The organism is Desulfurobacterium atlanticum, assembly GCF_900188395.1.
GTDB classification, from domain to species: domain Bacteria; phylum Aquificota; class Aquificia; order Desulfurobacteriales; family Desulfurobacteriaceae; genus Desulfurobacterium_A; species Desulfurobacterium_A atlanticum.
In genome coordinates this window covers 1-41,147 of record NZ_FZOB01000015.1, presented here as the reverse complement: position 1 = coordinate 41,147, position 41,147 = coordinate 1, and the positions used below count along the sequence as shown (strand labels likewise).

General features: G+C 35.3%; 44 protein-coding genes and 1 CRISPR repeat array. Of the genes, 27 read left to right on the top strand and 17 right to left on the bottom strand.

The features are described from left to right. Positions 1 to 62: 62 nt before the first annotated feature. Positions 63 to 2,027: direct repeats of the CRISPR family, unit length 30 nt; unit sequence GTTTTAAGCGTACCTCTAAGGAATTGAAAC. A gap of 15 nt (positions 2,028 to 2,042) precedes the next feature. Beyond that, positions 2,043 to 2,300 (top strand): hypothetical protein, encoded by a 258-nt coding sequence (locus tag CHB58_RS08395; protein ID WP_089323663.1) that lies wholly within the window; start codon positions 2,043 to 2,045, stop codon positions 2,298 to 2,300. A 79-nt stretch (positions 2,301 to 2,379) separates the two neighbouring features. On the opposite strand, the gene CHB58_RS08390 is transcribed toward CHB58_RS08395, so the two are convergent. From CHB58_RS08390 to CHB58_RS08375, 4 genes are all read right to left on the bottom strand, one after another. Further along, positions 2,380 to 2,601: a hypothetical protein gene (locus CHB58_RS08390; RefSeq protein ID WP_089323662.1), complete on the bottom strand. Its 222-nt coding sequence runs from the start codon at positions 2,599 to 2,601 to the stop codon at positions 2,380 to 2,382. A 95-nt stretch (positions 2,602 to 2,696) separates the two neighbouring features. Next, complete coding sequence (locus tag CHB58_RS08385) at positions 2,697 to 2,915, bottom strand: hypothetical protein (protein WP_089323661.1); 219 nt, start codon at positions 2,913 to 2,915, stop codon at positions 2,697 to 2,699. Between the two features lie 149 nt (positions 2,916 to 3,064). After that, positions 3,065 to 3,343, bottom strand: a complete 279-nt coding sequence (locus CHB58_RS08380) for a hypothetical protein (protein WP_089323660.1) — start codon at positions 3,341 to 3,343, stop codon at positions 3,065 to 3,067. Next, positions 3,279 to 3,872: a hypothetical protein gene (locus CHB58_RS08375; protein WP_089323659.1), complete on the bottom strand. Its 594-nt coding sequence runs from the start codon at positions 3,870 to 3,872 to the stop codon at positions 3,279 to 3,281. The genes CHB58_RS08380 and CHB58_RS08375 overlap by 65 nt, the downstream gene beginning before the upstream one ends. A 328-nt stretch (positions 3,873 to 4,200) precedes the next feature. Between CHB58_RS08375 and CHB58_RS08370 the strand changes: the two genes are divergently transcribed. Genes CHB58_RS08370 through CHB58_RS08350 form a run of 5 tightly spaced genes read left to right on the top strand, consistent with a single transcriptional unit; the run spans position 4,201 to position 8,700 of the window. Next, entirely contained in the window at positions 4,201 to 4,962 is a 762-nt protein-coding gene (locus CHB58_RS08370) for an HAD-IIB family hydrolase (protein WP_219350111.1), read from the top strand. After that, on the top strand, positions 4,937 to 5,782 hold the full coding sequence (locus tag CHB58_RS08365) for a glycerate kinase type-2 family protein (protein ID WP_089323657.1): 846 nt from the start codon (positions 4,937 to 4,939) through the stop codon (positions 5,780 to 5,782). Before CHB58_RS08370 ends, CHB58_RS08365 begins: the two co-directional genes overlap by 26 nt. Positions 5,783 to 5,811: 29 nt before the next feature. Next, positions 5,812 to 6,228, top strand: a complete 417-nt coding sequence (locus CHB58_RS08360; RefSeq protein WP_143341021.1) for an MOFRL family protein — start codon at positions 5,812 to 5,814, stop codon at positions 6,226 to 6,228. Beyond that, positions 6,225 to 7,487, top strand: coding sequence for a glycosyltransferase (locus CHB58_RS08355; protein ID WP_089323655.1), 1,263 nt, complete (start codon positions 6,225 to 6,227; stop codon positions 7,485 to 7,487). The genes CHB58_RS08360 and CHB58_RS08355 overlap by 4 nt, the downstream gene beginning before the upstream one ends. Continuing rightward, positions 7,480 to 8,700 carry a glycosyltransferase family protein gene (locus CHB58_RS08350; RefSeq protein WP_089323654.1) on the top strand — a complete coding sequence of 407 codons (1,221 nt, stop codon included), beginning with the start codon at positions 7,480 to 7,482 and terminating at the stop codon, positions 8,698 to 8,700. The genes CHB58_RS08355 and CHB58_RS08350 overlap by 8 nt, the downstream gene beginning before the upstream one ends. Here the strand turns inward: CHB58_RS08350 and CHB58_RS08345 are convergent. From CHB58_RS08345 to CHB58_RS08315, 7 genes are all read right to left on the bottom strand, one after another. Beyond that, a complete protein-coding gene (locus CHB58_RS08345; protein WP_089323653.1) occupies positions 8,663 to 9,649 on the bottom strand; it encodes a galactose-1-phosphate uridylyltransferase in 987 nt (328 codons plus the stop codon). The genes CHB58_RS08350 and CHB58_RS08345 overlap by 38 nt on opposite strands. A gap of 83 nt (positions 9,650 to 9,732) precedes the next feature. Next, positions 9,733 to 10,551, bottom strand: a complete 819-nt coding sequence (locus CHB58_RS08340) for a tyrosine-type recombinase/integrase (RefSeq protein ID WP_219350110.1) — start codon at positions 10,549 to 10,551, stop codon at positions 9,733 to 9,735. Positions 10,552 to 11,365: 814 nt separating this feature from the next. Then, positions 11,366 to 12,415 (bottom strand): M42 family metallopeptidase, encoded by a 1,050-nt coding sequence (locus CHB58_RS08335; protein WP_089323651.1) that lies wholly within the window; start codon positions 12,413 to 12,415, stop codon positions 11,366 to 11,368. A 409-nt stretch (positions 12,416 to 12,824) separates the two neighbouring features. Then, positions 12,825 to 13,070 carry a hypothetical protein gene (locus CHB58_RS08330; RefSeq protein WP_089323650.1) on the bottom strand — a complete coding sequence of 82 codons (246 nt, stop codon included), beginning with the start codon at positions 13,068 to 13,070 and terminating at the stop codon, positions 12,825 to 12,827. Positions 13,071 to 13,083: 13 nt separating this feature from the next. Continuing rightward, positions 13,084 to 13,878 (bottom strand): hypothetical protein, encoded by a 795-nt coding sequence (locus tag CHB58_RS08325; protein WP_143341020.1) that lies wholly within the window; start codon positions 13,876 to 13,878, stop codon positions 13,084 to 13,086. Between the two features lie 13 nt (positions 13,879 to 13,891). Next, positions 13,892 to 14,740 (bottom strand): hypothetical protein, encoded by an 849-nt coding sequence (locus CHB58_RS08320; RefSeq protein WP_089323648.1) that lies wholly within the window; start codon positions 14,738 to 14,740, stop codon positions 13,892 to 13,894. Between the two features lie 13 nt (positions 14,741 to 14,753). Then, positions 14,754 to 15,311 carry a hypothetical protein gene (locus CHB58_RS08315; RefSeq protein ID WP_089323647.1) on the bottom strand — a complete coding sequence of 186 codons (558 nt, stop codon included), beginning with the start codon at positions 15,309 to 15,311 and terminating at the stop codon, positions 14,754 to 14,756. Between the two features lie 595 nt (positions 15,312 to 15,906). Here CHB58_RS08315 and CHB58_RS08310 point away from each other — a divergent pair. Together CHB58_RS08310 and CHB58_RS08305 are read left to right on the top strand one after the other, a co-directional pair. Next, a complete protein-coding gene (locus CHB58_RS08310; RefSeq protein ID WP_089323646.1) occupies positions 15,907 to 16,353 on the top strand; it encodes an HVO_A0114 family putative DNA-binding protein in 447 nt (148 codons plus the stop codon). Next, positions 16,346 to 16,537, top strand: a complete 192-nt coding sequence (locus CHB58_RS08305) for a hypothetical protein (RefSeq protein ID WP_089323645.1) — start codon at positions 16,346 to 16,348, stop codon at positions 16,535 to 16,537. The genes CHB58_RS08310 and CHB58_RS08305 overlap by 8 nt, the downstream gene beginning before the upstream one ends. Before the next feature lie 27 nt (positions 16,538 to 16,564). Here the strand turns inward: CHB58_RS08305 and CHB58_RS08300 are convergent, their stop codons facing one another. The 4 genes from CHB58_RS08300 to CHB58_RS08285 form a co-directional block, all read right to left on the bottom strand. Further along, a complete protein-coding gene (locus tag CHB58_RS08300) occupies positions 16,565 to 16,840 on the bottom strand; it encodes a lipoprotein (RefSeq protein ID WP_089323644.1) in 276 nt (91 codons plus the stop codon). Beyond that, positions 16,837 to 18,294, bottom strand: coding sequence for a glutamate--tRNA ligase (gene gltX, locus CHB58_RS08295; protein ID WP_089323643.1), 1,458 nt, complete (start codon positions 18,292 to 18,294; stop codon positions 16,837 to 16,839). The genes CHB58_RS08300 and gltX overlap by 4 nt, the downstream gene beginning before the upstream one ends. Positions 18,295 to 18,322: 28 nt before the next feature. After that, on the bottom strand, positions 18,323 to 19,357 hold the full coding sequence (gene hrcA, locus CHB58_RS08290) for a heat-inducible transcriptional repressor HrcA (RefSeq protein ID WP_089323642.1): 1,035 nt from the start codon (positions 19,355 to 19,357) through the stop codon (positions 18,323 to 18,325). 62 nt (positions 19,358 to 19,419) lie between these two features. Further along, the gene (locus CHB58_RS08285; protein ID WP_089323641.1) at positions 19,420 to 20,163 is read right to left on the bottom strand and encodes a methyltransferase domain-containing protein; all 744 of its coding nucleotides are present in this window, start codon (positions 20,161 to 20,163) and stop codon (positions 19,420 to 19,422) included. 44 nt (positions 20,164 to 20,207) lie between these two features. Between CHB58_RS08285 and ispG the strand changes: the two genes are divergently transcribed. The 15 genes from ispG to truD all read left to right on the top strand — a co-directional run bounded on the left by ispG (position 20,208) and on the right by truD (position 32,892). Beyond that, positions 20,208 to 21,290: a flavodoxin-dependent (E)-4-hydroxy-3-methylbut-2-enyl-diphosphate synthase gene (ispG, locus tag CHB58_RS08280; RefSeq protein ID WP_245807373.1), complete on the top strand. Its 1,083-nt coding sequence runs from the start codon at positions 20,208 to 20,210 to the stop codon at positions 21,288 to 21,290. Then, positions 21,265 to 21,600, top strand: a complete 336-nt coding sequence (locus tag CHB58_RS08275) for a dihydroneopterin aldolase (RefSeq protein WP_089323640.1) — start codon at positions 21,265 to 21,267, stop codon at positions 21,598 to 21,600. The genes ispG and CHB58_RS08275 overlap by 26 nt, the downstream gene beginning before the upstream one ends. Further along, positions 21,593 to 22,672 (top strand): GGDEF domain-containing protein, encoded by a 1,080-nt coding sequence (locus CHB58_RS08270; protein ID WP_089323639.1) that lies wholly within the window; start codon positions 21,593 to 21,595, stop codon positions 22,670 to 22,672. The genes CHB58_RS08275 and CHB58_RS08270 overlap by 8 nt, the downstream gene beginning before the upstream one ends. Further along, on the top strand, positions 22,669 to 23,229 hold the full coding sequence (locus tag CHB58_RS08265; RefSeq protein WP_089323638.1) for an epoxyqueuosine reductase QueH: 561 nt from the start codon (positions 22,669 to 22,671) through the stop codon (positions 23,227 to 23,229). The genes CHB58_RS08270 and CHB58_RS08265 overlap by 4 nt, the downstream gene beginning before the upstream one ends. A gap of 60 nt (positions 23,230 to 23,289) precedes the next feature. Continuing rightward, complete coding sequence (locus tag CHB58_RS08260; protein WP_089323637.1) at positions 23,290 to 24,357, top strand: H(2)-dependent methylenetetrahydromethanopterin dehydrogenase-related protein; 1,068 nt, start codon at positions 23,290 to 23,292, stop codon at positions 24,355 to 24,357. Positions 24,358 to 24,390: 33 nt separating this feature from the next. Then, positions 24,391 to 24,771, top strand: a complete 381-nt coding sequence (locus tag CHB58_RS08255) for a roadblock/LC7 domain-containing protein (RefSeq protein WP_089323636.1) — start codon at positions 24,391 to 24,393, stop codon at positions 24,769 to 24,771. A 13-nt stretch (positions 24,772 to 24,784) separates the two neighbouring features. Continuing rightward, the gene (gene hmdB / locus CHB58_RS08250) at positions 24,785 to 25,651 is read left to right on the top strand and encodes a 5,10-methenyltetrahydromethanopterin hydrogenase cofactor biosynthesis protein HmdB (protein WP_089323635.1); all 867 of its coding nucleotides are present in this window, start codon (positions 24,785 to 24,787) and stop codon (positions 25,649 to 25,651) included. Continuing rightward, positions 25,626 to 26,804: a FeGP cofactor biosynthesis guanylyltransferase HcgB family protein gene (locus CHB58_RS08245; RefSeq protein ID WP_089323634.1), complete on the top strand. Its 1,179-nt coding sequence runs from the start codon at positions 25,626 to 25,628 to the stop codon at positions 26,802 to 26,804. Before hmdB ends, CHB58_RS08245 begins: the two co-directional genes overlap by 26 nt. Further along, positions 26,785 to 27,474 carry a Nif3-like dinuclear metal center hexameric protein gene (locus CHB58_RS08240; RefSeq protein ID WP_089323633.1) on the top strand — a complete coding sequence of 230 codons (690 nt, stop codon included), beginning with the start codon at positions 26,785 to 26,787 and terminating at the stop codon, positions 27,472 to 27,474. The genes CHB58_RS08245 and CHB58_RS08240 overlap by 20 nt, the downstream gene beginning before the upstream one ends. Continuing rightward, complete coding sequence (locus CHB58_RS08235) at positions 27,437 to 27,916, top strand: FeGP cofactor biosynthesis protein HcgF family protein (RefSeq protein WP_089323632.1); 480 nt, start codon at positions 27,437 to 27,439, stop codon at positions 27,914 to 27,916. The genes CHB58_RS08240 and CHB58_RS08235 overlap by 38 nt, the downstream gene beginning before the upstream one ends. Positions 27,917 to 27,920: 4 nt before the next feature. Continuing rightward, the gene (locus tag CHB58_RS08230; protein WP_089323631.1) at positions 27,921 to 28,580 is read left to right on the top strand and encodes a ThiF family adenylyltransferase; all 660 of its coding nucleotides are present in this window, start codon (positions 27,921 to 27,923) and stop codon (positions 28,578 to 28,580) included. Beyond that, positions 28,577 to 30,100: a 5,10-methenyltetrahydromethanopterin hydrogenase cofactor biosynthesis protein HmdC gene (hmdC, locus tag CHB58_RS08225; RefSeq protein WP_089323630.1), complete on the top strand. Its 1,524-nt coding sequence runs from the start codon at positions 28,577 to 28,579 to the stop codon at positions 30,098 to 30,100. Before CHB58_RS08230 ends, hmdC begins: the two co-directional genes overlap by 4 nt. Before the next feature lie 52 nt (positions 30,101 to 30,152). After that, positions 30,153 to 30,773, top strand: a complete 621-nt coding sequence (locus CHB58_RS08220) for a hypothetical protein (protein WP_089323629.1) — start codon at positions 30,153 to 30,155, stop codon at positions 30,771 to 30,773. A 212-nt stretch (positions 30,774 to 30,985) separates the two neighbouring features. Then, positions 30,986 to 32,023: a dual-specificity RNA methyltransferase RlmN gene (rlmN, locus tag CHB58_RS08215; RefSeq protein WP_089323628.1), complete on the top strand. Its 1,038-nt coding sequence runs from the start codon at positions 30,986 to 30,988 to the stop codon at positions 32,021 to 32,023. Then, positions 32,020 to 32,892 carry a tRNA pseudouridine(13) synthase TruD gene (gene truD / locus CHB58_RS08210; protein ID WP_089323627.1) on the top strand — a complete coding sequence of 291 codons (873 nt, stop codon included), beginning with the start codon at positions 32,020 to 32,022 and terminating at the stop codon, positions 32,890 to 32,892. The genes rlmN and truD overlap by 4 nt, the downstream gene beginning before the upstream one ends. Here truD and mtaB read toward each other — a convergent pair. Further along, the gene (gene mtaB, locus CHB58_RS08205) at positions 32,861 to 34,156 is read right to left on the bottom strand and encodes a tRNA (N(6)-L-threonylcarbamoyladenosine(37)-C(2))-methylthiotransferase MtaB (protein ID WP_089323626.1); all 1,296 of its coding nucleotides are present in this window, start codon (positions 34,154 to 34,156) and stop codon (positions 32,861 to 32,863) included. The genes truD and mtaB overlap by 32 nt on opposite strands. 91 nt (positions 34,157 to 34,247) lie before the next feature. Beyond that, positions 34,248 to 34,850, bottom strand: a complete 603-nt coding sequence (locus CHB58_RS08200) for an alpha/beta fold hydrolase (protein WP_089323625.1) — start codon at positions 34,848 to 34,850, stop codon at positions 34,248 to 34,250. Between the two features lie 97 nt (positions 34,851 to 34,947). On the opposite strand from CHB58_RS08200, the gene CHB58_RS08195 reads away from it, so the two are divergent. From CHB58_RS08195 to CHB58_RS08180, 4 genes are read left to right on the top strand one after another with little or no spacing between them, the layout of a single operon-like run. Further along, positions 34,948 to 36,558, top strand: a complete 1,611-nt coding sequence (locus CHB58_RS08195; protein ID WP_180706465.1) for an EAL domain-containing protein — start codon at positions 34,948 to 34,950, stop codon at positions 36,556 to 36,558. A gap of 41 nt (positions 36,559 to 36,599) precedes the next feature. Beyond that, positions 36,600 to 37,265: a DNA repair protein RecO gene (recO, locus tag CHB58_RS08190; protein ID WP_089323623.1), complete on the top strand. Its 666-nt coding sequence runs from the start codon at positions 36,600 to 36,602 to the stop codon at positions 37,263 to 37,265. Continuing rightward, positions 37,243 to 40,002, top strand: a complete 2,760-nt coding sequence (locus tag CHB58_RS08185) for a UvrD-helicase domain-containing protein (protein WP_089323622.1) — start codon at positions 37,243 to 37,245, stop codon at positions 40,000 to 40,002. The genes recO and CHB58_RS08185 overlap by 23 nt, the downstream gene beginning before the upstream one ends. After that, on the top strand, positions 39,995 to 40,972 hold the full coding sequence (locus tag CHB58_RS08180; RefSeq protein WP_089323621.1) for a YeiH family protein: 978 nt from the start codon (positions 39,995 to 39,997) through the stop codon (positions 40,970 to 40,972). Before CHB58_RS08185 ends, CHB58_RS08180 begins: the two co-directional genes overlap by 8 nt. Positions 40,973 to 41,147 lie beyond the last annotated feature (175 nt).

Below are 41,147 nucleotides of genomic sequence, written 5' to 3'. Positions count from 1 at the left end.
AAGCGTACCTCTAAGGAATTGAAACTATTTGGATTTTTTGTTGTTGGTAATATGTTTGTATAGTTTTAAGCGTACCTCTAAGGAATTGAAACTATCGTTGAGGCAGCAAAAAACTGCTTCAACGATAATAGTTTTAAGCGTACCTCTAAGGAATTGAAACATAATGAAAACCTCCCTTCCTGCATGAAGGGGAAGGGGTTTTAAGCGTACCTCTAAGGAATTGAAACTAACAATTTTTGCATATAATAATATTTTCATATTCATGTTTTAAGCGTACCTCTAAGGAATTGAAACTTGACCCTGAAGGTGAAAAAGTGCATAAAAATTTCTATGTTTTAAGCGTACCTCTAAGGAATTGAAACTTGCCCTTCAAATCTGTAAACAAATGGTGCCCAAAAGTTTTAAGCGTACCTCTAAGGAATTGAAACTCATCTCTGTGAAGGTAATCATCAAGATAATCAATAGTTTTAAGCGTACCTCTAAGGAATTGAAACTCCATATAGTCAAAAACTATTTTTCTATCCTTCCTTGTTTTAAGCGTACCTCTAAGGAATTGAAACTCATCTCTGTGAAGGTAATCATCAAGATAATCAATAGTTTTAAGCGTACCTCTAAGGAATTGAAACTCCATATAGTCAAAAACTATTTTTCTATCCTTCCTTGTTTTAAGCGTACCTCTAAGGAATTGAAACTCATCTCTGTGAAGGTAATCATCAAGATAATCAATAGTTTTAAGCGTACCTCTAAGGAATTGAAACTCCATATAGTCAAAAACTATTTTTCTATCCTTCCTTGTTTTAAGCGTACCTCTAAGGAATTGAAACTCATCTCTGTGAAGGTAATCATCAAGATAATCAATAGTTTTAAGCGTACCTCTAAGGAATTGAAACTATATATTCAAGTAAACAGTCAAGACATCCGTCAAGTTTTAAGCGTACCTCTAAGGAATTGAAACTTGTTTCAAGGACTTGGGACATAGTAATGCAAATAGTTTTAAGCGTACCTCTAAGGAATTGAAACTTTCATATTCAGCAAGACAGGATATATCAAAATGAGTTTTAAGCGTACCTCTAAGGAATTGAAACAATTATAACTATAATAACTTTTCCATATATTATTATATGTTTTAAGCGTACCTCTAAGGAATTGAAACGCTGGATATATATTGACAAAGTTTCATTTTCCGCAAGTTTTAAGCGTACCTCTAAGGAATTGAAACAGTGACGATGGTAATCAAAAGTAAAAACAACTTCTTGTTTTAAGCGTACCTCTAAGGAATTGAAACTCCTTTTGTTGAACAAACTACTTTTTCATTGCAAAAGTTTTAAGCGTACCTCTAAGGAATTGAAACTAGATGAGGCTCAGAGATGGCTTGGTGTGAAGAAAAGGTTTTAAGCGTACCTCTAAGGAATTGAAACAAACAAAGGAGGTAAAAGATGGAAAAGATGGAAAAGAGGTTTTAAGCGTACCTCTAAGGAATTGAAACGAATATTATTGGGGAGTGGTGAATGGTGTTATTCGGGGAGTTTTAAGCGTACCTCTAAGGAATTGAAACACTTTTGTCTTTGTGCTCTTATTTCATATTCAGCAAGGTTTTAAGCGTACCTCTAAGGAATTGAAACTCTTCCCACTTATCCTGCTGCAGTTTACCTTCTATTAAGTTTTAAGCGTACCTCTAAGGAATTGAAACATATAAGGAATTCCTCATATAAGTTTAGCTCTCTGAGGTTTTAAGCGTACCTCTAAGGAATTGAAACTATAACAATAGTGATGGTGTATTCTTTTTTGACGATGGTTTTAAGCGTACCTCTAAGGAATTGAAACATCCTCTGTTGCAGTTTTTATGACGGCAACAGCACCAGCGAGTTTTAAGCGTACCTCTAAGGAATTGAAACTGCTCACGTTGTCGTTTTCCTCGCTACCAATGAAAGGTTTTAAGCGTACCTCTAAGGAATTGAAACTCGATTTTGACAATTCCGTAAGATTATCAGTACCATGTTTTAAGCGTACCTCTAAGGAATTGAAACAATGATGGAGGAGCTATGGGACTTGAAACTGTTTTTGGATATTTTCTGGCTGGATGCGTGATAGCTGTAGTAATAGCTCTTTTTGTAGCCATTTTAAGCATTGCTCTTTCTCCTGTTATCGGCGTTATATACCTCATAGCTGATTGGTACGAGAATAAATCTTCTGCTGGTAATCTCTCAGCTTCTCAAGAAGAAACTGAAGCCTCTTTAAAGGAATGTTTAGAAATTCACCGTAAGAAATTTTCAACTCCCTCATCGCAACAATGCCCCTAAAAGGAGACTTAGCCCGTTTTCTGAAAAACTGTGTAAGGAATTGCGAAGTTTTAAGCGTACCTCTAAGGAATTAAAACATTTATTCAGAAAAGCTTTGATAGGTTTCTTCTTTTGAAACATCAACAGCTCCAACACAGGTTTTAAGTTTCTCCCAACCGTATTTCTCAACTATTCTCTTTTTAGCCTCTTCTGGATTCCAGCTTGTATCAGGAGGAGCTATCAGGTAACCTGTTTTAGCAAAGGATTTCCACTTTGAACTTTCCGAAAATTCAAAAGTTTTTAAATTTTTAATGTCGGACATCTCAAGAACTTTTAAGCCCTTAATTCTCGGCGGAACTGCGCCTAAGAACGCAAGGTGGTGAAGATACCACTCTCCCTTATCGTTTGGTCTTAATTCTATTGACCACTTTTTATAAAGCCCAGGTCGTATGCCTCTTTGAGAATATCAGAAAGTTCAACACTTTTAATCCAGCCAAAAGCAGGCATATGGTCGGCTTTAAGATGTCCTAAGACAATAGGAACTTCATCTTTAAAATTCTTGGCAACTTGTTTTAGATGTTCTTTTTTTAGAATCTGACCGTTCCAGTTTCCAGCTCTGGCAAGTTCTATCCTCAATGCAGCCTCCAAAGGCTTTTGGTTGAGAATAGAACGAAATGAAAACAAAAGTGGCAGGATTGGTTTAATCAGAGGAAATTTTGAGGCGAAAAACGGGGGTTAGTTTAAGATTCAAGGGAAAAAGGAGAGAAAAGCAGAGATTGGCAGGATTAAGCTGTAGTTTGGGTAGATTCAAAAGCAAAGTTCTTAACGAGAAGCTCCAAATAAAAGATACCCTCTTTGCTACTTCCCTCGTGTTTTCTCAGTAGCTCACGAGCAAAGTTATCGGCCTCTATAAGTTGTTGAAGTTCATCAGGAGTGAGTTCACTCTTCTTTTCTTCTAATCTCTTTCTTACTGCATAGAGGAAAGCTGCGTCATCCTCTTCATCTGGTCTGAAATACTTTAATCCTACGGAGTATTCCTTCAAAAGCTCTTTTAACTTCCTCATTTGCCTTCATCCTTTTAATTTCTTCCATTTTAAGTTTACGCACTTCCAGCCATTTTTGCAAGGGAATTACCAATGGAAAAGCAGTTCTGAAGAAACCCTTAGAATCAATAGCAACAAGCCAATCCTTTGCTATCACGTAATGGACTCTGTGGAGTTTCCCTTTCTTGAATCCAATCAGCCTTACTTCATGCTCAGAAAGTATTTGACAAATTTTAACAGCATAAGCTAATGCAGGCTCTTTAGAAGGAAGATGCCCTTTCTCTAATCTTTCTTCAACATGGTGTTCAAAGCTTCCTTTCTTCCACAGCTTGGAAAACGAAGAAAGAAAAGATTCCTTTGAAGTAAAAGACAAGTCTTCTAATCTTTCCAACAAAAGCTTTTCTGCTTTCTCTACCTCTTCCCACTTTTCAATCAACTCTTTTACTTCCTCCCACTCTGGACACTCATCAGCAAAGTTATTCTGGCAGGGGTTTTTAGCCTTTTCAAGAATCTCCTCGTGAATTCCGTAATTAACAGCCCTTTTTGCCATAGAGTCTGCTAACTTCCACCAGCTATTTAACGGACTTGTCGTAAATCCTTCAGGAACCGGCGGAATGTTTTTCGGTTTTCATTTTCTTGCCGATAACAGTTGAGCAGCAGTTGAAATGATTAGGGGAAGATGCAATTTTAAGCGTGCTTTTAAGGAATTGAAACGTTAATAGATAGCAACCATAAAAAAGCTATTACAATACTTATTACGTATCCTGTCAAAAATATCCAGAAATTACCGCAATCTCCATAACACACATATTAGAAATTTCCTGAATATGAATTATGATAGAATTAAGAAAAATGAAACAGAAAGCAAAGGGGAATTTATGATTGCTGTTTTCACAGATCTTGACGGGACTCTTCTTGATAATAAAACATACTCCTTTGATAAAGCGAAAACCTCCATAGAACTTTTAAAGTCAAAAAACGTTTCGCTTATAGTGGTAACAACCAAAACAGCCGATGAAATAGAGGATTTTAAAAGACAGGAAATAGGAGAATTCTTCATTGTTGAAACAGGCTGCGAAATAATTGCACCTGATGAATGTTTCAAACTCGGAAAAGGATACAGACATGCAAGGGAAGTTCTTATAAAAATAAAAGAAAAGTTTCCTGTAAAAGGATTCGGAGATATGAGTGAAAAGGAAATATCTGAAATAACAGGGCTTTCTCTTGAAAACAGCAAAAAGGCAAAAAAGAGAAAATACACAGAACCTTTTATACCGCTGGGAGAGTTTGATTTACAGGAAGCAGAGCAAATAGCAGAACGCTACGGCTACAGGATTTACAGGGGAGGAAGGTTTTACCACATAGTTGATAAAGAGTGTGATAAAGGGAAAGCTGTTAAGTTTCTCATTGATAAATTAAAGAGGAAATACGGTTCTATCTTAACCATAGGTCTTGGGGACAGTAAAGTTGACGAACCTTTTCTTAAAATCATGGATATTCCTGTATTAATTCCTAAAAAGATCGGAATCTATGAGAAACTTGATGTTGAAAATGTAAGACTTTCTCCGTATCCCGCACCTTTGGGATGGGATTACAGTATAAAGGAGATTCTTAATGAACTTGAAGCAGGTAGCAGTTGAACTTTTTAAAGAAGGTATAAAGGCAGTCTTACCGGAAACTTTAATACCTGAGACGGTATCGCAATTTCCCCTTTCTATCTGTGGTATTCCACTCAAAAATGAAGTTTATCTATTTGGATGTGGTAAAGCATCAAAAAAGATGGCTGAAGCTGTCTTTCCTTTTATATCATCCTGTGTGAAAGGCGGTTTTATTGTTTCATCTGAAGGGGGAAAACTTGATAATGTAGAAATATTTGAGAGCGCCCATCCTGTTCCAGATAGTAGAAGTATAGAAGCTGGAAAAAGAATGATAGAAATGTTTAAACAGCTGAAACCTTCCCAGCAGTTTATTTTTCTTCTTTCAGGTGGTGCTTCAGCTATGGTTGAAGTCCCAGTTTCACCGCTCAGCTTTGAAGATATAAAAATCACCACAAAACTTCTTCTTGCCTGTGGAGCGGAGATAAAAGAGATAAACACTGTAAGAAAGCATTTATCACTGATTAAAGGCGGAAGATTATCCCGTTATACAAAAGCAAAAGGAATCGTTCTTGTTATTTCAGATGTTATCGGTGATGACCTTGAAACCATAGGTTCAGGACTTCTGTATAAAGACAGTACAACCTTTAAAGATGCAAAAAATATTCTTTTAAAGTATGGGATTTACAACTCTGTTCCGGAAAAAGTAAAAAATGTAATAGAGAAAGGAGTTTCAGCTAAAATTGAGGAAACACCAAAAACTGAGAATCCCAACATCAAACACTTTATTATTGGAAACAACAGAAAAGCCCTGATGCATATAAAAAACCTTGCAAAAAAAAGGGATTTAACACCTGCATTTTAACCTCTTATTTACAGGGTGAAGCGAAAGAAGTGGGAAAAGTTATGGCTTCTATCGCTACGGAATCTGCAGATTATGGAACGCCCGCTCCCGCTCCAGCTGTTATTCTTGCAGGAGGAGAAACAACAGTCACTCTCAAAGGGAAGGGAAAGGGAGGAAGAAACCAGGAACTTGTTCTTTCCGCATTAAAGATTATAGGTGATAGAAAGGGAATAGCTATTTTGTCAGGCGGAACTGACGGAATAGACGGTAACTCTCCGTATGCCGGTGCAGTTTGTGATAGCCAAACATTTAAAAATGCTCATAAATTAAACCTTGATATTGATAAATTTATTGAGAATAACGACTCTTCAACTTTTTTTGAAAGGACAGGCGGGGTTATAGAAACAGGAAAAACGGGAACAAACGTTATGGATATACTTATTATGGTTGTAGGAGCAGTCCGATGATAAAAATTTTCAAAAGATTTTCAACAGCTTTAAGAGAGCCTGTAAGAAGAGAAATAGAAAAAATAGTTAAAGCTGATATAATGGTTGGCATTCCAAGTTATAACAATTCAGATTCCATTAAGCATGTGGTTGAAACGGTAGCGAAGGGACTTCATCTCTACTATCCCGATTTTCGCTCTATTATTTTTGTATCTGACGGTGGTTCAACAGACGATACAAGAGAGATTGCCTGGGAAGCTGAAATTCCCTCAAAAAATATAACGAAACTTGTATCAATATATAGAGGTGTCCCGGGTAAAGGTTCAGCTTTAAGGGCTATCTTTGAAGCCTCAAAGTTTTTAAAAGTTAAAGCAACCGCTCTATTTGATGCTGATTTAAGGTCAATCAAACCTGAATGGGTTAAATCTGTTCTTTCTCCTGTGTTTAAAGGTTACGATTTTGTAGCACCGGACTATAAAAGATTTAAGTTTGACGGAACAATAACAAATACAATAGCTTATAACCTTGTAAGAGCTTTATACGGATATAGAATTCGTCAGCCTATCGGTGGAGATTTCGGACTTTCCTATAATTTAATTCACTCATACCTTGACGATGAAGTGTGGGAAACACCTGTTGCAAAATTTGGAGTTGACTCATGGATGACAATATTTGCAATAGTTAACGGATTTAAAATCTGTCAGACAAGACTTGGAGCTAAGATTCACGATGAGAAAGATCCGGCAGCAGACTTAAGTGATATGTTCAGACAGGTTGTTGGAACAATTTTTATGCTTATGGAAGATTATCAAGAATACTGGAAAAAGGTTAAAGGTTCTGTTCCTGTACCAACCTTTGGAGAGGAAATTGACGAAGAACCTCCGCCATTTGAGATAGATGTTGAAGCTCTTATAGATTACTTCAGGTTGGGCTTTAAAAATTTTGCTGGCGTGTGGAAAAACATACTTGAACCGGAAGATTTTAAGGTAGTTGAGTCTCTTTTAACTGCACAATCTGATAGCTTTAATCTTCCAACTGATTCATGGGTAAGAATAGTTTACAGATTTGCCGCGGCATTTCACAAAACACCGAGACAGAAGTTTAAACTTCTAAACATGATGATACCCCTTTATAACGCAAGAGTTGCAACAATAGTGTGTAATTTGAAAGATAAAGATGATGCTGCTGCTGAAAACTATTTTGAGAAACAGGCAAAGCGGTTTGAAGATTTAAAACCGTATTTAATAAAAGTATGGGAGAAAGGAGGAAAGAGTGGCTGATTTCTTTCAAAACGGGATAATTACAACTATAACCAAACTCAAAGAGAGACCTGTTGAAGAAATTGAAGCTGAAATACAGAAACAGATGGAGATTGCAAGAAGAAAGCTTGCTTTAATCCTTCCTGCACTTTACAGTGAATTTGAAAGAGAAGCTGTTTACACAATCCTGGAGGAACTGAAAAAAGCCACTTACATAGATAAAATAGTTCTTTCCCTTGATAAAGCAGATTTTGAACAGTTTAAAAAGGTTAAATCCATAGTTTCAGAACTTCCGCAGGAATCGGTTGTTATCTGGCAAGACAGTCCTGAAATTAAGAAACTTTATAAAGAACTGGAAGAAGCCGGATTTCCGGTAGATATAAGAGGAAAAGGTAGAGCGGTATGGCTCAGTATAGGATATGTTCTTTCTGATAAAGATGTTTATGCTATGGCTTTACACGACTGTGATATTGTAAATTACACCAGAGAAATTCCTGCAAGACTTTTTTATCCTATCGTTCTTTCTTCTCTGAATTATGAGTTTTCAAAAGGGTTTTATGCCCGTGTTCATGATAAACTTTACGGCAGGGTAACGAGACTTTTCTTTACACCTTTGATAAAAGCTTTAAAGCTTATGGACGGGAAGTATAATGAGTTTCTTGAGTACCTTGACAGTTTTAGATATCCTCTTTCTGGAGAGTTTGCCATGCTCCGATCCCTTGCAAGGGGACTTAAAATATCCTCAACGTGGGGACTTGAGGTTTCAATTCTTTCAAAAGTTTACGGTGTCACATCTGTAGAGAGAATATGTCAGGTTGAAATTGTAGAAAACTATGAGCATAAACATCAGAAAATTAAAAGGAGTGTCAAAGAAGGCCTTGGTAAAATGGCGAACGACATTGCTAAAACACTTTTTTTATGCCTTTCTGAAAGTGGACTTGTTTTATCTGAAGCGTTTTTCAGAACATTATTAACAACATATCTTAAAGAAGCTGCAAGAGCTATAGAGCGTTATAACGCAGTAGCTCTTTTGAACGGCCTTCCTTACGATAGACATTCTGAAATAGAAGCTGTTGAAATATTCGTTGATGCTATAAAAAACGCTGAAGCTGAGTTTATTGATGATCCTATAGATATTCCTTTTCTGCCTGCGTGGACAAGGGTAAGAGCGGCTATTCCTGATTTTGTTGACAGACTTAAAGCAGCTGTTGAATATGAGAACGAAAAAGTTTAGCAATCTCTTCTGGATATCGGGAGGAGATCAGTGTGCCCGTTGATATTTCAAAACCTGCATGAAAGGAGATTCTTGGAAAAACTCTTATGTGCCAGTGAAATATTCCATCATAGTTAAAAGGTGGAATAAAAAGAGCAAGGTTGTAAGGCGGGTTGTTAAAAACCGATACAAGAGCGCTGATAGCGATTTTTACGCTTCTTGCAACCTCTACCAGAAAAGTATCTTCAGTCTCTTCAAATGAGTGTATATGCTTTAATGGTGCAACAATAAATTCTCCCTCAAACTGAGGTGCAAACGACAGATAAGCAACAACATTTTCAGTTTTGAAAAACATTCTCTCTTCTTCAGAAATTTCCTGTTCTATCTCATCACACAGATAACAACCGTTATAGTTTTCAAACTGTTTACACAACGTTTTCTGAACCGAAGGAATAAAAGAGGTTGCAACTATTTGAGAGTGGGAATGGGAAAGACTGCAACCTGCTTCTTTTTTATAATTTTTGAAAATCTGGACATGTTTAATTTTTTTATCTTTTTTTATGTAAACTATCCTGTTTTTCCACGCTTTAAGAATGTAAAAAATATTCTCAACACTCATATCCTGTAGCTGTAAACTGTGTTCTGGAGTTTCTATAACAACTTCATGATATCCGTAAGCAGGTAATCTTTTGAAAAATCCCTTTCCATTATCCAAAAGTAAACCGTTTTCAACAGCAGGAAACTTGTTTTCAACAACTCTTACAATCCATCTGTTTCCCTTCTTTAATACCAGTTTCTCTCTCGGCGTAAGGTGTTCATTTCCAGCGTCAAAAGGACAGATAAAAGATTCCGAAGATTTTTCGGCGTAAAGTTTCTTAAAATCTGTAGGTCTTTTACCTCTGTCGGCAGAGATTAATGTCCATCTATCAAAAAGATAGTTGTAGCGAATTTCTCTATTTAGTCTTTCCATTTGTTAACTCTAAAATTTTATAATTTAAAAAATACAATAGCAGTGTCGCAACATTTACGATTATTAACCATAAAAACATACAGTTAACCACCAAATACAGTTTCTGCTACTTTAAACATAACATCGTCTCTAACTTTAGCATATCTTGCAGTTGTATTTGGTGAAGCGTGTCCGAGAAAAGCCTGAATCACCCTTATATCAACTCCTTTATCAACAAGAATAGTGGCAAAAGTGTGTCTTAATTTATGAGGATGAAGCTTAATTCCCGTTTTTTCGGCGATTTTATTAAAAATATACTTTGCTCCCTGATAGGTTAAAGGAAAGAGTATCTCTTTCTCTATAGAGTTTGCGTAAGTTTCAAGCTCTTCTGCAAACTTTGACGGAAGAGGGATAAATCTCTCTTTTCCACCTTTTCCAATCACTCTTAAAACTTTATACCCTTTAACTTTCAAAATATCGCTTCTTTTAAGAGAAAGAAGTTCTGAAATCCTCAAACCGCAGTAGAGAATGGTTTTCACCATTAAATAGTCTCTATAACATCTTTCTCTGGCAGCAGAAAGGATTTTATCAACTTCTTCATCAGTAAGAGCTTCAGGAACTTTTTGGTTTACCTTTTTTATTCTCAAAGAATTCTTTACAGGATTTGTCTTTATCATCTCCATATCAACAAGGAAATTGAAAAAAGAGTTTAAAGCAGAAATTCTCCTGTTTATAAGGGATGGACTGCAGTCCATATTACTTCTGAAAATCATAATGTCAGCAGTTTTGACAAATTCTACATCTTTATCTCCTATAAGATTTATGAAAAGGGCAAGGTCTTTTTTATACTCCTTAATGGTTCTTTCAGACAGCTCTTTTGATTTAAAGTTTAAAAATAGCTCCACAGCCTTTGAAAGAAGCATCAACCCTCCAGAGTATTGTGTATCAATGGCTACTCCCTTTAACAGGATTTTACCACTCACTATAACAAATGTCAATTTTCTATAGTGAGAGTGTTTGAAAATTCTCATTTGTTTCTAAAAGGTATTGAGATTCTTCGGCTGCAAAGCAGCCTCAGAATGACGAAGAAAGTCATCCTGAGGGCAAAGCCCGAAGGATCTCTTAAAGTTCATAGCCATTTTTCAAACAGCCTCATTTTCTATAGTCGGCTAAATCTCACTTTTTTGATCAGAAAAAAATCAATCATTTATAAAGGAACAAACCGAACACCCTATCTTGAAATTTAGTATAACCTGAAAGTTAAACTGATAATTTTAGTATAATTAACCGCAATATTTTATGGTTAACTGTTGCGATAACAATATATTTCCTCTATTTCTATTCCAGGAATACAAATATACTATGAAAAGTTAAATTTTAAATAAAGGGCAAATAAAAAGCTGTTTTAGTATTTTAGTCAATAATTGTTTACCATTTAATTTTATAGTTAACTATTTTAGGAGATAGAAGAAACTCTATTAGAGCTATAATCCTATCTATAAGACTTGCAGAATATTAGCAATATCATTCCTTTCAAATAAACAAGTCAGGTGATCCCAAGATGCTTTTTTTTCAACATTGAAAGGGAAAGTTGCTTCTCCTTTGCTATTAATCATTAAAATCTATAGTTAACAACTATTGGAAACTTAAAACAACTTTCCTAAATAACGACTTCCTAAAGTAAAAATCCAAAAAGCAGGAGAGAAGCCCTCTCCTGTTAACCATTTGTTTTTATGGTTAATTTTTAGTGAACTTCTCTATTACTTTTAAAAACAGCTTTGCGGTATTTTCAAGGTCGGATATCTCTATCACTTCCACAGGAGTATGAATATATCTTGCAGGAACAGAAATAACACCTGTTGGAATACCTTCTTTTGTAAGCTGAATAGCTGTTGCATCTGTTGTTCCGCCGTCTCCTACTTCATACTGAACAGAGATACCGCTTTCTTCAGCAGCTTTTTTAACAAGTTTTACAACATCAGGATGGGAGATTAATCCTCTTCCTGCAGCATCAACAATGCCAAAAACAGGTCCTTTTCCCATTTCAACAGGAGCATCTTCCATTGAAATTCCGGGATGATCGCCGCAGATAGTTACATCAACAGCAAATGCCATATCCGGATATATTCCAAAAGCGGAAGTCCTCGCTCCTTTTAATCCAACCTCTTCCTGAACAGTCCCAACAAGATAAACTTCACAATCAGGCTTTCTCTCCGAAAGCTCTTTCGCAAGGTAAAGTAAAATAGCACATCCCACCCTATCGTCAAAAGCTTTGCATGTTATTCTGTTATTTGCCAGAACGTCAAAGTCTGTTTTAAAAGTTATCCACGAACCTATCTCAATTCCCATTTTTTCTGCGTCTTCTCTGCTTTTTGCTCCAACATCTATGAACATATTTTCCGCTTTTATCAGTTTATTCTTCTCTTCTCCTTTCATCTTATGAGGCGGTTTAGAACCAAGAACTCCTATGTAATCTCCTTTCTCCGTATGAACTATAACCTTTTGATTTAAAAGCATCTGGTCGTTTATCCCCCCTATCTTCACGAACTTTAAAAATCCCTTATCATCAATATACTTGACCATTAAACCTATCTCATCCATATGAGCCGCTATCATAAGCTTCTTATTTCCACTTCCGATTCTTCCTATGAGATTTCCAAACCTATCAATCTCAACAGACTCACAATATTTCTCAAACTCCTTTTTCATATATTCTCTGACAGAATTCTCTCTTCCTGAAATTCCAGTTAAAAGAGAAAGTTTTTTGAGATAATCAACAAGCTCCATTCTAAAAGTCCTCCTATTCTTATTCTTCCAAGAAAGTATCGGTATATACAGTCACTATATTTTAACCGGCAATGAGATAAACAGTATTGATACCTATAAATATTAAACCTTTTATTTCATTTTCTACTTCCAACTCCCACTTTAGATTTCCGTCTTTGTCAAGTATATAAATGTAATACCTATTTCGCAAATGAACAATATCATCAATTATTTAACATTCTATATACTATTGAAACTCCCACTTTAAATTTCCATTTTTGTCAAAAGTTTTCAATTCTTTACCACCACTTACGAGCAGTAAATCATGTTCTTTACTGTAAAGCAAGAGTTTTATTTCAAATCCCTTATCCGGAAAAAAATGATTTCCCCCTCCCTGTTTTTTGAATCAGCAAGCTTTTCTATTACCTTTCTACACCCTGTTCCATACATGTCCTCCACCTGAAGGGCACTGGGTTGCATTGGGCCTTTGCTTTGCATAAACAAGAGTTCCACACTTTTTACACATAAAAGGAATCAATCCAGGCTTTGCAACGGTACTTCCGTCGTTCGTTAAAAGATTCCAGATATGGTTACCTCCCTGCGGACACGAACTTCCTGACGGTCCGGAAGCTGTTTCAATTACTGTTCCACATTTTCTGCACATGTAAAGCTTCATCTTCTCCCCCTTTTTACAGAAAAGATTTGATGTATTCGTAAACCACAACGAGTATCTTTATCTTCTCATTCCTTAAAGCATTTACCACATCAAAACCTATCAATATTCCAAAAACGATAACACAGTAAGAGATTATTATAAAAGAGAAGTTTCTTGAAGCCATAAATTTTAAAATCAAAAAAATGTAACCAAAGAAAAGAAGTTTTATATAAAAATCCCGGAGCAGAAATCCTAACAGCAGAGAAATTAAAAAATAAACAACTGCTAAAATTATCAACAGTATTCCAAGTTCTATAAAAAACTGTTTATCTATTTGATGAGCAAGAAGATTACTGTAAAGGAAATAAAACTTCTGGAAAATTAGATTTTTAAATTCTATAAATTTTGTCCATAACAGCGATGGAATCTGGGTAAACACTACATCCTGAATCTTTAATTTGAAATCAGTCGGTATAAAAAGAACAATGTGAGCCAGAAGTATTGACGGAACTGTAAGAAGAAGAAACTGTCCAAACGCCTGCGAGATAATCTCTTTTTTCTCTTTTTTATATTGTTCAACAAAAAACTTTGTTATCAAAAGTGCCATTATAAAATTTTTATCAGATATCCGCGGAAAGTTATCCACAACGGTTTTAAAAAGGGAATGAATTTTTGTTATCTTCTTTTTCGTTTCCGGATCAACAGGATACCTTATAAGAGATTTAATGTGATTATAAACATATTCAAAATGCTCTTTATTCCCTATATCCTTAGATGTTTCTTTAAAAGCAACTTCCACATCGTTAAAAAACTCTTTTAAAGCTTCCATTTCTTCTCCCAATTCAAATCTTTATACCTCTTTTCCTGGCAAGTTTAACTATCTTTTTTCTGTAATTTCTCCAGGGATCAAAAGAGGCAGAAAAATCTTCGTTTAATGAAAAGAACAGAAGTCCGGAATTTAAAATCTTCCTTTTAATCGGTTCTTCACCACCTGACAGTTCAAACATCTTATAAGGGAATTCAGCAATCTCTGCAATAAACCTTTCAGAAGCTGTTTTCCTGTCCAGAAATTCACCGTTCCTTACATTCTCCACAAGCACCTTTACGTAGGATGTTAAAGCTCTCAATCTTAAAAGCTTATAGTAAGTTCCTGTTGATTTCATAAGGAAAGGTTTTACCCTTTCCTCAAAAAAGTAGAAATTTTCCGCAGTTATCTCATACTGATAGAAATAGGGATAACTATCGGTAAGTTTTTTCATCATTTCATCAGCATAATTTCTGGCAAAAGTTATCTGCTCATCTTTTAGGTTCATAAGCTGCTCACGACACTGTTTTATTGTGGAAAGCTTCTCATTCAGGTATTTTTCCCAATCTTCTTGCTCTTTTTGTGCTTTATAACTGTAGTAAAATGCAAATCCCAAAGGAAGAACATTGTTGATAATAGCTGTAAAAAAACCCTCTTTTTTAGAGGATTTAAACGCCTCTTTCGTAACTGTAAAGTCAAGTCCCATCTCTATCAGTTTATTTACCTTCTCCTGAAGCTTCTGAGTCGTAAAAACAACAGATTTAAACCGGTCAAATAGAGTAAAATAGACAGACGAGTAAACTTCAAGCTTCTCTTCTATCTCCTGGAGTAGAAAGTCAAGTTCCTCCATCTTTTCACGGATGTTTACATTTTCCGTCTTTGTCATCATCACTACCCCATCAAGATGTAATTAGCTTCTCTATTATTGAAGTTGATCTATCAATTATGGTGTTGGCTCTATCAACTATCTCCATTTTCCTTGAGAAATTTTCCTGCTCGTTTTCTGAAAAGCTGTAATTCATAGCCCAGTCAATAAGCTTTAAGGCTATTTCCTTGAGAACCGATACCTGAATTCTCACAGTTTCTGTAATTTCTTTCACATGGGTGATTCGGAATTCGGTGTCTTTTATAATCTTTTCCATTTCTCCTTCAATCTGAAGTTTTTTAAGTTCATGTTCTCCGGTAATCTGAACCAGCTCTTTTAAATCCCCTATAAGAAGTCTTGTGTTTTGAAAAATTTGAGCAAGAGTATCAATTGAATAGCTTGCCGTCTTAATTTTCTCCACCAATTTTTCCTTTTCCCCTTCTTCACTTTCCTCTATTAGTTTTTCAATAACTTTTACCCGTTCTTCCATACTACTGAGAATCAGCTCCGGTATTTCATCTTTTGGAACTTTTAGGACAGTTACATCTTCTACCATTTCACAGTTTTTCTTTTCCTCAACTTTGTCCACCATGGTTACCTCCTTTAGACAGTTTTTTTTAGAGTCTGTAGAGATTTTAACAAGCAAAAATTTCACTCTTTTTCGGAAAATTCAGCCACTATAAAGTCTGATGCAGGATAGAGATTGATTACACGGTGCTTGAAGCATCCTACCCCTATAATATATAGGATTCTTATTTCTATTTATGGACTAACCTTCATTTTATCGGTTTTTTAGCAGCCAAATATCAATTAGTGCCTTGTATATCCAGTAATAAAGCAGATGCTGGTATAGCTTTGAAACCATAATGTTTTGTTATGGTTTTAAAATGGAAATCAAACATTGAAACTCTTTAAGCTACATGCAGTTAAACTTAAGGCTGTAACTAAAATCGGATTTTTTGTAAAAATAACTTCATGATTTCATAAAACTTCATTTGAAAAATTTAAAAAATGCACTACCCCTAGAAAAGTTGTAGAGCAATGAATATCTCCTTTAATTTTTCAGATGATTGTTTGAAATTTAAAACCATTAAATAACTCTATTATGGTTGCAAAACCATTGAACAATACAATTTATCCGTATAAAATTAATGTAGAAACAATAAAATGTTTCAGGAGTTCATAAGTTGAGAAAGTTAAAACATTTTAAGTTTTTCTTTTTTTCAACATTGAGAAGGGCAGAACTGCTAAAAAAAAGATGGAAGAAAAGTGTTTCTTCAAAGGAGAGTCACTTTTTAGTATTTAACGATTACCGTGAATTTTATAGGGTGTTTTCGCCAGAAAGAATAGATATACTTTACTTTTTGAGATATAAAGAAGGCATTAGCATATCCGAGCTTGCAAAAGGATTAAACAGAAACTACAAAAATGTTTATAACGACGTTAAAATCCTTGAAAGTTTTGGTTTTATAAAACTTGAGAAAAAAGAACGAAAAATTCTTATCTATCCGTTAGTTTCAACCATTGAAATAAAATTTTTCTTTACACCCGACAGACAATTTGAACCACCTTTTTTCAGCCTTACAATAGAAGAACTTTTTGCAGATATTCTAAAGGAGGAAAAGGATGATTAAAAAGTTTCTTTTTGACGGTCTTTTTAAAATACCCACTGATGGTAGGTGTCCAAAATGCGGTTCTTCTCTTGAAGCAAGGATAACTTTAAGCGGATTTAAAATCGTGTGCAAAAATCCTTTATGTTCCTATGAAGAGAAAGGCAAAAATACTTATTTTCAAGGAAATAAAAAGAACAAAGGATAAAGGGGATATCCCTTTATCCTTAGCAAATTACTTATAAAGCTCGTCAGCAACCTGACCGTAAGGAAGGTTTGGAGGCATTCTTCCAGCACTTACAAATTCCTTTACAGCATTCAGGAACTGCTCTTTGTCCTTGTGTTTTGCAAGAATCGTATCTTTTGTTACTGCCATATTACCGTTATGGCAGTGGGCACAGTTTCTGTCCCACAAAGGTGTTGCTTTTGTTGTAGTTTCCTGTTTTTGACCGCAGCCGGCGATGACTCCGACAGCTAAAACCACCGCTCCTAAAAGTAGCTTCTTTCTCATGGTTCTCTCCTTTTAAGTTTTGATATTGCATGATGAAGCCTTTTTATAACCCTATCCTTACCAAGGAGGGAAACCAGTATATCAAGCTCAACACCTTTCATTTTACCTGTAAGTCCCACTCTAATCGGCATAAAAAGATTTTTCCCTTTAACTTTCAACTCTTTTCCAGTTTCCTTAACAATCTTCTTAAAAATATCTCCGTCTATCTCATCAAGAGATTCAACTTTCTCAAGGAACTTTTCAACAACATTTAACCTATCTTCATCCATAAACTCGGCAGCATCTTTCTCAATCTCAAACTCATCTTTAAGGAAGGTTTCCATATAAGTTGGAGCATCGGATAAAACGGTAAGATAATCCCTTGTTACTTCTACAACCTTTTCAAGCCATTTTCTATCAAATTTTTCAATGTCAAAACCGGCTTTTTCAAGATAGGGAATTATAAGCTCTGTTAACTTTGAAATATCGTAAGCTTTTATATATTCTCTGTTCATCCAGTTTAACTTTTCAAAATTGAAAATTGCAGGAGAACTGTTAACATCTTTTATATCAAATCTTTCTATAAGCTCATCTCTTGAGAGAATCTCTTTTCCATCTTTTGGATACCAGCCAAGAAGAGCAATGAAGTTTGTAAATGCTTCAGGCAGATAACCTTTTTCTTTAAACTCTGCAACAGAAGTTGAACCGTGCCTCTTGGAAAGTTTACTTCTATCTTCACCAAGTATCATTGGAAGATGGGCAAACTCTGGAACTTTAAAACCAAAAGCTTCATAAAGAAGTATCTGTTTTGGAGTATTTGAGATGTGGTCTTCACCTCTTATAACATGAGTAATTTCCATCAGGGCATCATCTATGACAACCACAAAGTTGTAAACCGGCATTCCGTTTGAACGAACAATTACAAAATCTCCACCAAGCTGGTCAGCACCTATGGAGATAGCTCCCTTAACGAGGTCTTTCCATATAACAGTTCTATCCTGAGGAACTTTAAACCTCAATACAGGTTTTCTTCCCTCTTTTTTAAGTTTTTCTCTCTCCTCATCTGTTAGATGGCGACATTTACCGGAATATTTTGGAGGAAGCCCTCTTTTAAGCTGCTCCTGTCTCATCTTATCAAGCTCTTCTTTTGTGCAGAAACACTCATAAACAAGCCCTTTTTCTTTCAAAATCTCTATATACTTTTGATATATATCCATCCTTTTAGATTGCCTGTAGGGACCAAAATCTCCACCTTTTAAGGGCCCTTCATCCCAGTCAAGTCCCATCCATTTTAAAGCGTCATATATAACATTTACAGCATCTTCACTGTGCCTTTCTACATCTGTATCTTCTATTCTTAAAATAAATGTTCCGTTGTGATGCCTTGCAAAAAGATAATTAAACAGAGCGGTTCTCGCATTACCAACATGCATATACCCTGTAGGACTTGGAGCAAATCTTACTCTAACTGACATTACGCCTCCGAAAATTTAAGATGAAAAATTATAACACCTGATTGCCGTTTGATTTGCTTAAAATGTGAGATAGAGCCTTTGAAACGTTTTCAACCACAGGGATTATCTTACAATAATCCATTCTCTTTGGCCCCATTATTCCAACAAGTCCTGCATCTTTTGAGCGGACAGAATATTTTGCAGCAACAATACTGAAAGGTTCAAGAGCTTCAATCTCTGTATCTGTTCCAAGAATAACTGTTATTTTGTTGGTAGTATCAATAAGTTTTTCAAAAGTTTCAAGCAAAGTCTTTTTTTCTTCTAAAATTTTTATCAATTCTTGAAGTCTCTTTAAATCATCATCTATAACATTAAAAACGTTTGAAGTTCCTGTAATTTTAACGTCATTTACACTATTTACCATTTTTAATATCTGTGATTTAAGAGTAAAGGAAAGTTCAATAAACTCATTCTGTATTTTATCCATCTCCTCAATGATTTCTTTTTTCACCGAAGATAGCGGTTTTCCTTTAAACTTTGCCGTAAGCTCTCTTGAGATTTTAGATAAAAGGGATGTTTCAACATTTATCGGAAATATTTGATGGATTACATAGTCGGGCTCACAGGCGATAATTATTAAAACCTTTGAAGACGCAACATTCACCATAGAAATCTCTTTTACAATTAAAGCATCTATGGCAAAATTGATTCCAAGACTCACATAACCTGTTGATTTTGTCAAAAACTTAAGAACTGCATTAAATATATCTTCAAAGGAGTGCTTTTTTGAAGATTTGAGATAATCTATCAATTGGGCTGTTATCCCGGTATCAGTTTCTCCTGTAGAAAAAAGAAGATAGTTAATGTAGTATTTAATCCCTTCATCTGTCGGAAGCCTGCCAGCAGAAGTGTGAGGTTGATAAAGAAAACCCTTATCTTCAAGGTCTGCCATTACGTTTCTTATAGTTGCCGGACTGATACTCATAGAATACTTCTTTTGCAGTGTTCTTGAACCAACAGGCTCTCCTGTTTCTATATAAAGTTCAATTATTTTAAGTAAAATATCTCTTTCTCTTGGAGTCATCCTTATACCTGCATTAATTTTATTTTCCCGATTTATTAATTTATACCTTTTTAGAAAGTATCTCAATTTGCAATGGAAATTACTGTCAAAACGTTGTAAGTTATCGGAAATTTTCTGCTTTGCTTCCCAAAAAACATTTTAAAAGTTTTGTAGAACTCCTTTCCTGGATAAAAGTAAGTTTTTCTGTAAGGATTTCTTGCACCTATACCTGTAATCAGCTTTAAAGCTTCAGAAGGAGAGTCTTTTAAAACTGTGTAAGTTTTGATTTCTCTTTTCAACACCCTGAAGTTATACTTTCGCAGACAATAGATAAAAAGATTGGCAGAAGGAAATTGGAAAAGTTTATCCTGCTTTCCTTTATAAATAATAAAACTTTTCTGCCAGGCGGTAAAAAGCTCTGATAAACTACCTTCTACAGGAACGGCAAACCCAAAAATCCCACCGCTTTTAATGATTCTTGCCACCTCTTTTATAACTTTTTCAACATCCATCCACTGTAGTGCAAAATTTGAAACAACATTGTCTATACTGCTGTCCTCAAAAGGTAAATTTTCAGCATTACAGCAGACAACTTTCTTAACCCCATTCTCTTTCGCAAGTTCACACATTTTAGGCGAAATATCAAGGGCTACATAATCTTCAAAAAAACGGGAAAGCTCTCCCCTTCCCGCTCCAATGTCAAGAACAGAACCGGATATTTTTCCAAGAGAAAAGGCGAGATTTTCTCCGGAAAGTTTCTGGATGGTTGCAAATTTTTTATAATCTCTCGCACCTGTGGAGAAATTTTTAGCTATAATCTTTTTCATACAGAAAAATTTAACCCCTTAAAAGCTTTTGTGAAGAGGAAAAAGTGTGGATAAAAAAAAGAACAAGTAAAGTAATATATGTAGGCAATGTGCCTATCGGCGGTGAGAATCCCATTGTTGTTCAATCAATGACAAATACTTTTACAGAAGATGTTAAGGCAACGGTTAATCAGATAAAGGAACTTGAAAAGGTTGGTTGTGAGATTGTCAGGGTGGCGGTTCCGACAAAAGAAGCTGCAGAAAATATAAAGAAAATAAAAGAAAAGATCTCTATACCTCTTATTGCAGATATCCATTTTGACCATAAACTTGCAATTCTTTCAATAGAAAAAGGTACAGATGGAATAAGAATAAATCCGGGAAACATAGGAAGTCAGGATAAGGTAAGAGAAATTATAAAAGTAGCTACCGAGAGAAACATTCCTATAAGAATAGGTGTAAATACAGGGTCTTTACCAAAAAACATACTTGCCAAATATGGACATCCTTCGCCTGAGGCAGTTGTTGAAACCGCTCTAAATTACATGAAGTTTTTTGAAGATGAAGGCTTCACAAACATGAAGTTCTCTCTTAAAGGTTCTGACATAAGAACAACTGTGATTGCAAATGAGCTTTTTGCAAAAAAGTGTAAATATCCCATACATATAGGCATTACAGAAGCGGGAACAGTTCTCTCTGGAGCGGTTAAATCCGCCACAGGCATAGGAATACTTCTTTATAAAGGAATAGGTGACACATTAAGGGTATCTCTTTCATCTCATCCAAAAGTGGAAGTCAAAGTAGCTTTTAAAATTCTATCTTCCCTCGGCTTAAGAAAAGTAGGGGTAGATGTTATTTCATGCCCTACTTGTGGAAGGTGTGTTGTTAATCTTCCAGAGCTGGCACTTAAAATTGAAGAAGCTCTTGAACATATAAAAGCTCCTGTGTCTGTTGCAGTAATGGGCTGTGCAGTGAACGGGCCTGGAGAAGCATCCTTTGCAGATGTAGGGATTGCAGCTGCGGGAAACACTTTTATTCTTTTCTCACAGGGTAAAATAATAGGAAAATATCCCGAAAAAGAAGTTGTAGAAAAATTGATAAAAGAGGTTGAGAGGGTAGCAGTTGAAAAAAGTAACTGTATTTATTAGAAAATGTAAATTACATATCAGATGTGGCGTATATGAGGAGGAGAGAAAACTTGGAGTTGAAGTTGAAGTTGATATAAAAGTTTTATCGGAAAAATTTGTTGATTATCAGGAGCTTTACAACCTTCTTGTAAGAACTTCTAACGAAGAGTTTATCTACCTTGAAGATTTTACAGAAACAGTTATTAATAATATTAATAGAAAATGGAATTGCGAAAAGATTGAAATAACAGTTTCAAAAAGAAGTTTACCCTTCCAGAACTCTATGGAAGCAGCCGGTATAAACGTTGTATGGGAGAAGAACAATGAGTAAAGAAAGAATATCCTGCAAACTTATGGAAAAAATAAACAACGGAGAACCTTTAACTTCAAAGGACTTTCAAAATATAACAGCAATAGCAAAAGAAGAGATAAAATTTTTATCAAGAAACAACATTCCCCTAACTCCGTTTAATTATTATATGTGGTTTGAAATCTTCTGCTATATTTATGAATCTGGAAAAGAATATTCAGACCCTGAAATCATAGGGCTCTTCAAAGAGAAATATCCTGATGAGGATATAATCAAAGAAACCATACTCAAAATAAATAAGGCAGATAGGGAAATCGTTTCTAAAATAGCTTCAGAAATAGAGAAAGAACTTTCAGAAGTTCTAAAAAGTCTTGAAAATCACAACAAGCTGCTTGAAAAAAAGAGCAGAGAATTTAAAAAAACAATAGAAACTGCAGATACTAAGGGTATAAAACTTCTCCTGGAATCTGTTCTAAAAAACATAGAAGAGATAAAAAAACAGAACTGCTCTTTAAAGGAAAAACTGCAAGAATCAAAAGCGCAGGTAGAGAAACTTTCTGAAAAATTAAAAGAGACCGAAAAAAATGCACTAATAGAATTCCTAACATCAATAGCCACAAAGAGTAGTTTTGAAAAAGTTTTAAAAGATATATTTAGAGATTACAGGGAAAGAAACTATCCTTTTGCTGTTTTAATGATAAAAATAGATAACTTTCCGAATCTTGTAAAAGAATACTCCAAAGAGATCACCGATACTATTCTTGATGAAATTGCAAGAAAGTTAAAAAAACTTCTCAGAGCCAATGATGTGATTTGCTACTACGACGACGGTATATTTGGAATTATCGTTCCAGGAACAACATTTGGACATGCCATAAGAATTGGAGAGCGTATAAGAAAATCTGTGGAGGAGTTGATTATTAAAGTCGGAGAAAGCGGGTTTAAAACAACTGTAAGCGTTGGAATTTCAGTTGCAAGGTCTGATATGCATGAGGATGAAATAATAGATAGAGCACTTAAAGCGGTAGAACTTTCAGAAAAAGCCGGCGGAAACACTGTAAAGACAGACCTTGATGTGGAGCTTGAGTCATGAAAAGGCTCCTTCTGCATATCTGCTGCGCGCCATGTGCATGTTATCCTATCAGGCTGTTAAAAGATGAAGGTTTTGAAATTACAGGGCTTTTTTTTAACCCAAATATTCATCCATATCAAGAATACTTAAAAAGAATGGAAACAGTAAGGCAATTGGAAGATAAAGAGAAGATTAAGGCGATATATCTGGATAGATACAATCTTGAAGAGTGGTTCAGGATGGTAGCTTTTAGAGAAATAAAACCTATCAGGTGCTATTTATGCTATCAAACAAGACTTGAAACTGCAGCAAGTGTTGCGAAAAAAGGAAAATTTGATTTTTTCACTTCCACATTACTTTTCAGTAAATTTCAGTACCATGACAAACTAAAAGAGATAGGAGAATTTGCAGGTAGAAAATTTAATATTCCTTTTTTATATAAGGACTTTAGAGAAGGATGGAAAAAAGGAATAGAGATTTCCAAAGAACTTAACTTATACAGACAACAGTACTGCGGATGTATATATTCAGAGAAAGAGCGGTTTTGTAAAAAATTGAAAGAATCTAAGCTTGTATAAAACATTCTTAATAATTGTGGTAGAATGAAGTAATATTAACCTTATTTTAAAGAGGTGCCTATGAAGGTTACAGTTTATGGATTTGGGAGTCTTAATTATTATTTAAACAAGCTAAGGGTGCCTGAAAGGCTTGGAGGCGAACCTCCTTACGGCGGTTCAGCAATGGCAATAGAATTTGCAAAAGCCGGGTATGACGTAACTCTCGCTGACCCACACCTTGAGAAACTCCCCCGTGAAATAGTTGATAAGGTTGAAAAAGCGGGAGTGAAACTTACAACAGATGATGTTGAAGCGGCTAAAGGTGCTGAAGTTGCAATCCTTTTTACCCCTTTCAGAAGTGGAATAACTTTTAAAGTTGCTGAAACAATAGTCCCACATCTTGCAGAGAACGCAGTAATCTGCACAACATGTACAATGTCAATTCTTGTTCTTAACTCTTATCTTCAAAATATAATATTTATGGAAGGAAGAGAAGATATAGGATTTTCAACAATGCATCCTGCTGCTATTCCAGGCACTCCACAGCACAAGCATTATCTTATAGCTACAAATGAACTTCTTAAAAAACCGATAGTAACACAGGAACAGATAGATAACCTGAAAAATCTTGCCATTGATGCTGGAAAGAAGGTATATCTTCTCCCTGCAGAACTTGTATCCGCTGTTGGAGATATGGGAATCATTACCACGGCGATAGCATTTACCGGTGCTGTTGAATACTACAGGATAGCAAGGGATGTTTTAAAGACAAAGCGTTCAATGACAGAGTTTCAAATAGCCCAATCACTTCAGGTTGTTTCAAGCATTGTTGCAAGATACGGGTTTGCAGGTCTTATAAAACTATTAAATGTTGATGCCATGAAAGATTCCCTTAAATCAATGATTCTTGAAAAAAATGAGCAACCACTTACAGTAACAGCTGTTGATATTCTTGAAAAAATAGGAGAACTTATCCCGGAAGTTCTTGAAGAAGCGGAAAAATTTGAACCTTCCGACTCTGTTTATATGTCCGCTCCATCACCAATGCTTGTTGAATATATGGAAGACCTTGTAGGAGACGATGTTTTAAAAGGAATTTTAAGAGAATCATGGAAAAAGTTCTATGAAGGTATATCTGAAAGAGATTAAAATTTTTACTGAAACAGTATTCCGGAGGTAATTATGGCAAGTAAAAGGGAAATGCTTGAAGAAATATTATCCGACCTTGCAGACGCTCTTGGCGCTGATATGCTCGGTGCTCTTGTTGCAACTCCTGATGGTCAGGTCGTTGTATCAACAATGCTTAAAGGAGGACTGAGTGCTGATAAACTTGCTGCCATGTCAGCTGCTGTGGTAGGTACATCTGAAAGACTTTCTAAAGTTGTTGAGGCCGGTGATTTTGAAGATGCCCTTATAAGGTGCTCAAAACAGAACATTCTTTCAAAGAAGGCTGGAAGAAGAGCTATTCTTGTATGTGTAATTAAAGCCGATGCCAATATAGGACTTTTAAACATTGAAGTTGAAGATGCGATAGAACGTATTAAATCTGTGTTGGGAGCTTAAAAGTAAAAGTTTTATGATAGAGATAACGTCAACTATTCATGTTAGCAATTACTGTTCTTTTATATGCAGATGTGCCTACTGTGGATTTGCAGTAGGTACATCCTTTGATGGATATTTTTTCCTTACAGAGAAAAAAAGAAAAGAGATAAAAGAAGCAGCGATTTTCATTGAAAAAAGCGGAATTAAAAGAGTAAGCGTATCTGCTGGTTACGGAAACTTTAAAAAGGTTCTCTCTGCCCTTGAAATAATAAAAGAATTCACAAAGCTAAAAGTTTTAATAAACATTGGCGGTGATTTAAATAAAGAAAGGATAAAACTTCTTAAAATTACGGGCGTTGATACAATATGTTGCAATCTTGAAACGATGAATAAAAATCTGTTTAAAAAACTAAAACCTGATGATTCTTTAGAGCAACGTATGAAGGTATGTTTTCTTGTAAAGGAATCTGGCATTGAACTTTCAAGCGGTATTCTTGTCGGTATAGGTGAAAGTGATGAAGATAGAAAAATCCATATTCAGTTTTTGAAAGAGATAGAGGTTGATGAAGTTCCTGTAATGGGTTTTCATCCTTACAAAAATACGCCAATGGAAGATTCCCCCTTTGCACCTTTAAAACTTCAATTAAAGGTTATAAAAGAGGTAAAAGAAATTATACCTAATCTTAAAAGACTTACCGTTCCATTTCCAACTATCGGAAAAGATGGAGTAATTCCGGCTGTAAAAAGCGGAGCAACAAACATAGCCACAGTAGTTCCAAAAGATTATCCCCTGCTGATTAAAGGAGTTGGTTCTCCTACCGTTGGCATCCTGGAAGAGATTTTACCAATCTTAGAAAAAGAGGGCTTTGAAACAGATGTCAGAAAACCTCTATCCGTTTAAGAAAGGGTTTCTTGAGTCAATCTCGGGAAACAGAAAAGGCGATAAAAAAGAGGAAACAGCAGCTATTAAAAAACTGATACTAAACAGTAAAATTGGAATAGTAACAGATAACGTAGAAAAGTTTAAAGCTTTTAAGCACGCACTTTCAATGTTTGGGATAAAAAAGGTTGAAAAAATATCCATACCTACAGAATACTTTGATTTAACACAAATTCCGGCTCTTTCAAAGGCACTTTCCGGGAAATATGTCTCAGACTGTGAACTTTTTATTGCAAGGGGAAGACTTGGCCTGCCTGGTTCGGGGGCTTTTACCGTTATTGTTGACAGGTACAGCAACATACTTTCTGCTGTTTCCTCTCCTCCCCACCACTTTCACCGGCTTTCAACAGAAACTGCAATTTTCCTTGACACTATCAATCTCTTAAAAAGGGTGGGAATAACCCCATCTCATCGTGGAATCACAAGGAAAACAAAAACCGTTTACTCAAATCTATCTTTTTTAGATATTGCCAGAGAAATTTCAAGAAAAAAAGCAGAAACTTTAAAAAACTTCAGAGGAAAAAATCTCCTAATCGTCGGAGGATACCTTGACGGTATCTTTATAGGAGAATTTCTCAAAAAGAACTTTGAAAACATCTTTCTTATAGATAAAGAGAAAGAAGTTGAGAAGATTTCACCTTTCAAAAAACCGTGTGGAAAAACTGTATTTGACCTGATTATTGACCTTACCGGTTTTGGTGGTGCAAAGGTTAACCGCAGAAAGGTTGAAGGATTTAAAGGAAAAATCGTGATCTGTGAAGAACCTTCAGCTGATATGCTGCTACCTGCAGAAAAAGAAGCAGATTTTAAGATAAAACTTAAAAGTGAAAATTATAAAACTTCTGGAACTATGACTCTTTCGGTGAAAATTGCAAGGAAAACAGCCGACAGGATTGAAGAGGAAAACGGAGTTCTTTACGCAGTACCAAACCTGCTTTTTTCTGAAAATATTCTTTTCAATTTTAAAAATGGCAATTCATTTCTTGAGATAACAACGATGTTTCCGGTAATTACCGTATCTTGTGTTTCCAACGCAGAAGTAGATGGGAATTATATAGATAAGGTAATAAACCAGACCATAGAGGAGCTTAAATTTGAACTGGTATCAGTTTGAAAATTTCATTAGAGAACTTGTTCCTGAAAATTATAAAATGAAAGGGGATTTTTACGGCTGGTACGGGAAGAAGAAGCCTGAACAAATAAACAAAGTAGCTGTTGTTGTTGACCTTTTACCGTTTTGCAATTTTTCCAGCTACGATGTTGTTATTTCTCACCATAAACCTTTTTTTACACCCGATTTTCCGGTTTTTGTTGTTCATACACCACTTGACTTTATAGAATGGGGATGTCATTTTCAGCTTGCGAAAAATTTCGGATTCACTGAAATTAAAAAGTTTGATTCCAGCATAGGAGTTTACGTTGAAAAAGAGACGGATGTAAAAGAGCTTCTTGAAAATGCGATAAAAACCTTATCTCCAGAACCTATAAACTACTATTTCCCGTCTGAAAGAGTAAAAAAAATCGCCTTTTTTAGCGGCTGTGGATTCAATTTTCCTTTGTTCATTGAGAAAGTAATTGGAGAAAATATTGATATGGTGATATCCGGAGACCTCGTTCACCACACGGCTGTTAGATTTTCTGTTAATAAAATCGGTTACATAGATATAGGACATTATAAAAGCGAAATTCCTGGAATAAAAGAGTTCATAAAAAGAATTCAGAGAAAATTAACAGCGGAGTTTGTAGATGCCAAAATCCCACAATTTCACCTTTGTCTCTGCTGAATGCTTTACCCACTGCGAAATAGGAATGACCGTTCATAAACTTTCCGCTCCCTATGTTAGAAATCCACTTCCAATATCTGTTATTTCCGTTCTTTTCATCCCTTCTGTTGAAACAGCAAAGATATTTTTAGATGCAAAACTTCCAAAACCTTCTTTTACGTTAAAGGGTATTAAAGTTTACAATGAACAGGAAAACATAAAAGTAACCCGTGAACTCTCAACGGCGCTGAAAATAAAGACAAAAGCAGATATCTGCGTTGCTTCAAGTGCAGGAAACGGAAAGGGTATTGTTACAATTCTTTTTAAAGATAAGTTTTACACGATAGAAACTGAAACACAGATAGAAGACTTTGCAAAAGCTACTTTAAAAGAGATAGAGCGGCGAAAGAAGGAAGCTGTGGAAAAAACAATTAAATTTTTAAAAGAGCTTATGAAGGAGTAAACTTATGGATAAAGTTGAATTACTTGAAAGAACACTGATACCTTCTGGAAAAATCGTTTTCTTAGGAGCTGGAAGACTTGGAATCAGAGTGTTTGAAAGAATTTTAATGACCCATCGGGGAGGATTTAGACACATTGTGATTTACGATGGTGGGACAATAGAGGAAAACGATTACTACCACATAGAAAAAGGAGCTATTCCAAAAGAAAACAAAGCATCCTTTCTAAAAAGAAAATTTCTAACTCCCGATACAAAATATAAAGAGATAGAAGCATACCCTTTCAACTTTTCTGCTGAAAACCTTAAAGAACTTAAAGGAGCGGATATAGTCGTTTCAACAATAGCAGGAGGAAACACTCTCCCTCTTATTTCTGAAATTATAAAATTTTGCCACAAATTGGAAATTCCGTTTATTACAACAAACGGAGTTTTCGGTTTTGGAGATGAAAAAATTGGAGTTTACAGAGGACTTTCATCTGTGGAAAAAGGACCGGCACTTTTTCTAAAGAAATTTAACCTTCCTGAAAACCTGAAAAATGTACTTTTTATAGGAACGGGGATTTTAATAAAAGAGAAATTACCAATTTCATCTGTAATCCTTGACAGAATAGCTGATACCATGGCAGTAGAAATTTTGAGAGAGTTTTACAGGAGAAAGAAATGAGAGAGCTGATAGACAGAGTGCTTGATGGAGATTGTTCAGCTATTTTAAACCTTGAAACTGAAGGAAAACAAAATCTTAATGAATTGAAAGAAAATATAGAAATGCTCACTGATCAGGAACTTTCAAAATTGGGGCAGATTTACAAATCCTTTCCGTTTGGATGTGATTTAAATGAAATCCTTGTGGATGTAATAAGCAGCAAGCAGTCCCTTGCAGAGATAAAGGGCAGTTTTAGGTTAGTTGACAGGCTGGGTTTTCCTGTTCATGTTTGCTCTTACGCCATTGCTGATATAGCGGAAAAGCTTGAAAAAACTCCTTTCGCTCTTATGGAAGAGTTAAGAAAACTAACAGATATGCCAATTGATGTTGATCATTTTGGAAAGTATGGACCGATGCGATATCCTGAAGAGATTGTAAACTGTCCTGCTGATTGTTACAGAACCGGAAAGCCTTTTAATGGATGTCCAAGAGGCAGAATCCATAAAAGATTGATTGAAAAGGAAAAAGCAAACGAAGAAGAGATGGAAAAGTGGTTCTCAATCTGCCAGTCTATAAGTGTAAGTTTTATGAGTTTTCAGAAAAACACCTCTCATGCCGCTCCGCCGGACGAAACTCTTTATGTAATAGAGAAAGCCAGAAGTTCTGGAAAAGGAGTAGGTGCAATAATATGTGTTGGAGACGGGAAAGATGAGCTTATAAAAGGATTGAAAGCGTGTATTGATTACGAAATTGATGAAATAGTTATAGAAGGTGGACCTTATAACTGTGCAAAAAACAGAGTAAGAGCCTTTGGTGAAGCTGTTGTTATGGCTAGGATTGTTTCAAAAGGAAAGATAGTTGCCACAAATGGACAGTATGAAGATGAGTTAAGATTTGGTTTGAAATGTGGGCTTAACAGTGTTATCAGTGGATTTCCCGGAAATCACCACGCGTATATGTCAGGCTACATGCCTTATGAAGCAACAGTTGAAAAATTTGGACTACCGAAAGTTATGGAAATAATGGCAGAAGAAATTGAAGATTCTCCGTTTCCTGTGCCTGCTGACAGGACTGTCTCTGAAGTAATAGTAAAATCTGCCAATTTTCTCGGAAAGGAAAACATCTATCCACTTAAGAAGATAGGTGGAGTATTTGTAGGAGATGCCCACTGGTTTCTACTTCTAAACTCACCTCTTGGCGAAAAGAATAAACCTGAAATGACCGTTGATGAACTGGCTGACCGGATTAAAGATAAGAAAATAAAGAGTCTCGGAATTATCGGTGGAAGGTTTATTAGCTGGGTAATAGCGGAGAAAGTAGCCAGATTTGTTGATAGTATATACATAAGCGATAAAAATCAGGATGTTGAAAAATTCACAGTAGAACATCTAAAGAAACTTTTTTCTGTAAAAATTGAGAGATGTTACGGAGATGATAAACTATGTGTAAATCGTTCTCAATTAACGGTTTTAGCATCTTTTATCCCTTCTCTTATAAAGAAGTTTAGAAAGTTGGAAGGTGTGTTAACCCTTGAAGATTAGCCTGTGTGGTATATAATCAAATTTCAAATAAAAGCTTTTAAGGAGTGTAAGGATGAAAAAACAGACAGCTCTTTTTCTGTGTCTTGCTGCCTCTGTTGCAGTTGCAGGATGTGGAAAAAAAAGTGAAACTCAGGAGAAAGAAACAACTTCAATGAATATGCCTGCAGGAGAACTTCCACCGGGGCACCCACCAATCGGAAATCAAACACAGCTTCCGCCAGGACACCCACCAATAAACGGAACCATGGGTATGCCTCCTCAGGGAATGATGGGAATGGGGCAGATGCAACCTGGAATGCATCCTGAAACGATGACAAAGCTTACAAAACCGGTCAACATACCTGAAGAGGTGAAAAAAACATGGAAATTTGCCGATGTTGTGATTATTGATAAAACAACCGGAAAAGTTGTAAAAGAAGCAAAGGTAAAAGCTGGCGATAAAATAAAAATAGGAAACACAGAAATAGATATTCTCTACATCGTTCCAGACCTTAAACTCATGAACAACGAATACACTTCCGCTACAAACGAACCGAACAACCCTGCGGTCATCGTAAGAGCAAAAGAAAACGGCAAAGTGACCTATGAAGGTCCTATATACCAGAAATTCCAGATTTTCACAATCAACAATCCTAAATATGAGCTTGGTGTAAAAGCTGTTCTTAAAGGATAAACTACAAAATAGGAAGGGATTTTTTCCCTTCCGCTTATTGACTCAAGAGCTTCTCAGCTATATTTTCCTTCTCAGTAAATTTTATTAAGGGTTAAGAATGTTCTGGTTAAATCTTCTACTTGTAGTTATTGTTGCCGTTCTATTCATCACTGCCACATCCTGGGGCATATACAAGACTTACAAACTACATAGAACCTACAGGGAGAACAAAGGTGACCGACCTTAAATCCCTTACATTTCCAGAACTTGAAAAATTTGTGCTTTCTGAAGGTTTAAAAAAATACCGCGCCGTTCAGATAGCAAGGTGGCTTTATAAAAAACTTGTTACAGACTTTGACCAGATGACAGATATATCAAAAGAAGACAGAGAAAAACTAAAAAAGAAAGCAAAAATATATAATCTTAAAATTCTAAAAAAGGAAAAATCTTCAGACGGCACGGTAAAATATCTCTTTGAACTTGAAGATGGAAACCGAATAGAATCGGTTTTTATTCCAGAAGAAGGATGGAACACAATATGTATATCAACTCAGGTTGGATGTCCTGTCGGATGTGCCTTTTGCCTTACAGCAAAAGATGGCTTTACAAGAAACTTAACAACCTCTGAGATTGTTGACCAGTATATAAGTGTTCAAAGGGATATTGGTGCAGAGAAAAGAATTTCCAACATAGTCTTCATGGGAATGGGAGAACCTTTGCTTAATTTTGAAAATCTTAAAAAAAGTATAGAGATTTTCACAGATGACAGAATGCTCGGACTTTCAACAAGGAAAATAACAGTTTCTACCTGCGGAATAATACCGGGAATACGAAAAATGGCAAAAGAACTTCCAAAAATAAAGCTTGCCCTCTCTCTTCACGCAACCGATGATAATACAAGAAACAAGCTTATACCGTTAAATGAACGCTATCCAATAAAAGAGATAATGAAAGAGCTTAAAAATTACCCGGCAAACAACGTAAGAAGAATAATGATTGAATACCTTATAATGGAGGGAATAAACGATTCTGTAGAAGACGCAAAAAGACTGATTAAACTTGTTAAAGGAATTCCTGTAAAGATAAACATTATTCCGTTTAATGAGTATCCCGGTTCGCCGTTTAAAAGGCCTCCCAGAGAAAAGATAGAGGTTTTCCAGAAGACTCTCTGGGATGCAGGAATAGCAACATTTATAAGAGACTCAAGGGGACAGGACATATCAGCCGCTTGCGGTATGTTAAGGGCAAAAGAGAAGGACAAAGCTGTATGATCAAATTTAACTGGAAACGAACAGAGCCGGAAGACTTTATAGTTAAAGAGATTGCTGAACATGAGATAAGCGAAAACGGAAAGCATTTTCTTTATCTTCTCGTAAAAAGAAACCTTACAACCAAAGAGCTGGCAAGAAAGCTTAACTTCAGCTATGCGGGAATGAAAGATAAAATCTCTATTTCTTCACAGTTTATAACTTTTGAAACATTTAAAGGAGATTTTTTAAAAAAAACTTTAAAAAAAGATAGCTGGTTTATTCTAAAATTCATCGGTAGAAAAAGCAAGAAACTAAAAGTGGGACAGCTAAAAGGGAATAGATTTGCCATTAATCTTAAAAACCTTGAAATATCCGAAAAAAGCTGGTTCATAAACTATTATGATATTCAAAGATTGAAAAGAAACAAAGATAAAGGAAAGGAACTACTGAGAAAGTTAATCGGTTCTCCTGAAAAAAAACTGAAATGGATTGAAAACTTTTACATAGATTCTTATCTGAGCTTTCTCTGGAACAAAAGCCTTGAAACATATTTAAAAGAGAAAACCGAAGGATACTTTATTGCAGAAGCGGAAGAAGAATTCTTCATTCCAGAAAACATTGACATCTCAAAATTACCAAAATTCTGGACTATACTGGGATATAAAAAGAAACTTCTTGAATCAGAACTTTATTACAGTACCGTTCTTCAGAAAGAAGGTTTTTCGCTAAATGAATTTTTAAGCCTTCTTAAACATCTGAAAATAAAAGGGGATTACAGAATGACCTATATAAATGTAAAAGAACTTAAAAAAATTGGCAATCACATTTTTTTCTATTTGCCAAAAGGAGCTTACGCCACTATGTTTTTAAAGCATCTTCAGAAACAATGACTCCTCTGTTATCTTCCCTCTCCTTTCCAACTTCCGTTAGCTTCACCTTTAAAAATTTTTCGTTGCCCGCAGGCTTATCAACTTTAATATGGATGTAATTACCGCTTAAAACAACAGTTCCCCCTTCCTCTCCAAGAGGCACACATTCAAGGAATTTTCCTTTAAATCTCTCTCTAAATTTGAAACTTTTATCCCTGCCAAGCTCTATAAGTTTTTCCGACCGCTCTTTTTTAATACTGTCTTTTACTTTACCTTCCATAAAATACGCCCTGGTTCCCTTTCTTTCAGAGTATGGAAAAACATGAAGATATCCGACAGGTAAATCGTTCAGCAAGGAAAACGTTTCCATAAAATCACACTCCTCTTCTCCAGGGAAACCTACCATCACATCTGTCCCGATACAAACATCTTTTTTAATCTGAGTCAACTTTTCAACAAGTGAAAAGAAATAATCTCTGGTGTATCTTCTTCTCATAAGCTGAAGAATTTTATTACTACCACTTTGAAGGGGTATATGAAAATGCGAAACTATCTTTTCAGAAGTTACAACTTCTATCAATTCTTCAGTAAACTCCTGTGGTTCTATAGAGCTTAACCTTATTCTAAACCTTCCAGGAATCTTTATTAACTCTTTCAGAAGTTTAGCAAGTGAATAATCCATATCTTTACCGTAAGCTCCAAGGTGTGTGCCGGTTAAAACTATTTCACTGTATCCCCTTTCTATTAAAAGTTTAATGTGTTCTATCACTTTTTCCGGACGTTCGCTGAGATACTTTCCTCTTGCTTTAGGTATGATGCAGTAGGAACAGAAAGATTCACACCCCTGCTGAATTTTAACAAAAGCTCTGCTCTTTCTGCCGTAATCAAGATTAACAAGCGGGAAAAATTTTACCTCATTCCATACACCGCAAACCAACTTTTGCTTTCTAAAATTCTCCACAATTTCAACCATTCTAAACTTTTCAACATTTCCGGTAATTATGTCAGCTTCTTTAACTTTCTCTACCTCTTCAGGATAAACTTCACTGTAGCATCCCGTAACAACCACAACTCCTTCAGGATTTTTTCTCTTTGCTTTTCTTACAGCCTTCCTTGATTTTGCATCTGCTGTTGAAGTTACCGTACAGGTATTTATGATGTAAATATCTGCCACCTCATCAAAAGGAACTATCTGATAGCCTTTATTTTTAAACTGTTCCTGCATATAGGCGGTCTCATGAAAATTCATCTTACAACCAAGTGTGTAAAACGCTACTTTTTTCATGAATCAATCCTTTCCAAAAAGATGTTGAGTTTGTATGTAAAATCTCCTATTAAAGTTGCTTTTCAACCGAAAAATCTTCTAAAGCCCACACTTAAATACCACCAAAAATATAATGCTCTTTTCCAGGATAAACCTTCAAAGTGGCTTTTGGAAGATACCTAAACACCTGGAACGCTCCCTGTAAAGTTGTAATTTTATCCTTCTGACCAACATAAATTGAAACGGGAACGTTTATCTTAGGAAGAATATCAGAAATATCAAGTTTCATGAAACTTTCAAGGAGTGTTATAGCTTTTTCTTTCTCAGGAAGTGGAACATCTCCATCAAACCTGCACTCCTTTCTAAACCACTTAACAGTTCTCTCATAATCCCTTCTCAGTTTTCTTAAAAAATTTTTACAAACAATTGGATTTTGAGAAACCTTACAAAAAGATGGAGTAGGAGAAAAAAGGACAAGTCTCTCAATCTTTGCAGGAAAATAGAACGCTAAAAGCAAAGCTACCGTTGCACCAATAGACCATCCTACAACAGTCCCACCGGAAACCACTTCACCCATTTCAAAAGCAAGTTTCTCTAAATCGGTCTCTTTAAACGGAGATTCCCCGTGACCTGGAAGTTCAAAATGGTGAAATTTCTCAAACTCTGTATTTCTCCATACACTTTTATCAAAAGACCAGCCATGAATAGTAAACATTCCTTCTCCTGAGTTCATTTTAGATAGTTCCCAAGATTGATAATCATCATCAAAAAATATTATAATTCAAAATTAGGAAAAACCTATGGAGAATAGGATGACAGAAGAAAAATTAAAGGTCTGGGAAAAACTAAAAAAACCTGTCCTTGTAGTAAAACCAGATAGAGAAATCATCTATTCAAATGAAGCTTTCAGAGAAATTTTCAATACTGAAAATCCATCAAATGGAACCTGCAGTCAGATAATATTTGGAAAACTTGAGTGTGAAGATGATTCCATTAACTGTCCTTTAACAATCCTTCAACCTGAAAACAGGTATTCGTGCACCATCTTAAAAACCATAAATGAGAAAGATTATTTAATAGAATGCTTTAAGGAAAGAGAAGGAGTAGTTTTTATATTCACAGACGTTACAGAAATAGTCAAAGAGTTCGGAAAACAAAAAGTTGAAGATATCAAAAGATTTTCTGACGCTCTTATAAAAGAAGTGGAAAATAATGAAAAAACATTTTTAACCTTAATATCCATAGGAAACTACGATGAGCTTGTAAAAATTTACGGGATTGAAACAGCAATTGTAATGTTTGGAAAACTTGAAGCTAAAGTGAAAGAATTGCTTGTAAACATGAATTTAACCCATGGTAGTGAATGTTTATCTGTTACAAACGGTTCTCTTGTTATTCTTTTCAAAAATGGCTTCTCAATCGGAGAAATTATAGAGATTGAAGAAAAAATTATGTCCATGCTTTCAGATTTTGAGATTGAAGCTGCCGATGAAAATATACTTTTAACAACAATCCTTGTAACACTTCAGCTAAAAAAGGAAGAATTCAGCACAACTTCTGACCTTATCTCCTCCATGTTACTAACAAAATCAAAACTGTCTCTTGTAAATGAGAAGAAAGCAAGTCTTGAAACCATTGCTGAACTTGAGAAATTCATACAGGAAAAGCGAAAAAAGCTGAAACTTATTCTGGAAAGTCTGAGAGAAGATAAAATAGATGTTTATTTCCAGCCGATAGTTGACCTTAGAACTGGAAAGATAAACCATTTTGAAGTGCTTATGAGAGTAATACAGGATGATAAAGTAATATCAGCCGGTTACTTTATAGACGAACTTTATGAAAACAATTTAAGTATAGAGTGCGATTTAAAAGTGCTTCAAAAGCTTCTAACATACAGAGAAATACTTGCTCAGTTAAAGTGCCCGATAAACATAAACATTTCCCACAGATCTCTCGGTTCAGCACTTTACAGAGATGCTTTCTCAAAAACCGTTCAGTTTCTTCAAAATGCTGGCATAAAAGTAAATGTTGAAATAACTGAGCAGGTCCTTTTTGACAACTTTAAAATCCTTGAAATAGCAAGTAGAGACCTTGACTTTCTTATTTATATAGACGATTTTGGAAGTGGCTACTCTTCATTCCGTCTTGTAGCTGAACTTGTGAAAAGAGGTATGCTTGCAGGAATAAAAATAGACGGTTCCTTAATAAAAAATATAGAAAATGATGAAAACCTAAAAAAAGTAGTTTCCCTTATCTCTTTTATGACCGAAGTTTTTAATATAGATATAATAGCAGAGTATATAGAAAACGATAGAGTTGTAGAACTCCTTAAAAGTTTTAAGGTAAAGGAAGGGCAGGGATATTACTTTTCAAAACCTGTATCTATAAGGGAGATAGAAAACGTTGTAAGAAGATTTTCATAACTTCACTTGCCTTCACATGTTTATAAATTATAATTCCGACTATGGAAACTGAAGGAATTGTTCTAAAAAGAAAGATTTTGTCAGAAAAGCTTTCTCATTTAACAGTTTTCACTTTAAAACTTGGGAAAATCAACATTCTTTATAAGCCGTCTTTAAAAGAGTTTCCTCTTGCCGCTGAACCTTTTTCCATATCTATCTTCAAACTAAAGATTTTTGAAGAGAAAGCAGAAGCAGAAAATATAAAACTTATAAAACACCACTTTCCAGAAAATTTTAGTAAATTTAAATACCTTTCTCTATTATCTACTTATCTTGACAAAGCGGTGCTTGCTCCAAACAAAAAAATCTACCAGCTAACAAAATTTTATTTCAGTATAGATGAAAAATATCTTCTTGCTGCTACAATGTTTCTTGTAAAATTCTCATACTTTGAAGGAATTTTTCCTGTTTTAAAACAGTGCGTTTCCTGCGGTTCTTCCAAAATTGTCGCTTTCTCTTTAGAGAAAGGGGGAACTGTTTGTAAAATGTGTAAAAAAACTGATGATATAATCTGGGATAGAAGGTTAAGTTATCAGGCAGAACTGCTGCTTAAAAAACCGTTTAAAGCCTTTCCTGTAAAAGATACAGGTAAACTTAAAAAGATAAAAACAGTTTTTGAAAATCATCTATTTTACCGGGTGGAAGATGAAAAAACTATCAGAAGATAAGATAGCTGTTCTCAACTTCAACAAAGATGCTATCGTAGAAGCAAACGCCGGCACAGGAAAAACAAAACTTATAGTTGAAAAATTTATCACATATCTTGAGAAAGGCATTTCGGTAGATGAGATAGTTCTTATCACCTTTACAGAAGCAGCAGCCAAAGAGCTAAAAGACCGTGTTAAAAACAGAATATATGAAGAGATAAACAAGGGAAAACAGAATTTTGAAAAAGCTCTTTTATACCTTCCTTCTGCCCACATAAGCACAATCCACTCTTTCTGCTACGATCTCCTTAAAAGATTTGGAATAAGAAACGGGTATCTTGACATAGATTGTGAACAGATTACAGATATAGAGATTGAAGAACTTCTTGATGAAGCTGTTTACTCTATAATTGGAGAAACAGACCTTAAATTTCTTAAAAATCTTATAAATAAAATATCATCAGATTACGTTGATGGGCTCAAAACGGTTGTCAATTTTATTAAAACCAGCATAAAACACAGAACAAGATACGCTATTTTCAGAGAAAGTTTTTCTGTTGACAAAATGTTTGAATCTGTAATAGAAAGCTACAGGCGGATAGTCAGAGATTTTTCCTTCTCAGAAAAAGCTTTTAAAAATATGAAAAAAGAGAAAGAGATAGCCGAAAATCTTGTGTATCTCCTTAAAAAATCGTTTGAAAAGTATGAATTTCTTAAAAAAGAGAACAGAAAAATAGGTTACAACGACCTTCTTGAACTCACATACAAAATGGTTAAAGATGAAGATAACATAAGAGAGGAGATTGCAGAAAATTTCAAAGTGATAATTGTTGATGAGTTTCAGGATACAGACCCTCTTCAATGGAAAATTATAGAAACGTTAAAAGAAAAAACTTCCTCACCACCTGAAATTTTTGTCGTTGGAGACCCGAAACAGTCAATTTATAGATTCCGGTCAGCGGACATTTCAATATGGAAAGAAGCAACAGAAAAAATTAAGAACAAATTTTACTTAACAACCAACTATAGGAGCGGAAAAAATCTTTTAGAGATTTTCAACAAAACCTTTGACATTCTCTACAATAAAAGTGATAAACCCCTTGGAGTGGAGCTATCTTTTGAACCTTTTGAGGGAGTAATAGAAGGTGGTAAAGTTGAAACCATAATCTATGAAACCTACAACGAGAGAGAATTTGCAGAAAAAGCGCTAAAACTTACTTATGAAGATTCTTTAAAAGGACAGGTTGCTGTCATAGGAAGAAAAAGGCGGGACATTGAGAAGTTTGAGGAAGTTCTAAGAGAACACGGTATAACTTACTCAACAGTAGGAACAAATCCTTTTAACACTTACGGAATGAAGGAGTTTTTAAATCTTTTAAAATGGCTTAAGGACAAAGAAGATAAGAAATCTCTATTTCTGCTACTATCATCAAGATTTTGCGGACTTGACCACTATCAGACACTTTCCTTTATAAAAGAGGGAACTACAGGAAATCTCTCCCTTGACGAAAAGGTAAAAAAGTTTTTGGATACTGTTGAAGTCATAAGAAATAAAAAAGACAGAGAGCTCCACTCTGTTCTTTTAACAGAACTTCTTGAAATAACAGGATATATGGATATCCTGTCGGTAATTGATAGCGAATCTTACTTTAGCATTCTTGAACTTATAAAAGAAGTTTCCCGATTTGAAAAAGAAAACTACCTATCTTTTGATAAAATGGTTGAAGAGATAGAAAAACTTATGAATTCTCGGGAAAAAGCTGTTCAGAAAAGCCCTGAAAAGAGAAACGGCTATTTTCTTATGACAATACACGCCGCTAAAGGTCTTCAATTTGACACCGTTATCCTTCTACCCTGGGGAAGAAATCCACCCACAGGAAAATTCCTTTACACCAGTGTTGGATTTGGAGTTAAGCTGTTTCACATCCCTTCACAGGATAGGGAAACAGAAGAGGAAAAATTTGAAAGCAGTCCATTTTTCTATATGCTTAAAAAGGTTGACCAGTATCTTGATGAGATAGAATCAAAAAACCTTGTTTATGTTGCCATGACAAGGGCTAAAAACAGACTTATAACTGCACTATTACAAACAAAAAAGGAGCTGAAATTCCCTTACGGTAGCGACAACTCTCCGGTGGAGATATTTAAAAACTTTGTGGTTGATAAATTTCCAGAAATTGAAGAGAAAAAAAGAGAAGACGAAACATTTGAAGTTGTAGCAGAAAAGGAGATTAAAACAATCCCGGTAACCTATCCTACCAGAAAAGAAAATAAGGAAAAGTTTACAAATGAAAGAGGAACTCCAGCTCCTTACGGAATATCTCCTAAAGATTATGGAACAGCAGTCCACCTTTTATGTGAAGCATTTATAAAAGGTGCTGATAGGAAAAAAGCTATCTCCTATGCAACAACCAAATTTCAAGCTGTAAAAAATATATTAATCCCAAGACTTAACGAAATATTTGATTACCTTGAAAATGAACTGTCTTTTTTAAAAAATGCACAAACAGAAGTTGACGTAAAACACTTTAACAGCAAAGAGTTCTTATCAGGTAGAGTTGACATCATTTTAAAAGAAAAAGATTCAGTTGAAATATGGGACATTAAAACAGGATATATCAACGAAAACAGTATTGAAGAATACAAGAAACAGCTTAATTTTTATAAGCGCATTTTTGAAGCTTACGGTTTAAAAGTAAAAGCTCTGAAACTTCTCTTTATAGACGAGAAGAGCATCTTAGAGGTTAACAATGATTGACAGAAAGATAATTGACGGATTGACAGCGTGTGTTATCGTGGCTGTTATCTCAATTTTGTTTGGAAAATTACTTCCATCACTTGGTGCTGACAGTTTTGCAATCCTTCTCGGAATTATCGCAGGAAATACACTGGCAAAGGACAAAAGGTTTCAACCGGGAGTAAAGTTTGCCGAAAGTAAAATTCTCGCCCTTGCAATAGCCCTGCTTGGTATAGGTCTAAATCTAAATGCCCTTATAAAAGTGGGAATTAAAGGAATCCTTCTTGTCCTTTTACTTGTTCCCTTTGTTATCCTGACCAACTACATAATAGGCAGGTTACTTGGATTTTCTGAAAAGTTTTCACTTCTTATGGGAACAGGAAATGCGGTATGTGGCTCTTCGGCTATAGCAGCAGTTGCCCCAATTTTAAAGGCTGAAGAGGATGAAGTTGGTATTCCTGTTGCAGTTGTAAATCTTGTAGGAACAATATCCATGTTCCTTCTTCCCATTCTTGCTCTGAAAGTTTTTCATTATGATGTTATTAAAACAGGAGCGTTAATTGGTGGTGGTCTTCAATCCGTTGGACAGGTTGTTGTGGCCGGTTCATTTGTAAGTATTGAAGCAGCAAGATATGCAATTTTGTTTAAAATGGCAAGAGTTCTGATGATTGGTGTCATAGCAGTCGTCTTCTCCTATATTTTTGCAGGAGAGGGAACAGAGAGCACAAAAAAGAAATTTTCAGTTCCTCCATTTATAATCGCTTTTTTCCTTCTAAGCGTAATAGGTTCTTCCGGATATCTTCCAGTTAGTGTTATTCATCTTATAAAACTTGCAAGTGAGTATCTTCTTGTAGTGGCAATAGCAGGAATCGGAATGAGAATAAAATTTTCAGAGCTTCTTAAAGAAGGACCTCTTGCATTACTTTTCGGAATATCAGCATCAGTTTTACAGATTGCATTTCTAATAATACTAATTCATGTTTTGTTTTGAAGGGTTGACGGTAGGGGGTGAGCACATTCTCCCCACCCTTTTCCAATACCCCCAGCCTATTAGCCACCACAAAAACATCCTCAAGCAGCACAACAGGGAAACAAGCAACATTAAGATTAAACAAACAATCCAACTTACTCTTTAAAACCTCAAAAGGCGTTCTCCCATTCATACC

Bases quoted from the DNA above. Each gene is read 5' to 3' on its own strand.
- CHB58_RS08395 (WP_089323663.1), top strand. From the start codon at position 2,043: ATGGGACTTGAAACTGTTTTTGGATATTTTCTGGCTGGATGCGTGATA.
- CHB58_RS08390 (WP_089323662.1), bottom strand. From the start codon at position 2,601: ATGTCCGACATTAAAAATTTAAAAACTTTTGAATTTTCGGAAAGTTCA.
- CHB58_RS08380 (WP_089323660.1), bottom strand. From the start codon at position 3,343: ATGAGGAAGTTAAAAGAGCTTTTGAAGGAATACTCCGTAGGATTAAAG.
- CHB58_RS08375 (WP_089323659.1), bottom strand. From the start codon at position 3,872: ATGGCAAAAAGGGCTGTTAATTACGGAATTCACGAGGAGATTCTTGAA.
- CHB58_RS08370 (WP_219350111.1), top strand. From the start codon at position 4,201: ATGATTGCTGTTTTCACAGATCTTGACGGGACTCTTCTTGATAATAAA.
- CHB58_RS08365 (WP_089323657.1), top strand. From the start codon at position 4,937: ATGAACTTGAAGCAGGTAGCAGTTGAACTTTTTAAAGAAGGTATAAAG.
- CHB58_RS08355 (WP_089323655.1), top strand. From the start codon at position 6,225: ATGATAAAAATTTTCAAAAGATTTTCAACAGCTTTAAGAGAGCCTGTA.
- CHB58_RS08345 (WP_089323653.1), bottom strand. From the start codon at position 9,649: ATGGAAAGACTAAATAGAGAAATTCGCTACAACTATCTTTTTGATAGA.
- CHB58_RS08340 (WP_219350110.1), bottom strand. From the start codon at position 10,551: ATGCTTCTTTCAAAGGCTGTGGAGCTATTTTTAAACTTTAAATCAAAA.
- CHB58_RS08335 (WP_089323651.1), bottom strand. From the start codon at position 12,415: ATGGAGCTTGTTGATTATCTCAAAAAACTTTCTCTTTTAACTGGAATT.
- CHB58_RS08330 (WP_089323650.1), bottom strand. From the start codon at position 13,070: ATGAAGCTTTACATGTGCAGAAAATGTGGAACAGTAATTGAAACAGCT.
- CHB58_RS08325 (WP_143341020.1), bottom strand. From the start codon at position 13,878: ATGGAAGCTTTAAAAGAGTTTTTTAACGATGTGGAAGTTGCTTTTAAA.
- CHB58_RS08320 (WP_089323648.1), bottom strand. From the start codon at position 14,740: ATGACAAAGACGGAAAATGTAAACATCCGTGAAAAGATGGAGGAACTT.
- CHB58_RS08315 (WP_089323647.1), bottom strand. From the start codon at position 15,311: ATGGTGGACAAAGTTGAGGAAAAGAAAAACTGTGAAATGGTAGAAGAT.
- CHB58_RS08305 (WP_089323645.1), top strand. From the start codon at position 16,346: ATGATTAAAAAGTTTCTTTTTGACGGTCTTTTTAAAATACCCACTGAT.
- CHB58_RS08300 (WP_089323644.1), bottom strand. From the start codon at position 16,840: ATGAGAAAGAAGCTACTTTTAGGAGCGGTGGTTTTAGCTGTCGGAGTC.
- gltX (WP_089323643.1), bottom strand. From the start codon at position 18,294: ATGTCAGTTAGAGTAAGATTTGCTCCAAGTCCTACAGGGTATATGCAT.
- hrcA (WP_089323642.1), bottom strand. From the start codon at position 19,357: ATGACTCCAAGAGAAAGAGATATTTTACTTAAAATAATTGAACTTTAT.
- CHB58_RS08285 (WP_089323641.1), bottom strand. From the start codon at position 20,163: ATGAAAAAGATTATAGCTAAAAATTTCTCCACAGGTGCGAGAGATTAT.
- CHB58_RS08270 (WP_089323639.1), top strand. From the start codon at position 21,593: ATGAGTAAAGAAAGAATATCCTGCAAACTTATGGAAAAAATAAACAAC.
- CHB58_RS08265 (WP_089323638.1), top strand. From the start codon at position 22,669: ATGAAAAGGCTCCTTCTGCATATCTGCTGCGCGCCATGTGCATGTTAT.
- CHB58_RS08260 (WP_089323637.1), top strand. From the start codon at position 23,290: ATGAAGGTTACAGTTTATGGATTTGGGAGTCTTAATTATTATTTAAAC.
- CHB58_RS08255 (WP_089323636.1), top strand. From the start codon at position 24,391: ATGGCAAGTAAAAGGGAAATGCTTGAAGAAATATTATCCGACCTTGCA.
- hmdB (WP_089323635.1), top strand. From the start codon at position 24,785: ATGATAGAGATAACGTCAACTATTCATGTTAGCAATTACTGTTCTTTT.
- CHB58_RS08245 (WP_089323634.1), top strand. From the start codon at position 25,626: ATGTCAGAAAACCTCTATCCGTTTAAGAAAGGGTTTCTTGAGTCAATC.
- CHB58_RS08235 (WP_089323632.1), top strand. From the start codon at position 27,437: ATGCCAAAATCCCACAATTTCACCTTTGTCTCTGCTGAATGCTTTACC.
- CHB58_RS08230 (WP_089323631.1), top strand. From the start codon at position 27,921: ATGGATAAAGTTGAATTACTTGAAAGAACACTGATACCTTCTGGAAAA.
- hmdC (WP_089323630.1), top strand. From the start codon at position 28,577: ATGAGAGAGCTGATAGACAGAGTGCTTGATGGAGATTGTTCAGCTATT.
- CHB58_RS08220 (WP_089323629.1), top strand. From the start codon at position 30,153: ATGAAAAAACAGACAGCTCTTTTTCTGTGTCTTGCTGCCTCTGTTGCA.
- truD (WP_089323627.1), top strand. From the start codon at position 32,020: ATGATCAAATTTAACTGGAAACGAACAGAGCCGGAAGACTTTATAGTT.
- mtaB (WP_089323626.1), bottom strand. From the start codon at position 34,156: ATGAAAAAAGTAGCGTTTTACACACTTGGTTGTAAGATGAATTTTCAT.
- CHB58_RS08200 (WP_089323625.1), bottom strand. From the start codon at position 34,850: ATGTTTACTATTCATGGCTGGTCTTTTGATAAAAGTGTATGGAGAAAT.
- CHB58_RS08195 (WP_180706465.1), top strand. From the start codon at position 34,948: ATGACAGAAGAAAAATTAAAGGTCTGGGAAAAACTAAAAAAACCTGTC.
- recO (WP_089323623.1), top strand. From the start codon at position 36,600: ATGGAAACTGAAGGAATTGTTCTAAAAAGAAAGATTTTGTCAGAAAAG.
- CHB58_RS08185 (WP_089323622.1), top strand. From the start codon at position 37,243: ATGAAAAAACTATCAGAAGATAAGATAGCTGTTCTCAACTTCAACAAA.
- CHB58_RS08180 (WP_089323621.1), top strand. From the start codon at position 39,995: ATGATTGACAGAAAGATAATTGACGGATTGACAGCGTGTGTTATCGTG.